Here is a 56,117-nt window from a genome sequence, read left to right as displayed (position 1 = left end):
AGCCGCTGCCCTCGTAGAAGCCGCGCAGGTGGTCGGCGAAGTCGACGTGCAACCACTCGCGACCAGCCGCACGGGCGCCGTCGACCGCGGCGCGGACCAGGGCGGTGCCGATCCCCCGGTGCCGGTGGTCGGGCCGCACCAGGGTGTCGAGCAGGAAGGCGTGCACCCCGCCGTCCCAGGCGACGTTCACGAAGCCGACCAGCTCGCCGGCGTCGGTCGCGGTCACCCAGCCCAGGCTGTGCCGCTCGACCTGCGCCACCCAGCCGTCGTCGAGCAGCCGGTGGCCGAATGCCTCCGCGTGCAACGGGTTCAGCTCAGCATCGGTGAACCGCCCACGCCAGGTCAGGTCGGTCACGCAGGCAGCCGTTCCACGCTCGTCGTGCACTCCCCCCGCGGTGCGGCGCGAGGGGAGCGCACGACGAGCGTGGAACGTCGCGTCAGCGCGCGTCGAGGACGTCGAAGACGTCCCAGAGGCCGGTGATCTGCAGCGGCCGCACCACGGCGCGGGCGGTGCCGCAGCGCATCTGCAACGTGCGCCCGGCAGCCACCGCGGTGCGGTGCGCGGTCGCCAGCACGGAGAGGCCGGCGGAGTCGAGGAAGGTGATCCCGGACAGGTCGAGCTCGACGACGTCCACGCCCGGTCGGGCGAGCACCTCGAGGAGGGCGCCGCGCAGCCCGGGGGCGGTGGTGGAGTCCACCTCACCGCTCACGGTGACGGTGCACCCGGCGGCGGTGGGGAGGGCGGCGGGGTTCACGGTGACGTCGATCCGGGTCGGGTCGACGTCGACAGGCAGTGCGGTCATGGTCGCCTCCGGCGGGCCCGTGCACGGCCGGCGACGCTGCCGGCCTTGCGGCCGGACCCCGGTGGGGCCCGGTCACGGCTGGTGGTTGAACCGCGTGGCCCTGACGCTAGGGAGCCGATCGGCTGCGCACAAGAGGTCTCCGGCGTGGCGGAGCTCGCCACGCCGGGACGTCCAGGCGCCCGACCGTCCCTGACGGCTCAGCCCCAGACCTCCTGAGCGGTCTCCACCACCAGCGCCAGCTTGGCGATCTGGTCGTCCCGGGTGAGCGCGTTCCCCTCGACGGTGGAGGAGAACCCGCACTGCGGCGAGAGCGCCAGCTGCTCCAGCGGCACGAACCGGGCGGCCTCGTCGATGCGCCGCTTGAGGTCGTCCTTGCGCTCCAGCTCCGGTCGCTTGCTGGTGACCAGTCCGAGGACGACACGCTTGCCGGGCGGCACGAACCGCAGCGGCTCGAACCCGCCGGAGCGGTCGTCGTCGTACTCCAGGAAGAACCCGTCGACGTCCAGCCCGCCGAACAGCGCCTCGGCGACGAAGTCGTAGCCGCCCTCGGCCGCCCAGGAGGAGCGGAAGTTGCCCCGGCACAGGTGGGTGGTGACCGTCAGGCCCGCGGGCCGCCCGGCCAGGGCGGAGTTCATCTGCCGGATGTAGCGCTCGTGCTGGTGCTCGGCGTCCCGCCCCTGGTCGGCCAGCTGCGCCCGCTGCGCCGGGTCGTTGAGGTAGGCGAGGCTGGTGTCGTCGAGCTGCAGGTAGGTGCAGCCCTGCGCGGCGACGCCCTGCACCTGCTGGCGGTAGGCGGCCGACAGCGCGTCCCAGAAGGCGTCCTCGTCGGGGTACACCGCCGGGTCGATCGCCGCCGCGCCGCCCCGGTAGTGGACCATCGACGGCGACGGGATGGTCAGCTTCGCCGTCTGGCCGGGCTGCACCTGCGACTGCAGGAACGCCAGGTCGGCGCCGAAGATCGGCTCGTCGATCCGCAGCGGCCCGTCGACCCGCAGCCCCGCGGGCGCCCAGTCGATGCTCCCGTCGGCGTTGCGGAAGTGCACCTTGGCCCCGGAGCCCTCGACCTTGCTGATGCCGTCGATCGCGTAGATGAAGTCCATGTGCCACGTCGTGCGGCGGAACTCGCCGTCGGTGGCCGTGGCCAGGCCGACGTCGGCCTGCAACCGGACGACGTCGGCGATGGCGGCGTCCTCGATGCCGCGCAGCTCGGCGGCGTCGAGCTCCCCGGCGGCGTGCCGGGCGCGGGCCTCGAGCAATGACGGCGGGCGGAGCAGGCTGCCGACGTGGTCGGCGCGGAACGGCGGGCCGGAGAGGTCGGACATGGCCTCAGCATGCCCGTGACCCCCGGCGCCCGCCCACACGGCCCCGCTGCGGGGATACTGGCGGGCATGTCGAAGCGCACCGTCGTCGCCGGGGTCGTGTGGCTGGTGCTCACCGTGCTGGCGTTCCTGGCCGACCCGATCCTCGGTGCCGTGGTGCTCATCTTCGGCGCCATCGGGGTGGTGATGGTCCAGCTGGCCAGCACCTGGAACCAGCACCCCGACTTCGAGGCCCGCGAGCAGGCCCGCGCCGAGCGCCGCAAGGCCAAGTGGGAGGCGAACGCCCCCGCACGCGAGCGGGACCGGCAGCGCTACGAGGCGCACAAGGCACGGCAGGCCGAGAAGGCCCGGCAGCGCGCCGAGCGCTGACCCCGGACCGCCCGTCGGAAAGTCGTTCGACGCACGGGCGCGCCAGCCCTACGGTCCTCGACATGGGCACCTCCTTCCTGCGGCTGCGGACCTCCTGACCTGATCGCCTGAGCTGATCCGCCCGCGGGCGCTGCCGTGCAGCCCCGCCGGCCGCCGGTCACCACCGACCGGCCGCACCGCACTCCCCCGTTCCCCGGCCTGCCCGCCGGACGTCGCGGGCTGCCCTCTGCTCCCTCCCGGAGGCCTCCATGTCACGACCCACCCCTGCCCCCGCGGGCGCCGCCACCGAGGCGCGCGCCCAGCTGCCCGAGGAGGCGCACGCCGGCTTCGACCGCCTGGTGCACGCCGTGCTCGCCTCCCCCGGCAACGGCCGGCAGCCCGCCCTGGGCGCGGCCCTGCGCAGCCAGCTGCCCGGCACCGCCGGCGCCCGCTGGCTGCACGCCGAGGGGCTGTCCCCGACCGCGCGGGCCTCGGCGCTGACCGCAGCGCACTGGCTGTCCCTGCATGCGGCCTGGCTGGCGCACGAGCGGGCGCCGCGCGGTGGCGGGCGGCCGCCCGCGTCGTCCGGCCGGGCGGACAGCCGGCACGGGCACGCGCCCGGCGCCCAGGCCGCACCGCGCTGGTTCTAGCGTCCCCAGGCGACCGGCCGGGGACGCCGTCACTCGACGGCGTCCTCGGCCGCCAGCTCCGCGGCCCGGCCGGGGTGCGCGAACGCCTCGGTGAGCGCCGCCCGCAGCGGCCACGCCCCCACCCGCCAGGCCAGCGCCCGGCCGAACGCCGCCGGGGTGCCGTCGACCGCGTCCGGGTCGCCCGGCCACCAGGGCACCGTGCGCCCGCCGGTGACGGCGACCTCCGCGTGCACCGCCACCTGCCCGGTCAGCTCGGCCACGCCCAGCCGGGCGGCGGCCAGCCCGGCGCCGGGCACCTCGCTCCAGGGCAGCGTCCGCACCGGCCGACTGGTCACCCGCGCCCGCCCGGCCAGCTCCGAGGCCAGCGGGAGGTCGAGCAGGTCGGCCACCGACTCCGGCGCTCCTCCGGCCGGCGCGAGCGCACGATCGACCAGTGGCTGTAACCACGGCGCGTCGAGCACGACGGCGTCCTCGCTGACCTGCCGCGGCCCCACCCGCACCCGCTCCGGTGGATCGACGCCCACGTCGTCCAGCGCCGCCGCGAGCTGCGCGTACACGGTGCGCAGCACGGCGGGGACGACGGTGCGCCGGGGGTCGCCGAGCCGGTCGAGCAGGTCCAGCGCGTCGTCGACGTCGGCCAGCAGGTCGGCCACGGTGCGGGGTGGGGTGAGGAGCGCCAGCACGTCGGCGGGGAGCTCCCGGACCGGTTCGTACAGTCCCTGTAACTCGACCGCCGCCGGGTGCCGCAGCCGGTCGGGCCGCTGGCCGTCGAGCACCGGCGACGTCCGCAGCCACCAGCGCAGGTACCCGGGGACGACGACGCCGAGCTGGACGTCGGCGCGCGCCTCGGCCGGGAGCGCGGCCAGCAGCGGCAGCGCGCGGGGCCAGTCCCGCACCAGCTCCAGGTCCCGGACGGCGGTCAGCGTCGGCCAGGCGGGCGGTGGGGCGTCGGCGGGCAGCCGGTCGAGCACCGCGTCGGCCCACTCCTCGGCGCGGTCGACGTCGAGGTCGTCGGGGTGCTCGGCGCGCACGGTGGCGAACCCGTCGAGCACCCCGACGGCGACCAGCGCCGCCCGGTCGTGCCGGCGGGCGAACCCCCGGTCCAGGGTGCCCAGCGCACCGCGCTCGAGGACGCCGGCCAGCGGCGAGCCGGGCAGCACCAGCTCCCCGGCCGGCGCCCAGCCGCCGTCGTCGTCGGGCAACGCCAGCTCGACCAGCTCCGGGTGCTCCCCCGGGCCGGCCGCGGCGACCAGGGTCAGCACCGCCTCGGCCAGCGGCTCGACGTCCTCCCCGTCGTCGGCGCGGTCCAGCGAGCTCCGCACCGCCGCGGCGACCGCCGGGTCGGCGAGGACGGCGGCCGCGGTGGCCGGGCGGGCGCCGAGCCGTTCGAGCACCTGGGCGGCCCGGCCGGTGGTCGTGGCGGGGTCGGCGATCCGCAGCCCCAGCGGGGCGAGCCGCCCGGGAGGCAGGGCGGGGTCGGGCAGCAGCACCCCGGCCGGGCTCTGCGCGGTGCGGCCGTCAGCGAGCGGGACCGGCAGCGCGGCCAGCTCCTCCCGGTCGGCGTCGGCCAGTGCGGTGTAGAGCGCGGCCCACCACTCCCCCGGCCGCTGCACGCCGCGCACCGCCTCGACCAGCTCGGCCAGCCCGGCGCGGCGCACCCCCAGCGCGGCGAGCACCGGCCCGTCGGAGCGCCGCGACCAGCCGGCCGGGAGCAACCCCGGCAACACGCCCGTCAGCGCCTCGACCCGCTCGGGCGTCGGGTCGTCGAGCGCGACGGCCCGGTCCGGACGCAGCGGTGGCTCTTCGGGGTCGGCGGCCGACAGCCAGGCGGTGTGGGTGAGCCGGTCGAGCACCGCCCGGCAGAGGGCGGCGTCCAACTCGGTGGCGGCCAGCGCTGCCTTCGGCACCAGTTGCAGCAGCACCGGTTCGGAGGGGAGTTCGGTGATCAGGTCGGTGTAGGCGTCCGCGAGCACCGCGACCAGGGCGTCGGTGAGCGGTCCGGGGGCGACGTGCCGACGGTCGGGGTCGAGGGGGAACGGCGCGATCAGCCGGGCGGGCAGCGACAGCGGCTCGTCGCTGGGGGTGGGCGCGTGCAGCACCTGACGGCCGGCCAGCGGGGCGGGGGCGCCGTCGTCGTCCAGCGGGACGGCGCAGGTGACGGTGTAGCCGCGGCGGTCGCGCTCCTCCACCGGGCGGTCGGCGAACAGCTCCGCGGGCAGCTCGCCGGAGCGCGAGACCACCGCCCAGCTGGTGCGCGCCTCCCCGTCCGTCAGGACCACCCTCGCTTTCGGCGCCGAAAGCAAACGGAGGGTGCGGACGGCACCGTCGACGACCACCTCGATCTCGGCGAGGGCCGGCAGGCCGAGCAGCAGGGTGGGGTCGAGGTCGCGCAGCGCGGCGCGGACGGCGTCGGCTGCGCCGGGACGCAGTGGCAGGACGACGGCGGTAGCGTGGCCGTCGGGCACCTCGCCCGTCGCCTCGAACGGCAGCCGGAGCACCGGGACGGCGCCGGCGCGGCGGTCCAGCTCGGCGGCGAGCGCGGGGACGGCGGCGACCGCCTCCCGGGTGGCGGCGGCGCTGAACCGCACCGACCGGTCGGTGGAGAGGACGGCGGGTTCGTCGCTGACGGCCAGCACCGCGGCGAAGCCGACGCCGAAGCGGCCCACGCCCGCGCCGTCCCGCTTGGCGGAGGCGCGCAGGCTGGCCAGCGCCTGGACGCCCGCATCGTCCAGCGGAGCACCGGTGTTCGCGGCGGTGAGCACGTCGTCGGCGAGGGTCAGTCGCAGGCGGCCGGGAACGCCGGCTCGGGCGGCGGCGTCGGCGGCGTTCTGCGCCAGCTCCACGAGCAGCCGGTCCCGGTAGCCGCCGCGGACCAGGTCCTCCTCGGCGTTGGCGTCCTCCCGGAACCGGGCCGGGGAGTCGGTCCAGGCGGCGAGGACCCGTCGCCGCAGCTCAGCAGGCTCGGACACCCGGCGAGCATCCCACCGGGAGAAGACCCTCACCTGTTCTGGCCGATTCAGCCATTTGCCTCGTGCGCGTTCGCCTTCCGTCGCTGGCACACAGCGAGGGCACCGGCACACAGCCACACGATCGCCAGGCCCGTGTAGCTCCAGCGCACGAACGCGCTGTCGGACGCGAACCACTGCCCCACGGCCAAGGCCGACCACAGGACCCCCATGACCAGGAAGTAGGTCGGGCCGAGCCGACGTCGTGACCGCTCCTCCTCCACCACCACTTCGTAGCCCAGCGCGTGCACACCGAGCAAACCACCCCCGCGTAGGTGGACCCGCGGCACAACCACCCGGACTCGCCTCCCCCGACAGCGTGGAACGGGGCTGAGAAACGGGCACGCGGACAAGCCAGCGGGAACATGGCTCCGCCGCGCCGCGCCGCGCCAGGCGGGCACAGGCGCAGGCGCCCAACGACGCCCGGCCCGCTCGAACTCCAGGAACACGCGCCCCGACCGACCGGCGCCTACTGCAGCAGGTGGTCCGATGAGGATCTCGGTGCCGTCGGGCCGGAAGGTGCGCCATCGGCCGTCGGGTTGTCGTTCGACCCGGAATCCGTGGTGGACCTTGTGTGGTGCCGTTCGCACAGCAGTGCGGAGTTGGTCAGGTTGGTCTCGCCGCCGTGGAGCCAGTGGATGAGGTGGTGCACGTCGCACCACCAGGTCGGGGCACCGCAGCCGGTGAACACGCAGCCCTTGTCGCGGCGCTCGACGGCCTTGCGGAGTCCGGGGGTGACGACCCGGTGGTCCCGCCCCAGGTCCAGCGGGACCCCGTCGGGGCCCATCACGATCCGGGAGATGCTCCCGTCGCAGGCCAGGAACCGGGCACGGGCTGCGGAGATCGACGCCCCGAAACCCGTCTGCGCAGCCCCCGGGCCGGCCGCATCGTCGACCAGGTCCTCCAGGTCGATCCCGACGACCACGTGCGGCTTCACCGTCCGCAGCGTCGGCAGGCCACCCGACGCGAGCTGGTTGTCACACAACTGCACGAACGCGTCGGCGTTCTGCTGCACCCGGGTGCGGGTGTCGCCCATGGGGCGGTTGGCCTGCACGATCGACTCGACCGCCGCCTGCACCTTCTCCCCACCCACCGCGTCCAGGTCGAAGCGGCCGGTGACCCTGCCGTCGGCGTGCTTGGCCATCGTGAACCGCCGACCCTCGGTGGGATCGGGCTCCGGACCGTCGGGGTCCAGCGCCTCGGTGAACGCCCGCACCGCCACACCCAGCGAGGCATGCGGCGCCTCCCGCGCAACATCGGCCCACACCTGGTCGAACGCGGCCAGGTCGATGCCCTGCTCCGCGGCCTGCTCCCGCTCCCGCTCCCCCACCGCACTCGCCACCACGTCGACCTGCGCCGCCGTCACCTCGCTGGCGGCGACCCCCGCCGCCAGCGCCGGCAGGTGCCCCAGCGCCCGCCCAGCCCGCACGACCCGGCCGGCCTCACCAGCCGACAGCCGCCGGTGCCCGATCAACCACGAGCGCATCGACGCCAGCCCGTCACGTTCCGGGGACTGCGCGAGCTCGCAAGCCCGTACCGTGCGCGCCAGCTCCGCGGCCGCCCGGTTCTGCAACCGCACCAGCTCGCCCACCCGGTCCAGCAGTTCGCCGTCGCCGAAGGCCTGGAGGTCATCGGCCGCGAGGGCGTCGAGAGCCGACTGCAACTCGCTCACAGCCACCCCCAGCGTACTCGAACGTGCGTTCGAAGTCTACCTCGAATCGACCGCACGAGCGAGACGAATCCCCAGGTCAGCAGGGCGGTTGGAGCTTCCACTGGGCGGGCTCGCCACGTCCGCGACCACCCCCTGCCCGGTAGCGTCCGAGGGCATGGGAGCAGCGACGACGACAGCAGTGGTGACCGGTGGCGCCCGCGGGCTGGGCGCGGCGATCGCGACCCGGCTGCGCGCCGACGGGCATGCGGTGGCGGTGCTCGACGTGGTCGCGCCGGACGATCCCGACCTGGCCGCTGCCTGGACCGAGTGCGACGTCACCGAGCCCGACCAGCTCGAGGCGGCGATGTCCGCGATCGCCGGGGCGCACGGGGGCATCGACGTGCTGGTCAACAACGCCGGTCTGATCTCCCCGCGACGTCCGTACACGGAGAGCTCGAAGGAGGAGCTGCTGCGCTTCCTGACCGTGAACGCGGTCGGCTACGCGCTGGCCACCCAGGCCGCCCACCCGTGGCTGGTGGCCGGTGACCGCGGCTGCGTGGTCAACGTCGCCTCCCGCACCTTCTTCACCGGCGGCCCCGGGCAGCTGGCCTACGTCGCCAGCAAGGGCGCCGTGCTCGGGATGACCCGGGTGCTCGCCCGGGAACTCGGCGAGCACGGCGTCACCGTCAACGCGGTCATGCCCGGGCAGGTCGCCACCCCGGGCACCGAGCAGTACAACTCCGAGGACGACTTCGACCGGACCATGGCCCAGCAGGCGATCCGCCGCCGGGTGCAGCCCGACGACCTCGCCGGCCTCGTCTCGTTCCTGGCCGGCCCCGACGCCCGGATGATCACCGGGCAGACCATCGTCTGCGACGGCGGCGGGCTCCTGCACTGAGCGGCCCGCCGGGAGCGACGTGCTCCCGGCGGGCCGACGGACCTCAGCGGTGGGCGCTGGTCACTCTCCGGCGATCAGGTCGGCGCTCTGGCCGGAGTAGTCCCATTCCCCGACCGGCTCCCAGCCACCGGTCTCCGCCGAGTAGGCGCCCATCTCCCCGGCCTCGCTCAGCACCGGGTCCTCGGGGCCGGAGGTCTGCTGCTCCGGGTGCAGCATCAGCGGGCGGGAGATGTCCATGTTCCAGGCGGCGTTCATGACGTTGGCCCGGGTGAGCCCGCCGTCCATCTCCGCGGCGTCCCGCAGGTTCTGCACCAGCAGCTCGGCCCAGCCGTAGCCGTCCAGCGCGTTGCCCAGCGGCGCGGCTTCCTCTTCCCCGGCGGCGGCCATGTCGTCCAGGTACTCCTGGACGGCGGGGTCGTCGGCCCACCGCGGGTCGGCCGGGTCCTTGCGGAACAGCGGGACGACGGCGCCCTCCCCGGCCGGGTCGGACGGGCTGACCCACTGGTTGGCGGCGTTGGCCGAGGAGTTGAGCACCACCATGCCGTCGTAGCCGGCCCGGGCCAGCCCGGTGAGGAACCCGGGCGCGTAGTTGGGCAGCGCCTCCAGCACGATCGCGTCCGGCGAGCCGGCCACGGCGGCGGAGATCTGGGCGTCGATGTTCGTGGCGCCGGCCGGGATGGTCTGCGCCGGCTGCATCGTCAGCCCCGCCTCCTCGGCGAGGTCGGGCAGGGCGGCGTGGAAGTCCTCGGACAGGGCGTCGGCCCCCTTGATCTCGGTCACCGTCCCGCCCGGCACCTGCTCGGCGATGTGGTCGACGATCGCCTTGGCCTCGACCGGCGCCGGCGGGATGCCGTTGATGGTCCACGGGTGCTGCTCGGGGTCGGTGAACGCCGGCCCGGTGGTGATCGTCCACAGCTGCGGCACGCAGGCGGCCTCGTAGATCGGCTGGGTGGCGCTGATCTGCGGGGTGCCGACCTGTGCCACGGTGGCGAACACCTGCTCCTCACCGGTGAAGGACTGCGCGTTGGTGACCGAGCGGGCGGCGTCGTACCCGTCGTCCTTGCTGACGAGCTGCAGTTCGTGCCCGTCGATGCCACCTTCCTCGTTGATCTTCTGGAAGTAGGCGGTGATGCCGGAGACGTTGGCCCCACCGGCGACGGCCAGCGGGCCGCTGAGCGGCTGGCTGGTGCCGATCAGGATCGGCTCGCCGTCGGCGAGGGGCTCGGTGGCGTCGGCGGGGCAGGCGCCGGCGTCGACGGCGAACTGCCCATCACTGCCGCCCGAGGTGCCGCCACCCCCGCCCGAGTCGCTCTCGCTGCGACTGTTCCCGCAGCCGGTCATTCCGAGCAGCAACAGTCCGGCGCTCGCCAGGGCCACGGAGCGGGGTGTTCTCGTCATTGAGTCTCTCCTAGCTGCGGGCGGACCCGGGCAGGCTGCCCGGGCTCGTGGATGGGGATGGCACGGTCTCCGGGGCCGGCGGCACGGGGTGCCCACCGATCGCCGGGGTCGGGCCCGCGAGGCCGCCGTCGGGCTCGCCGGGGGTGGTGTCGCTGCCGGAGCCGGCCACCGCGGCGGCCTCGGGAGGGACGATGACCAGCACGCGGGTGCGCAGCCGGGTCAGCAGCGGCACCAGGCCGCTGGGCACGAAGTAGATGAAGACGATGAGGATCAGCCCGTAGATCACGTTGGCGAACAGCCCGGGCTGGTCGGTCAGGCTGCGCAGCCCCGGCAGCTGCCCGGCCCACTCGGCGGTGTAGTAGGGCAGGAAGACCATCGCCAGGCCGCCGATCCAGGCGCCGGAGACGGTGGCGGCGCCGCCCAGCACCATCGCGGTGATGAACAGCAGCGTGATGGTGAACCCGACCGTGGACGGGCTCACGATGGGCGTGGTGAGCAGGTACAGCGAGCCGCCGATCGCGCCGTAGAGAGCGCTGATCGCGAAGGCCACCGTCTTGACCTCCGCCGGCCAGATGCCGGAGACCGCGGCCGCGGTGCCGTTGTCGCGCAGTGCGACCATCGACCGCCCCACCCGGCTGCGCACCAGGCCGGTGGCCAGCCAGCACAGCACCCCGGCGATCGCGGCCATCACCAGGAAGGTCCAGCCACGGTCGGTGACGTCCAGCCCGAACCAGGCCGGCTTGTCCCAGCTGATGCGGGCGACCTTGCCGGCCATGCCGCCGCTGCCCAGCGCGAGCCCGACCGGCTGGCTCACCACCACCGGGAACGCCACCCCGACGGCCAGGGTGATGACCGCCAGGTAGAGGCCGTGCAGCCGCAGCGCCGGCACGCCGACGGCGAACCCCAGCGCGAGCCCGAGCAGCGCCGCGACCGGCACGGTGGCTGCCCAGGCCCAGCCGTGGTCGGTGACCAGGATGGCGGTGGTGTAGGCGCCCAGGCCGAAGAAGGCGCCGTGCCCGAGCGAGATCTGGCCGCTGAAACCGGTGACCAGGTTCAGCCCGAGCACCGCCACGGTGTAGGCGACGACCAGGCTGAACTGGCCGATCCGGAAGTCGCCGAGCAGCAGCGGCAGGGCCAGGACGACGAGCACGGCCAGCAGCAGCCCGCTGCCCTGCCACAGTCGGTGGGCCCGGGAGCCCTCGAGGACGACGCGCGGGGTGCTCACACTCGCTCCAGTGTCTTGGTGCCGAACAGGCCCTGGGGCCGCACCAGCAGCACGATCAGCACCACCAGGAGGGCGATGACCAGGCTGAGGTCGCCCTCGATGACGGTGAACAGGCCCGGCACGAACGACATCACCAGGCCGAGGACGAGCCCGCCGACGGCGGCCCCGGGCACGCTGTCGAACCCGCCGAGGGTGGCCGCGGCCAGCCCGAAGATGAGGATCGCCCCCATCGAGTTGAAGTCCAGCGTCCCGGCGGTCTGGGCCACCAGCGCGGCGGCCAGCGTGCCCAGCGCCGCGGCGATGCCCCAGCCGAACAGGTACATCCGGCCGACCGGGATGCCCAGGACCTCGGCGGCCTCCCGGTTGGCCGCGACCGCGCGGTACCCCAGCCCCAGCTTGGTCTTCTCCAGCAGCAGCCACAGGCCCAGCAGCAGCAGGACCAGGGTCGCCAGCACGCCGAGGGCGACGTGGGTGATGAAGAACGGCGGCGGGCCGCTGAGCACGTCGATCTTGTCCTCGACCTCGCCGGGGAACGCGCGGGGAGCGCGTACCGGCTGGGTGCCCCAGATGATCGCGACCACGGCGTTGATGATCAGGAACAGCGCGAGCGTGGCCAGCACGACGGGGAAGACGCCCCGCCGCTCCAGCGGCCGGATCAGGCCGCGCTCCAGGCCGGCGCCGAGCAGGAACGACAGCACCAGCGCGATCGCGATCGCCACCCAGACCGGCACCCCCTGCCGGGTGAGCGCGAAGACGGCGAACGCGCCGAGCGTGGCCATCTCGCCCTGGGCGAGGTTGATGTGGCTGGTCGTCTTGTAGACCAGCACCACCGCCAGGGCGACGAGCGCGTACAGCGCGCCGTTGGTCAGCCCGCCGGTGAGCAGCTGCAGCAGGTAGGCGGGGTTGTCGATGTTCGGTGACACGTCGGCACCGCCCTCAGTAGCCGAGGTAGGCGCGGCGCATGTCCTCGTTGCCCCGCACCTGTTCCGCCGTCCCCTGCAGCACGATCGAGCCGGACTCGATGACGTAGCCGCGGTGGGCGAAGGACAGGGCGAGCTCGGCGTTCTGCTCGACGATGAGCATGGCGACGGACTCCTCGCGGTTGATGTCCTCGAGCTGCGTGAACAGCCCGCGGGTGATGATCTGGGCCAGACCCAGCGACGGTTCGTCCAGCAGCAGCAGCTGCGGGCGGGCCATCAGCCCGCGCGCGATGGCGAGCATCTGCTGCTCGCCGCCGCTCATCCCGCCGGCGAGCTGGCCGCGCCGTTCGGCGAGCCGGGGGAACACCTCGTACCAGCGGGCGATGTCGGCCTCGATGCCGCGGGTGTCCTTCCGGTTCCAGGCGCCGACCCGCAGGTTCTCCTCGACGCTGAGCACGCCGAACACCCCGCGCCCCTGGGGGACGTGGGAGATCCCGCGCCGGACGATCCACTCCGTCGGCCGGCCGACCAGCTCGGCGCCGGCCAGCCGCACCGACCCGCGGGTGCCGACCATCCCGCAGATCGCCCGCAGCGTCGTCGTCTTGCCCGCCCCGTTGGCGCCGAGCAGCACGACGACCTCCCCGGCGTGCACCTCCAGGTCGATGCCGTGCAGGACGGCGACCTCCCCGTAGGAAGCGTGCACACCCGACAGCTGCAGCAGCGGCTCACTCACGGTGCCGCCCTCGCGCCGTGGTGGCGTCCGCGCTGCCGGCAGGCCCCGCCGGGGCCTCGCCACCGAGGTAGGCCGCGATGACGGCGGGGTCGCGTTGCACCTGGTCGGGTGTGCCGTCGGCGATGCGCCGGCCGAAGTCGAGCACGGTGACCCGGTCGCTGATGCTCATGACCATCTTCATGTGGTGCTCCACCAGGAGGACGGAGAGGCCGAAGTCGTCGCGCAGCGAACGGATCACCCCGCCGAGCTCCTCCACCTCGGCGTGGGTGAGCCCGTTGGCCGGCTCGTCGAGCAGCAGCAGCTTGGGTCGCGCGGCCATCGCCCGGGCCAGCTCGATCCGCTTCATCGTGCCGAAGGGCAGGCCGGCCACCGGGCGCAGCGCGAGCGCCGCCAGACCCAGCCGTTCCAGCAGCTCCATGGCCTCGCGCCGGGCGGCCCCGTCGGCGCGCCGGGTGCCCAACCGCAGGGCGGCCCGCAGCCAGCCCCCGCGCCCCCGGGCGTGCGCGCCGACGGCGACGTTGTCCAGCACGGTCATCGTCGGGAACAGCGCGATGTTCTGGAAGGTCCGCGCCACGCCGACCGCCGCGATCCGGTGCGCCGGCAGGGCCAGGAGGTCGGTGCCGTCGAGCAGCACCTGCCCCGAGCTGGCGTCGTAGACCCGGCTGACGACGTTGAACATCGTCGTCTTCCCGGCGCCGTTGGGGCCGATGAGCCCGCAGATCGCGCCGCGCGGGACGTCGAAGGACAACCCGTCCAGGGCGACCACCCCACCGAAGCGGACGGTGACGTCCCGCACCCGCAGCACCGGCGCCGTCCCGCCCTCCGACACCGCGGTGGCCCCGGTCACCGGCTGCCCTCCCGGGCCCGCACCGGGCTCACTGCCACCGCAGGAAGCCCATGCCGCACCCGGTGCCGGCGGCGGTCCGGTAGCAGGGGGCGTACTCCGACCAGGCCACCTCGCGGTCGTGCATCGCACCGGCCACCGCGACCCAGTTGCGGATCTCGGAGGACCCGGCGTTGAGCAGGTGGTCGGGGAGGCCGCGCAGCGCCTCGGCGTCCCGGCGGGCGATGCCGTCGAGGACCCGGCGGTCGAGCTCCTCGTCGACGACGAAGTGGCTGAGCCCGCCGGAGGCCACCAGCACCACCCGGGCGTCGACGGCGGAGGCCTCCAGCGCCGCCCCCAGGGCCTTTCCGAAGTCGTAGCACCGCTTGCTGGAGGGCTGGTTGGGCGGGAAGTAGGTGTTGAGCATGACCGGGACGACCGGCACGCTCCGCTCCCCCAGCAGCCGCGCGATGATGAAGCCGTACGCGTGCCCGAAGCCGTGCCCCGGCGGGGTGCTGGCGACGCTGGCGACGTCGAACTCGCGGGCGATCAGCCCGGTGATGGCGTCCAGCGCCAGCTGCGGGTGGCCCGCGAACCGGTGGACGGCGTCCATCGCGTAACCGGTCTTGACGCTGTCGAAGAACTCCCCGGGCGGGGCGCCTTCCATGGTCCCGGTCTCCCAGGAGTCCCCCCAGAAGATGGCCATCGAGGGCTGGTTGGTCGCGTCGAAGACCTCCTCCTGGTCGTCCCCGATCACCACCAGCACGTCGGGCTGCAGTTCCTGCAGGTCCGCGGCCAGCCGGGCCATGCCCTGCAGGCAGGCGGTGTACCGCTGCTCCCAGACCTCGTCGGTCAGCTGGTCGGCGTAGCGGTCACCGACCGCCGCGGCGAGCTCGTCGAAGGTGACGTGCCGGCCGCTGGTGTCGTGCAGTTCCTTGTTGCCGCGGTCCTGGGCCGCCCGTTCCCGCCACAGGCGGGGGTTGGTGAGCAGCATGGGGCTGTGCGAGGTGCCGATCGCGCCGACGATGGTGGCCATGAACGCTCCTGGGTGAAGGGGGGCGGCCCGGCTGCGCCGGGTGGAGGCTGCGTCGTCCGGCCCGGTGCCGGCGGACCGGACGACGCGATGGAACGGGTGAGGGGTCGCGGGCGGACCGCCTCAGCCGGTGACCGTCTTGCCGGTGACCGGGTGCAGGTAGTGGAAGGGCACCAGCTCGGTGCGCGGGAACATGCCCCAGTCGTCGACGATCTCGTCGGGTCCGTTGGGGTCGTCCGGGTAGGTCTCGGTGAGGTAGCCGCCGTACTCGACCGGAGCCTTGGACCAGCCCTGGTCGAACTGCCCCTGCCAGAGCGAGCGGAAGTTGAGCACCTTGATCCGCCACTGCCCGTCCTGCTTGACGTACTCGTTCTCGTAGATGCCGCCCTCCCACCACTGGCGGAAGCCCTCGACGGTCTCGTGGTTGCCGGCCTGCATGACCGACCGGAACCGGGCCTGCGCGGTCTGCCCGTCCGGGGCCACCGTGATGACGCCCTGCATCTGCGGGTGGTCGAGCAGCCGGCCGTAGCGAGGTCCGTTGTGCCCGTCGGCGAACTTGTTCATGAAGCGGCCGACGTAGAGCCGCCGCACGCCCTCCTTGCCGTGGAAGACCCCGTGCAGGAAGTGCACCCGGGCGCCCTCGTCGGCGAAGAGCTCCACGACCTCCTCGTAGAGCGTCTTGTCCAGGTAGTAGCCGTACTGGTACTGGAGCCGGCGGATCGCCTGCTCGTCCTCGGTGCGGGTGAGCCGCTGCTCGAGCTCGGCGATGCGGGCCTCGAGCGCTGCCATCTGGTCTGTCATCAGGGGGACCTCCGGCCGCCGTGGGCGGCGCTGCCAGTTCCGGTGGGGGGCACCGCGAAACGTAGGCGTGAGTTTGGTCACCGTCAACGATCCGCCCAACGTCTTCCGTCCCACGGTTGCCCATCGGACCTCCCCGACAGCCCTTCAGTGCCGCGCCACCCGGTGGATCTGCTGGTCAGACACGTGCTCTGGGGTCGCAACCATGGCCGGGACGATTTCGCACCGTGATGCGATTCCTTGACGATGGGAGCACCGACTGCCAGAGTTCCGGCACCCGCCACCGGGTCGGCCGGGCCGCCGGCCACGGTGGGTGACGCCGGCGCTCCGCCCGGCGGGCGGACACCGCGGCCCGACGGAGGAGAGGCCACCGCATGCTGATCGACGCCGCTGCCGAGCTCGAGCCGGGGGCACTGCGGTGCCCCTTCCCGGCCTACGCGGAACTGCGCGAGGCCGGCGTCACCTGGGTGGCCCCGGCCAACGCCTTCCTGGTGACCCGGGCCGAGGACGTCGATGCCGTGCTGCGCGACACCGACACGTTCTCCTCGCGCAACGCCATCGGCGCGCCCCCCATCCCGTCGGAGAGCGAGCTGGCCCGGCACGTGCCGTTCCTGCTGCTCTCCGACGAACCCGAGCACGCGCAGCGGCGCAAGCTGGTCCAGCGGGCGTTCACCCCCAGCCGGCTGAACCGGTTCGAGCCGCGCATCCGGGAGCTGAGCACCGGGCTGGTCGGGGACCTGCGCGGGCGCACCGAGGTCGAGTTCATGGCCGACTTCGCCGTCCCGCTGCCGATCACGGTGATCACCACGGTGCTCGGCCTGCCGGTCGAGGAGACCGCAGAGCTGCGCCGGCTGTCCGAGGAGCTGGCGGGCACCGTCGGCCACGCCGGTACCGACCCGGCCGAGATCATCCGGATCGCCAGGGAGTTCGGCGCACTGCTGGCCCCCTCGCTGGACGCCGCTGCGACGGCGGAGTCCGAGGACACCGTCCTGCACACCATCGCGGCTGCCGGGCTGGACCGGCAGGACGCCACCCGCTTCGTGATGGAGCTCCTGCTGGCCGGCAACATCACCACGACCGACCACCTGGGCAACAGCATGGTCCTGCTGGCGCAGGACCCCGAGCTCGCCGACCGGCTGCGCGCCGAACCCGCGCGGCTGGCTCCCTTCATCGAGGAGTCGCTGCGCCTGGAGTCCCCGATCCAGGGGCTGTTCCGGATGGCCACCCGGGACACCGAGGTGGGCGGCACCCCGATCCCGGCCGGGAGCCGGGTGCAGGTCATGTACGCGGCGGCCAACCGCGATGCCGCGTTCGTGGAGCGGCCGGACGAGCTCGACCTCGACCGCAGCCGCGCCTCGGCGCACCTGGCCTTCGGCCGGGGCGTGCACGCCTGCCTCGGCAACATCCTCGCCCGGCTGGAGAGCCGGGTGGCGCTGGAGGTGCTGCTCGCGGGGATCCGTCGCTTCGAGCTGGCGGTGCCGTTCGAGGAGATCGAGTACCTGCCCAGCCTGGCCAACCGGGGCCCGCGGGCCTTGCCGCTGCGCCTGACCTGGTGAGCGGCCCCGGCCCGGCCTGACGCCGCCGGGCTCGACCCGTGCCGCCGGGCCCCGGACCCCCCGGGGCCCGGTGGCGTCAGCGGGGCAGGCCGAGGGCGCGGGCCACCAGGTTGCGCTGGATGTCGTTGGTCCCGCCCGCCACCACCGACATGATCGAGTACCGCAGCGCGGACTCGAAGGTCTCCGGCGACCCGGCGTTCGGACCGTCGGCGAGCGCGGCGGCCGGGCCGAGCAGCCGCAGCACCGCCTCGCCGAACTCCTCCTCCAGCTCGCTGCCGACGATCTTGGCCATCGGCGCCGTGGCCACCCCGCCGCCGTCGCCGAGCGCGTCTCGCGCGCTGGTGGCGACCAGGGCCCGGGCGGCCTGCAGCCGGGTGGCGAGCGAGGTGAGCGTGGCGCGGGCCGCCGAGCCGCGCGGACCGGCGCGGCCGGGGTCGGCCCGCAGCACGTCGACCAGGTCCTCGAACAGCCGCAGCAGCGCGGCGGCGCCCGAGGCGATGACGATCCGCTCGTGGGCCAGTGCCTCGGTGAGCACCCGCCAACCCTGGTTCGTCCCGCCGATGCGGGCCGAGTCGGATACCCGCACCTCGTCGAAGAAGGTGGTGCAGGAGACCCCGCCGGCCAGCGACCGGTGCTGCTGGACGCTCCAGCCGGGCAGGCCGGTGGGGAAGCAGAAGACGGTGATCCCCTGGTGCGCCGGCACGGCCGGTTCCGTGCGAGCGGCCAGCCAGGTCCACTCGGCCAGGTGCGCGCCCGTGCCCCACATCTTCTGGCCGGTGACCACCCAGTCGTCGCCGTCGCGCACCGCGGTGGTGCGCAGGTGGGCGAGGTCGGAACCGGTCTCCGGCTCGGAGTAGCCCAGGTAGAACGGCATGCGGCCGCGGCTGATCAGGGGCAGCAGCTGGGCCCGCTGCTCGGGCGTGCCGAGCCGGGCGATCGTGGGTGCGAGCATGCCGGCGGCCACGCGCGCCTCGGGCGCGAGTCCGGCATGGGTCAGCTCCTCCCCGATGGCCACCTGCTCGGCCGGCCCGGCCCCCCGCCCACCGTGCTCCCGGTCCAGCCCGGGGGCCAGGTACCGGGCGTCGGCGAGCAGCTCGACCAACGCCGGGTCCTCGCCGGTCACCCCGGCCGGGACGTGCTCGGCGATGAACGCCCGCACCTCCGCGCGCGCGGCCTCCGCCGCCTCGCCCAGGTACGGGGTGGGCAGCCGGGCGCCGGTCTCCAGCAGCAGGTCACCGGGCTCTCCGGCGGCCGGGGCGAAGAGCGCGAGCCGGGTGACGTCGGCGTGCACCCGGCGGAACAGCCAGGGTGCCTCGTGCTCCTCGAAGTAGCCGGTGGCGGCCAGCGTGTGGTGCGCGCCCAGCTGCACTCGGGGCGCCGCCTCGACCGCGGAGGCCACCGCGAGCTCGGCGGCGAGCAGCCAGCCGTCGTCACCGGTCAGCGCCAGCCGGGTCGCCTCGGCGCCGAGCGCGTCGAAGGCGGCCAGGTCGATGGCGCCGTTCACGCAGCGGTGCGCGACCGCCTGGAACGAGCCGATCGCCCGGCCGAACTGGTGCCGCAGGGAGGCGTGCTCGAGGGCCAGCTCCGCCGCCCGCCCGGCCGCGCCGAACGCCCGGGTCGCCAGCGCCAGGCGCAGCACCACCCGGGCCCGCTCGGCGGACGCGACGTCGACCGGGACGCGCACCGCGCCGTCGGCGGTCCAGTCGACCTCAGCCCAGGCCGGGACCGGGGTGCCGGGGGTGGGCCGCACCCCGGTGACCGGCGCGAGCACGACCTCACCGTCCCCGGCCGGGAGCAGCAGCAGGTGGGTGGCCGCCCCGGCGCCGTCGACGAACCGCACCGTCCCGGCGGCGGCCTCCTCGGCGGGCACGACCACCGGCCGGACCACGCCCTCGGCGATCCCGGTGGCGAGGTCGGTGCGGTCGGCGAGCAGCTCGGTGGCCAGGTAGGCGTCGGCCAGCGGCAGCGGGCAGGCCAGCCGACCGAGTTCCGCGGTCAGCGCCAGCAGAGCGTCCAGCGCGCCGGCCGGCCCGAGGTCGGTCCAACCCTGCCGGACGGCGACCTGCCACACCGCGGCCAGCCGGGCGTCGCCGGCGTCCGGCTCACCGGCGGACCGCGGGTCCGCCCAGACTGCGCGCAGCGCGCCGGCGACCGTGCTCCGCAGCTCGGCGAGCTCCTCGGGCGTCAGCGCGGCCGACTCCTGCAGCCCGCTGTTCACGCGGCTCGCGCGGGGCCGGCCCAGCGGCTGAACACCCGGCGGGCGTTGTCCTCGAAGAGGGCCTGACGGTCGGCGTCGTCGAGCGCGCCGATCCCCTCGATGACCGGCTTGAGGTCGTCGAAGGGGCGGCCGGTGTCCGGGTCGGTGACCGACCCGGAGCCGGGGCGCTCGGTGCCGAACAGGCAGCGGTCGGTGCCCACGGTGGCGAACAGGTAGGCCAGCGACGCCTGGTCGTAGAGGCAGGTGTCGAACCACAGCCGGCGCAGGGTCACCTCGAAGCCCTCCTCGAAGGACTCCCGGCCCAGGCCGGGCGCCAGCCGGGCCGCCTTCCAGCGACCGATCTGGTAGGGCACCGAGCCACCGCCGTGGGCGATGATCAGCTTGAGATCGGGGAAGTCCAGCAGCGTCCGCGACCGCATCAGCGAGAGGACGGCGATGGACTCCTCGGTGATGAAGTGGTCGCTGTAGACCTCGCGCCCGTTGTAGCAGCCGGCCGGGTGGACGAGCGCCGGCACGTCCAGCTCCACGAGCCGCTCCCACAGCGGGTACCAGTACTCGTCGCCCAGCAGCGGGCTGGGCCCGGTGCCCTCGTAGGGGTCTGGGTTCAGGCTCACGCCGATGAACCCGAGCTCCTCCACCGCACGGGTCAGCTCGTCGAGGCAGGACTCCACCGGCGCGCCGGCGCACAGCGGCAGCCCACCCACACCGGCGAGCCGGTCGGGGTGCAGCGCGACCGACCGGGCGATCACGTCGTTGTTGGCCCGGATCCAGCGGTGCACGACCTCCGCCGGCTTCGCCGAGTGCATCTGCTGGAACGGGCGCGGCGAGATGAACTGCACGTCGGTGCCGACGCCGTCCATGATCCGCACGTTGGCCGCCGCCGACTCGGCCAGCGCCTCGTCGCTGATCTTGGCCTCGTCCTGGTGGTACCCGCCGCTGCCGAGCAGCTGGGCCCGGTGGGCGTAGAAGACCTCCGGGGCGACGACGTGGGCGTGGGCATCGATGATCACGCGGGCTCCTGGTGTGCAGCGGGGTCAGGGAGGGACGGTCACTCGCGGTCGGGGACGAACGCGAGGACCTCGCACTGGACGGCGAACGCCGGCGCCAGCTCGGTGGTCAGGGTGTGCCGGGCGGGCCGGTCGGCCTCATCGGGGAACATCGCCAGCCACTGCTCGTCGATGGCGGCGCGCATCGACCGGTCGCGGACGAAGAAGGTCAGCTTGGCGACGTCGGCGGGGGTGGCGCCGCCGGCCGCCAGCACCCTGCGGACGTTGGCGAACACCAGCCGCACCTGCTCCCCCGGGTCGGCCGGCACGTCGCCGGTGTCCGGGTCCTGCCCGAGCACCCCACCGGAGACCAGGAGCGGACCGACCCGGGCGGCCATCGGGATCGGGGCACCCCCGTGGTGCAGCCCGGGCACCTGGATCGAGCGCCCGGACCGCGGCGCCCCGGCCGGGCCGCTCATCGCAGCCCGAACAGGTCGAGGGTGGTGGCCCCGGCGCGCAGCCTGGCCATGACGTCGGCCTCCTTGTCCTCGCGGGCGACCCCGGCGGCGACGGCCTGCTCGGCCTGCGCGGCGGGGACGACGACGACACCGTCCGCGTCGCCGACGACCAGGTCGCCCGCGGTGACCGGCACGTCGCCGAAGCGCACCCGCCCGCCGATCCCACCGGCCCGGTCGGGGTCCTTGCCGGTGCCGCGGATGCAGGTGCCGGTGGCGAAGACCGGGAAGCCGAGCCGCTGCAGCTGCACCGCGTCGCGCACGCAGCCGGAGATGACCAGCCCGGCGATGCCGCGGGCCTGGGCGGCGGTCGCCATCACCTCGCCCCAGTAGCCGTGGTCCTCCCCGGCGCCGACCTCGACGACCAGCACGTCGCCGGGGAGGGCGGCGTAGAGCGCCCGGTGCAGCCACAGGTTGTCCCCGGCCGGGCAGGAGACGGTCAGCGCGGGCCCGGCCACCGCCGGCTGCTCGCGGTGGAGCGCGCCGATGGTCGACGGCAGCGCCCCGATCCGGCCGGCCGCCTCGTGCAGGGTGGACGCCCCCAGCCGGGCCGCCCGCTCGGTGAGCGTCGCGACCGCGGTCACCGCTCCACCGACCGCTGCAGCTGGTGGTAGCCGTGCGCCGCACGGGCCTCGCGCAGGCTGCTGCCGGCCAGCGCCGCGGCCAGGATGGCGTTCTCCCGCTCCTCGATCTCCCGGGCGACGGCCAGCACCTCGTGCTCGACCTCGACGGGGACGACGACGACGCCGTCGTCGTCGCCGACCAGCAGGTCGCCGGCGCGCACCCGGATGCCGGCCACGCTCACCGGCGCACCGACGTCGGACACGGTGACCCGGTCCTTGCCGGTGCGCATGAACCAGCCGCGGCTGTACACCGGGTAGCCGGTGTCCCGGGCGCGGTGCACGTCCCGGCAGACCCCGTCGATCACGGTGCCGGCCACCCCGCGGTGCGAGGCCACCGCGGTGAGGATGTCGCCCCACACGGTGCAGTCCTCCCGGCCACCGTTGTCGATCACCACGACGGCGCCGGGTGGGACGTCGTCGACGAAGTCGCCGACGGTGCCGGGGGGCCGGCCGGTGGCCACGTACCGGACGGTGAACGCTCGGCCGAGCAGCCGCTGGCCGGGCGCCAGCGGCCGGATGCCCTGGCAGGCGGCCGGGACGGCGAGCCGGTCCAGCGCGTCGGACACCGCGGCGGTGGGCAGCCCGGCGAACTCGGTCACCGGCAGCAGCTCGCTCATGGTCAGGCCTCCCGGGGACTGGGGAACTGCGAGTCGTGCATGACGTCGACGACCGAGCGGCCCGAGCGCACCGCCGCGACCATCTGCTGCTCCCGGGCGGCGATCCGCTCGGCGAGCTCGACCACCGACCCGGCCAGCGCCGCGGGCACCACGACGGCGCCGCACGCGTCGGCGACCAGCAGGTCGCCGGTGCTCGCCGGCACGCCGCAGACGGTGATCGGCTCGTCCATGCCGAGCTGGACGATGCGACCCCGGGCGCTGGTGGGGACGACGGCGCGGCCGAACACCGGCAGCCCGAGCTGCTCGCTCTCCCCGATGTCCCGGCAGGCGCCGTCGATCACGATCCCGCCCACGCCGGCCTGGACGGCGGCGGTGCTGAGGATGCCGCCCCAGGACGACACGTCGGTGCGTCCGCCGGCGTCGACCAGCACCACGTCTCCGCGCTCGGCGGTCACCAGCAGCTGCGTGCCCAGGTGCGCGGTCGGCCCGGCGCCCGGTTCCCGCGGGCCGACCCGCAGGGTGCGGATCCGCCCGACGACGACCCGGGGCACCGCCCACAGCGGCCGGAGGCCGGACAGCACCCCGGGGACGCCGTGCCCGTCGAGGGCGTCGGAGACCGCGCAGGTGTCCAGCGCCGACAGCCGGGCGACCAGCGACGGGACACCGCCGGCCGGCGAGGCCTCCTCGTTCACACGTACTGCCGGACGACGATCGTCGCGACACACGCCGGCTTGGTACCGCCCTCGACCTCGAACGTCAGCGTGGTCTGCATCTGCACCCCGCCGGGGACGTCGGTGACCTGGTCGACGACGGCGCGGGCGCGGAGCTTGCTGCCCACCGGCACCGGGGCGGGGAAGCGCACCTTCTCGGTGCCGTAGTTCACGCCCATCGAGAAGCCGGTGATGTTCATCAGCTGGGGCAGGAACTGCGGGGTGAGCGACAGGGTCAGGTAGCCGTGCGCGATGGGCCCGCCGAACGGGCTCTCCTTCTTCGCCCGCTCCGGGTCGACGTGGATCCACTGGTGGTCACCGGTGGCGTCGGCGAAGGTGTTGACCATCTCCTGGGTGATCTCCACCCAGTCACTGGTGCCCAGGTCCTTGCCGGCCAGGCTCTTCACGCCCTCGATGCCGTCGACGGTGATGGGGTTGCTCATCGGGTTCTCCTCGGGTCGGGGTGTGGATCAGGGGGTGGGCGTGTCCGTGCCGGTGGCGACGGAGCTGGCCCACCGCAGGTCTGCCTTGCCCGACGGGCTGCGCCGCAACTCGTCGACGACGACGAGCTCGCGCGGGCGCTTGTGGTCGGCCAGCCGCTCGCCGACGTAGGCGCGGGCCTCGGCCTCGGTGAGCTCCGCGCCGGGGTGCAGGGCGACGACGGCGACGATCCGGGAGCCCCAGCGCTCGTCGGGTGCGCCGACGATCATCGCGTCGCGGACGGCCGGGTGGGTGAGCAGCAGCTGCTCGACCTCCTCGGCGAACACCTTCTCCCCGCCGGTGTTGATCACCCGGCTGCCGCGGCCGTGGAAGACCACGGTGCCGTCGGCGTCCAGGCTGGCCATGTCGCCGGGTACCACCCAGCGCTTCCCGCCGATCTCGCGGAAGGTGGCCGCGGTCGCGGCGTCGTCACCCTGGTAGCGGATGTGCTCGTCGACGGGCGCGGCGAGCATGCCCACCTGGCCGGAGCCGGGTTCGACGTCGCGCCCCTGCTCGTCGATGACCCGCGCGCCGGGGACCAGCCGGAAGCGCGCGGTCTCGGTCGGCTCGCCGCGCCGGGTCTCGATGACCGCGTACGGGCCGCCCTCGGAGGAGGCGACCAGGTCCCGGCACACGATGTCGGCGTGGTGCAGCAGCCGCTCCTTGACGTCGGCGCTCCAGGTGACGCCGACGCTGATGACCCGGCGCAGGCTGGACAGGTCGTAGGGGCGCCCCTCGGCCTCGGCCCGGTCGAGCGCCTCGGCCAGCGGCCGGGCGAACACGTCGCCGACGATGGAGACGGTGTCCACCCGCTCCCGCTCCACCGTGGCGGCGAGCTCGTCGGGGTCGTAGGACCTCGAGGCCAGGTAGACCACCCGGCCGCCGGCCAGCAGCGCGCCGAAGGTGGTGTACATGCCGGTGGCGTGCATCAGCGGTGGCGCGGGCAGGCAGACCATCGCGTCGCGGTCCAGCCCGAGCCGCTCGAGGGTCGCCCGCAGCTCGTCGAGGCTCTGCGGGAAGGGCTCCCCGAGCAGCAGGAACCCGTTGGCGCAGACGGTGTTGTACAGCCCCGAGTGGCGGGAGAGGACGCCCTTGGGGCGGCCGGTGGTGCCGCCGGTGTACATCAGCCAGTGGTCGTTGCCGCGTTCCTGCCGCGGCGCCGGCTCGGCCGCGGCCAGCGCCGCGTCGTAGTCGGCGGCCCAGTCCGGCACCGCGTCGCCGCCCACCTGGACCAGCGCGCGCAGCCGGGGCAGGTCCGGGCGGGCCTCGGCCACGCGCTCGGTCAGGGCGGCGTCGAACACCACCGCCTCGGCCTGCGCGTCGTCCAGCAGGCCGACGATCTCCTCGCGCCGGTAGCGGTAGTTCACGTTCAGCGGGACCGCGCGCAGCTTGAGCACCGCGTAGACGCTCTCGATGTACTCGATGCCGTTGTAGAGCGCGATCGCCACCCGCGACTCCGGGCCCACGCCCTGCGCGGCGAGGTGGCCGGCGAGCCGGGCAGCGCGCTCCTCCAGCTCGGCCCAGGTGCGGCTGCGCTCGCCGTGGCTGACCGCCAACCGGTCGGGTCGGACGTCGCCGACGGTCTCCAGGATCGTCGCGAAGCTCTCCTTCACGACCGCGCTCCACCCGGGCGCAGCCCGAACAGCCGGGCGGCGTTCTCCTTGAGGATCTTCGGGCGCACCGTCTCCTTGATCGAGAGGCCGTCGAAGTCCTTCATCCACCGCTCGGGGGTGATCACCGGGAAGTCCGAGCCGAAGAGCACCTTGTCCTGCAGCAGCGAGTTGGCGTACTGCACCAGCTGCGGCGGGAAGTACTTCGGCGACCAGCCGGACAGGTCGATGTGCACCCGTGGCTTGTGGGTGGCCACGGCCAGCGCCTCGTCCTGCCAGGGGAAGGACGGGTGGGCCAGGATGATGTCCAGGTCCGGGAAGTCGACGGCGACGTCGTCGACGTCCATCGGGTTGGCGTACTTCAGCCGGATCCCGCCACCGCCCCGGGTGCCCGCACCCACCCCGGTCTGACCGGTGTGGAACAGGGCCACCAGACCGGCCTCCGCGATCACCTCGTACAGCGGGTAGGCCATCCGGTCGTTCGGGAAGAACCCCTGCGCCTGGGGGTGGAACTTGAAGCCGCGCACGCCGTGCTGCTCGATGAGTCGGCGCGCCTGGCGGACGCCGGCGGCGCCCCGGGCGGGGTCGATGCTGGCGAAGGGGATCAGGACGTCGGCGTGCTCGGCGGCGAGCTCGGCGACCTCCTCGTTGGCCGGCACCGGGTCCTCACCGGTCCGGGACCAGTCGTCGACCCCGAAGACGACGGCGGCCATCGAGCGCTCGCGGTACTCGGCGGCGAGCTCGGGCACCGTGTAGGTGCGCATGCCGCCGTGGCCGAAGTACTCCCCCAGCGCCTCGATGCCCTCCTCTCCCTCCGCGGTGTGCGCCGCGCCGCGGGCGGAGCGGTGCACGTGGGTGTGCACGTCGATGGCGACCAGCGCATCGACGTCCATGGCGGGCGTGCTGCCGGCGACGTTGCCGGTCATGCGGTCACTTCCCTTCCGGCGCGCCAGGGACGGTGTCGGGCTTGAACGGCTGCAGGTGCGGCTGGAAGGCGGTCGGGAACGCCTCGGCGATCGCGTCGGCGCTCCAGCCACCCGGGCGGCTCTCGACGGCGACCTCCGTTGGGTGGGACCAGATCGCGATCCGGTCACCGCCGACGCCGATGGCCTGGCCGGTGACGCCGGCGGCCTCGTCGGAGGCGAGGAAGACCACCAGCGGGGCGACGTCGTCGGCGGTGCCGAGGCCGGAGGCGCGGACGTCGGCGGGGATCGGCTCGCCCTTGTCCGCCTTCTCGACCAGCTCGGCCATGCCCGGGATGGTGGCGACCATCCGGGTCAGCGCGACCGGGATGACGGCGTTGACGGTGGAGCCGCTGCGCTCCAGCTCGGCGGCCCAGGTGCGCACCAGGCCCACGATGCCGGCCTTGGAGGCGGTGTAGCCGGTCTGGCCGAAGCTGGCGCGCTGCCCGGCCGGGGAGCCGATGAGGATGAGCCGGCCGTTGCCGCCCTGCTCCTTGAACTGCCGCGCCGCGGCGCGGCCGCAGGTGAAGGTGCCGCGCAGGTGGGTCTCGACGACGACGTCGAAGTCGGCGTCCTCCATCTTCAGCAGCGAGCGGTCGCGCAGCACGCCGGCGTTGGTGACCATCACGTCCAGCCGGCCGAACTCGCGGACCGCGGTCGCCACGATCGCGTCGGCCGCCTCGGTCGAGCCGATGGCCGAGTTCTCCGCGACGGCCTGGCCGCCGGCAGTGCGGATGCCCTCGGCGGTCTGCTCGGCGAGCTCCCCGTCGAGGTCGTTGACCACCACCGCGGCGCCCGCGGCGGCGAGCGCCCTGGCGTAGGCCTGGCCGAGCCCGCGGCCGGCTCCGGTGACGACGGCGACCTTGCCGTTCAGCTGCATGGGGGTCCTCTCGTAGCGCGTCGACCTGCGACGGGGAGAGCTCCTCGAGCCTCCCCGCACCGTCCCGGACGTTATTCACTTTCGTGGCGGACGTCAACGGCCGTGCCCAGTGAGCGCGAGGGGCCCGACGAGGTCAGAGCGAGGCGGCCCGGAGCTCCTCGGACACCTCGTCGACGGCGTCCGCAACGACCGGTGCGGCGATCTCCGCCGCCGACAACCGCTCCACCAGGCCGTCGGCGATGATCCGCGCCCCGGCCTCGTACCGGGTGCGCAGCCGCAGCGCCACGTGCTCGGCGCGCACGGCCGGCCAGTCGGCCGGCAGGTACTCCACCGGCAAGGCGGGGTCGTGCCGGGCGAGCAGCGACCACTCCCCGAGCAGGCGCAGCTGGCGGGCGAGGTCGTCGGGGGCGTCGGGCAGCGGGTCGGGCCGGTCCCAGCGCTCGAGGAAGTCCGCGTAGCCGCGGGCGATCGCCGCGACGTCCCAGGCGTCCTCGATCAGCTCCTCCACCTCGGTGGGGGCGGCGACCTGGGCGCGGAAGACCTTCAGGTGGTCGAGCACGTCCAGCTGCCGGAGCACACCGGCGACGTCGACGTCCCCGGCGGCCACCCACAGCCCGTTCTGCAGCATGCCGAACCCGGCCCACTGCAGCCGCGAGCGAAGCAGGTGCCGATCGGCCCGGCGGCTCTCCGGCAGGGAGAAGCCCAACAGCGTCCAGCGCCCGTCCCAGGTGCGGTTCACCGGCGAGCGCCAGGCCCGCTCGCCACCCTCGGCCAGGGTCGCCCGCGCGCTCGGCGTCGGCTGCAGGAAGATCCGCTTGCCCCGGCGGCGGCGCTCCAGCGTGCCTCGCCGGACCATCCGGCTGACCGTGGAGCGGGCGGCGTGCTCACCGACGCCGACCCGGGACAACGCCTCGATGAGGCCACCGGTGGAGACGGCCAGCCCGGGCTCGGCGAGGTGCGTGCCGCAGAAGAGGAGGACGTGGGTCTGCGGGCGGATGGCCGGCCCCTCGGCCTGGTCGCCCGAGGGCGCCGACGTCAGCACCGACTGCTCCCCGCCCCCGGACTCCGCGTCGGTCAGCGCCGCCCGCGTCACGCGGTGACCCCTGGCTCGCGCCGCCCGTCTCCGTCGCTCATCCGCTCTCCCGCCGCTGCGCGTCCTGTGGTGGACGGCAGCTGAGTCTAGGTGGGCCCGATCGCGCAACAGGCCTTCCGGAGCGCGGGAGAACGATCCCCCACCCATCCGGGGGACGGAATGGAACGACGCACCACGGTGACGACCGACACTAGTGTGCCTCCATGCAGGAGAGCCTCGCGACCGTCTTCGAGACCGTGGCCGACGAGCTGCCGACCGCGGTGGCGATCGTCCAGGGCGACACGCGGCGCACCTGGGCCCGGCTCGACGAGCGTGCAGCCCGGTTGGCCACCGCCCTCGCCGAGCGCGGCGTGGGCCCGGGGTCCCGGGTCGGCATCGGGCTGTGGACCGGCCCCGAGTACGTCGAGGCGGTGCTGGCGGCCACCAAGCTCGGCGCCGTCCCGTTCAACGTCAACTACCGGTACCGCGCCGCGGAGCTGCTGCACGTCCTGGACGACGCGGACGCCGTGGGGCTGGTCTTCGATGCCGCGACCGGCCCGGTCGTCGCGGAGGCCGCCGCCCGGCGCCCGCAGCTGCGTGCGCTGCTGCACGTCGCCGGCCCGGCCGACCCGCCCGGCCCGCTGCCGGGGGAGGCGCTGGAGGCGGTGCTGGCGGCGAGCGCACCGCGTCCGCGCGCCCCTCGCCCCGACGGCGAGTGGCTGCTCTACACCGGCGGCACCACCGGACACCCCAAGGGGGTGCTGACCCGGCAGTCCACGGTCTTCCGGGTCAGCTGCGTGCCCAACGGCTTCGCCAAGTTCGGCGTCCCCGCGCCGGCCGGCCTGGCCGAGCTCCGCGAGCGGCTCCGGGAGGCGGCCGCCGAGCCCGACCGACTGGTCACGCTCGCCCCCACCCCGCTGATGCACGGCACGGGCATCTACACGACGCTGGGCACCCTGGCCGCCGGCGGGCGGATGGTCTTCCCCGCCTCCCGGTCCTACGACCCGGCGGAGGTCGCCGCGGCCATCGGGCGCCACCGGGTCACCGACCTCGTCATCGTCGGCGACGTCTTCGCCCGCCCACTGGTCGCCGAACTGGCCGCTGCCGCCGCGGCCGGGCACCCGCACGACCTGGGCAGCCTGCGCCGCGTGGTCTCCGTCGGCGCGGTCTTCAGCGCCGATGCGAAGGCGGCCCTGCTCGAGCACGCCGACGCGGAGATCACCGACGTCATCGTCGCCTCGGAGGGCGGACCGTACGCGATGTCGCTGACCCGGCGCGGGGCCGTCGCCCCCACCTCCCGCTTCGTGCTCGCCCCGGGAGCGCGCCTTCTCGACGTCGACGGCCGGGACGTCGTCCCCGGCTCCGGCCAGGTCGGCGTCCTGGCCGCACCAGCGCCGCGGGAGGTGCACTACGCCGGCCGGCCCTCCGGCGGCGACGGCACCTTCCGGGAGGTCGACGGCGCATGGTGGTCGGCGCCCGGGGACCTGGCGACCCTCGAGGCCGACGGCACGCTGGTGTTCCGCGGCCGGGGCAGCCGGGTGATCAACACCGGCGGGGAGAAGGTGCCGCCCGAGGAGGTCGAGGAGGTGCTGCTGCGCCACCCGGCGGTCGCCGACGCGATCGTCGTCGGCGTGCCCGACGAGCGGTTCGGCCAGCGGATCACCGCCGTCGTCGCCCTGCGGCCGGGCGCCGAGCTCACCGCCGACCAGGTGCGTGACGCCGTCGGGGCGGAGCTGGCCGACCACAAACGGCCACGGCAGGTGGTCTTCGTGCCCGAGGTGCACCGCTCCCCCGCCGGCAAGGCTGACCTGCGCTGGGCGGGCCGGGTGGCGGGTACACCGGACTGACCCACCGCCCACCCGTCGGTGGCGTGTGGTCCATGCCACTCCCCGAGGGGGCGGACAGCATCCCAGGCGCGACAGCCTGCACCGGCGGGACGTTCGAGTCCCTCGACCCGGCCAGCGGCGCGGTGGTGGGAGTCTTCCCGGTGCACGACGACGCCGCCGTCGGCGACGCGGTGGCCCGGGCCGCCGCCGACCACTGGGCCGCCCTCGGGTTCGGTGAGCGCTGGCTGCGGCTGGCCGCCTACCGCGGCCACCTGGCCCGCCGGCTGCACGAACTGGCCGACCCGGTGCACCGGGAGAACGGCAAGCCGCACGCCGATGCCCTGCTGGAGATCGCCCTCGCCGTGGACCACCTGGCCTGGGCGGGGGCGCACGCCGCCGGACCCTGAGCCCGCGCCGGGTCCGGCCGGGCCTGCTGGCGGTCGACCACGCCGCGTACCTGGAGTACCAGCCCCTCGGCGTGGTCGGGGTGATCGGCCCGTGGAGCTACCCGGTGTTCACCCCGATGGGCTCGATCGCCTACGCGCTGGCCGCCGGCAACGCCGTCGTCTTCGAGCCCAGCGAGTTCACCCCCGCCGTCGGCGCCTGGCTCGCCGAAGCCTGGCGGGCCGCCGTCCCTGACGTCCCGGACGCCCTCCAGGTGGTCACCGGCCTCGGCGCCACCGGTGCGGCACTGTGCCGCGCCGGCGTCGGCAGGCTCGCCTTCACCGGGTCGGCCGCCACCGGGCGCGCGGTGACGGCCGCCTGCGCCGAGACGCTGACCCTGGTTCTCATGGAGCTCGGCGGCAAGGACGCGATGATCGTCGACGACGCCGACGTGACCGCCGCCGCGGACGCCGCCGTCTGGGGTGCCATGAGCAACGCCGGGCAGACCTGCATCGGCATCGAGCGGATCTACGCGACCGCCGCTGGGCACGACCGGTTCGTCGCCGAGGTCACCGGGCGGGTCGCCGCGCTGCGCCCCGGTTCGGACGCCGACGCGAGCTACGGCCCGATGACGATGGCGAGCCAGACCGACGTCGTCCGCCGGCACCGAGACGTCCGCCGCGGTGCGGGAGGAGCCCTCCGGCCCGACGCTGACCATCACCGGGGTCGCCGACGCCGAGGAGGCGCTGGCCCGGGCGAACGCCAGCACCATGGGGCTGGGCGGGTCGGTGTTCAGCGGCCCGCGGGCCCGCGGGCCGGACCTGGCCCGCCGGATGCGCAGCGGGATGACCTCGGTCAACTCCGTGCTCACCTCCGCCTCGGTGCCGGCGCTGCCCTTCGGTGGTGTCGGGAGAGCGGCTTCGGCCGGATCCACGGCGAGGACGGGCTCCGGGAGTTCACCCGGGCCGATGCGGTCACCCGCAAGCGGGCCCCGCTCCCGGTGGACGCCATGAGCTTCGGCCGCCCGGCCGGCGCCGCCGATGCGATCGCCCGGGTGCTCCACGTCGTCCACGACCGGCACCGCTGACCCCCGCTCCCGGCCGGACCACTCCCCGGGCGCCCGGGGCCGGTCAGGTCGCCGCGGCGGCGAAGCGGGCGGCGAGCTCGCGCAGGGTCCCCCGCAGCTCCGGCGGGGAGACGACGGTGAACGGCGCCCCGGCCAGGCCCAGCGCCGTCGCCGCCCAGCCGAGGTCATCGACGTCCATCCGCACCCGGCAGGCGGCCGGGCCGTCGTCCTCCGCGATCACCCAGTGGCCGATCCGGCGGCGCACGTCCTCGGCCGGCGCCTGCACCCGCGCCTCGACCCGGTGCGACCAGGCCAGCCCGCCGATCCGCTCGCGCACGAAGGTGGCGGCGTCGACGGCCGGCAGCCGACGCGTGGCGAACCGCGCGCCGGTCCCGCGGGGCGCGGTCACCCGGTCCAGCCGGAACACCCGCCAGTCGGCGCGGTCGAGGTCCCAGGCGGCCAGGTACCAGCGCCGGCCGAGGGAGACCAGCCGGAAGGGCTCGGCGGTCCGGTCGCTGCGCCGCCCGTCGGCGGCCGTGTAGCCGAACGCGATGCGCTCGGCGTCCCGGCACGCGAGCGCCACCGTGGTCAGCACCGCGGGGTCCACGCCGTCGACCGTGCCCGACGCCTCCCAGGCAGCGGCCTCGGTCATCGCCCGGACGGCGTCCACCCGGCGGCGCAGCCGGGCCGGCATGACCTGCACCAGCTTGGCCAGGGCACGCAACGAGGACTCCCCCACCCCGGTCACGGTCGTGTCCGCCGCTGCGGACAGCCCGACGGCGAGGGCCACCGCCTCGTCGTCGTCCAGCACCAGCGGCGGCAGGGCCGCACCGGGGGCGAGCGCGTACCCGCCGTCGGCCCCACGGGAGGCGTCGACCGGGTAGCCGATCTCGCGCAGCCGGTCGACGTCGCGGCGCAGCGTGCGGACCGATACGCCGAGCCGCTCGGCGAGGTCGGCACCGGACCAGTGCCGGCGCGACTGGAGCAGCGACAGCAGGCGCAGGGTCCGGGTGCTGGTGACGGCCACGTCGCGGAGCCTGCCGCACTCAAGTGACAGGAAGTGACCGCTTGGGTCGCGAGCATGGGGCCAGCACCCCGACGACGGAAGGCACCGGCCATGACCTCCACCCCGACCCTCACCGCCGAGCGCGCCGACCTGCTGCAGACGCTGCAGGTCCACCGCGGCTTCCTCCGGTTCACCGTCCGCGACCTCACCGACGAGCAGGCCACCCGCCGACCGACGGTGAGCGAGCTGACCCTGGCCGGCCTGGTGAAGCACGTCGCGCACACCGAGGCCGCGTGGACGGCGTTCGCCGAGCACGGCCCGGACGCCTTCGCCGGCGCGGCGGGGGACGCCGAGGAGTGGGCGGCGCAGTGGCGGCTCGCCCCGGGCGAGACGCTGGCGGACGTGCTGGCCGCCTACGCGGACGTCGCCCGCCGGACCGACGGGCTCGTGGCCACGCTCGACCTGGACACCACCTGGCCGCTGCCGGAGGCGCCCTGGTTCGAGCCCGGCGCGGTCCGCTCGGTGCGGCGCACCTTCCTGCACGTCATCGCCGAGACGGCTCAGCACGCCGGGCACGCGGACGTCCTGCGCGAGTCGATCGACGGCCAGAAGACGATGGGCTGACCGGGAGGACTCTGGGCATGGGGAGGACATGAGCTTCTCCGACGTCCTCATCGGCTCGCCCGCGTCCGCCGGCTGGGCGGCCCTCAAGGCCGCCCTGCTCTTCCTGACCGCCCTCGCCGTGCTGCGGTTCAGCGAGCGCCGCACCGTCGGGCAGATGACGCCCTACGACTTCGTCGTGGCGGTGGCGGTCGGCGCCATCGTCGGCCGCACGGCCACCTCGTCGGAGACGCCGTGGCTGACCGGCGCCCTGGCGCTGCTCACCCTGGCCGTGGTGCACACCGCGGTCAGCCGGATGCGCTTCCTCCCCTGGGTGCACCAGGCGATCGACCCGCAGATCCGGGTGCTGGTCCGCGACGGCGAGGTCGACCAGAAGGTGCTGCGCCAGGCGGGCCTGCTCCGGGCCGACCTGGACAGCGCGCTGCGCCAGCAGGGCATCGCCGACGTCAGCGAGGTGCACCTGGCGGTCTTCGAGTCCAAGGGAGGCATTTCCGTGCTGAGCTCCCCCGCCCGGAACAGCGAGACCTCCACCGAGCCGGCCTGACGCCCCTCGATGTGACCAGTGCCTCCCCGGGCCACACCCGGGGAGGCACCGGGTCTGGCAGAGTGGGGGGCACCGGCGCCGCCCCCGCTCATCCGAGAGCGAGTGGACTCGACGTCGGCGCGAGGCTGCGCCACCGAGGCGCGCCGGCGACCAGACGTCCGGTCCCGTCGATGCGACGCGGCTCCCCGTGGTGCCCCGCACCGGGTGGACGAACGGTGGCCACCTGAGTGTTGAGGAACTCGATGACCTCCAGCCCTGCCCACGACGAGCGCCCGCGCCGTCGCGCCACCCGTCCCGCCGCCGCCCCCACCGGGACGGCCGCCACCCCCGCCTTCCGCAGCGCCCCCACCGCGCCGGCCGCCCCTGCCGCCCCGTCCCGCCCCGAGAGCGAGGGCGGCAACCGCCGCCGTCGCGGTGGCCGCGGCCGCGGCGCCGGTCCCCGCCCGGCCGAGCAGCAGTCGGCCCCGGTCGCCCCGGCGCCCGTCGCCCCCGTCCTCCCGGTCGGGGCCGACGCCACCGTGCTCCCCACCGATGCCTCCTGGGCCGACCTCGGCGTGCCCGCACCGCTGGTCGAGGTGCTCACCGCCAGCGGGCTGACCTCGCCGTTCCCGATCCAGGTCGCCACGCTGCCCGACTCGCTGGCCGGCCGGGACGTGCTCGGCCGCGGCCGCACCGGCTCGGGCAAGACGCTGGCCTTCTCCCTCCCGCTGGTCGCGCGGCTCGCCGCCTCGACCAGCAAGCGCCAGCCCAAGCGGCCGCGCGCGCTGATCCTGGTGCCGACCCGCGAGCTCGCCAACCAGGTCAACGCGACCGTCGAGCCGCTGGCCCGCGCGCTGGGCCTGAAGACCACCGTGGTCTTCGGCGGCGTCGGCCAGAACCCCCAGGTGCAGGCGCTGGCCGGGGGCATCGACGTGCTCATCGCCTGCCCCGGCCGACTGGAGGACCTGATCGGCCAGGGCCACGCCGACCTCGGCGCGGTCGAGGTCACCATCCTCGACGAGGCAGACCACATGGCCGACCTGGGCTTCCTGCCCGGCGTCAAGCGCCTGCTGGACCGGACGCCGAAGGTCGGCCAGCGGCTGCTGTTCTCCGCCACCCTGGACAACGGCGTCGACGTGCTGGTCAAGCGCTACCTGACCAACCCGACCACGCACTCGGTCGACCCGGCGGTCGCCCCCGTCTCGACCATGACCCACCACGTCTTCCGGGTCGACGCCGCGGACAAGCCGCAGATCGTGAAGGAGCTCGCCTCCGGCGAGGGCCGCAGCGTGCTGTTCACCCGCACCAAGCACCAGGCGAAGAAGCTGGCCAAGCAGCTCACCGCCGCCGGCGTGCCCGCCGTCGACCTGCAGGGCAACCTCAGCCAGAACGCCCGCGAGCGGAACCTCGAGGCGTTCAGCAGCGGGGAGATCCGGGTGCTGTGCGCCACGGACATCGCCGCCCGCGGCATCCACGTCGACGACGTCTCGATCGTCGTCCACGTCGACCCGCCGGCCGAGCACAAGGCCTACCTGCACCGCTCGGGCCGCACCGCCCGCGCCGGTGCCGGCGGCACGGTGGTCACCATCGCCACCCCGGACCAGGCCGGTGAGGTCCGCACCCTGGCCCGCCAGGCCGGCATCACCCCGGAGGTCACGGCGATCAAGCCGGGCGCCCGGGAGATCACGGCGCTGACCGGGCCGGCCGCGCCCTACGTGGAGCCGGCCCCGGCTCCCGAGCCGCAGCCGCAGGGCAGCGGCGGCGGCGCCAACGGCGGCCGTCGCCGTCGCAGCGGTGGCGGCGGGGCCTCCGGTGCGTCGTCGTCCGCCTCGGCCGGCCGCGGGCAGGGCCGGTCGGCCGGTCCGGCGCGCACGCGGGCCGAGCTCGCCGCCCGCGCCGGCCAGGCGCCGTCGGGCGCCGGCCGCGGCCGCGGCCGTTCGGGCCGCTGACCCCGAGCTGAGCAACCCGGGCCGGTGGTGGTCGTCCCCGCGGACGACCACCACCGGCCCGTGCTCGTCCGCCCCCCACCCCGGTCGCGGTGCGGCTCGCGGACGGCGACGATGATGTTGAGCACTGCAGCATCCCCGTCGCCAGTGAGGTCCTCATGCGCCTGCCCATCACCCCCGCCGAGATCGCACCCCGCATCGCGACCGGGGCGTTCATCCTCAACTCCGGCCTGGGCAAGCGCAGCGTCGACGGCGGCACCGCCGCCGGGCTGCACGGCTTCGCCGCCGGCGCCTACCCGTTCCTCAAGAACGTCCAGCCGGCCACGTTCGCCAAGGCGCTGTCCACCACCGAGGTCGTCCTCGGGGCCGCGCTGCTCACCCCGTTCGTCCCGACCGCCGTCGCGGGTGCCGCGCTGACCGGCTTCTCCGGTGGCCTGGTCGGGCTGTACCTGCGCACCCCCGGCATGACCAAGCCCGGCCGCAGCGTCGCCCCCACGCAGGACGGGCTGACGATCGCCAAGGACGTGTGGATGCTCGGCATCGGCCTCGGCCTGCTGACCCAGGCGTTCACCGGCCGGTCCGAGCGGGCAGCCGCCCGGCGCACCGCCCGCCGCGCCACCGGCAAGGCCGCCCACAAGGGCAGCCGGAAGGCCGGCCGGAAGGGCGCGCGGCTGGCGGCGGCGGAGACCCGGGCCCTGGCGCGGGCCGCCGCGACCGCCGGTGCCGTGAGCGCCCGGGCGCGCGACGCCGTCGCTGCCTAGCTGTACCTGGCCCCTAGCGGGAGACCTCCCGGACGAGGTCAGCCAGCACCGCGGCGACCTCGTCCGGGTGGGTGTGCGGGGTCATGTGCGCCGCCCCCGGCAGCTCCACCAGCCGGCCGCGCGGTGCGGCCCCGGCCAGCAGCTCTGCCCAGTCGTGCGGGCACAGCGCGTCGGCGTCCCCCCGCAGGACGACGGCGGGCACCGGCACCCGGCGCAGCCGCTGGTCGAGCCGCTCCCCCGACGTCGCCCGCCACAACGCGGTCATCCGGACCGGCCCGGTGGTCAGCCACTGGAGGAGCAGCAGCGGCACCTGCCACCAGGGCTCGTGGACGGCGGTGCGCACCCACCGGGCGGCGAGCACCCGCAGCCGCTGCGTCCGCGGGTCGGGGGTCGGGCCCAGCAGCAGGACGGCGGCCACCCGCGGGTCCTGCTCGGCCAGCGCGACGACGACGGTGCAGCTCTGCGAGTGGCCGACGAGGACGACGCGGCCCGCCGGCAGCTGCTCGGCGAGCTGCGCGGCGAGCACGGGTGCAGGCGGTACCGTTTCCCGCCGGCCCAGGCCGGGCAGGTGCACGACGGCCCCGCCGATGCGGCCGCGCACCCGCGCCGAGGACCGACGGTCCAGTCCCAGCCCCGGGACCCACACCACACCGGTCCGCGGAACACCCGGGACACCCCCGCTGCTCATCCTGGTGAGCCCTCGGATGCCCCGGCAGGGGTACCCCGGCGTGGGGTGCCGACCGGCAGCAGCAGCGCAGTGGGAGGATGAGTCATCATGACGACATCAGGAGGCAGTGTGACCACCGCAACCCCGTCCACCGGACAACGACCCCGCGTCGTCATCGTCGGGTCCGGGTTCGGCGGTCTCTTCGCCGCCCAGCGCCTGAAGAAGGCGCCCGTCGACGTCACGCTGATCGGGAAGACCACGCACCACCTCTTCCAGCCGCTGCTCTACCAGGTCGCCACCGGCATCCTCTCCGAGGGCGAGATCGCCCCGCCCACCCGGGAGATCCTGAAGAAGCAGGACAACGCCCGCGTGGTGCTCGGTGAGGTCACCGACATCGACCTGACCGCGAAGACGGTCACCTCCACGGTGCTCGGCCGCACCACGGTGCACCCGTACGACGAGCTCATCGTCGCCGCCGGCGCCGGCCAGTCCTACTTCGGCAACGACCAGTTCGCCGAGTTCGCCCCCGGCATGAAGAGCATCGACGACGCCCTCGAGCTGCGCGGCCGCATCTTCGGCGCCTTCGAGCTGGCCGAGCTGGCCACCGACCCGGCCGAGATCGACCGGCTGCTCACCTTCGTCGTCGTCGGCGCCGGCCCGACCGGCGTCGAGATGGCCGGCCAGATCGCCGAGCTCGCCCGCCGCACCCTGCGGCACGACTTCCGCCGGATCGACCCCACCAGCGCGCGGGTCATCCTGCTCGACGCCGCACCCAAGGTGCTGCCCCCCTTCGTCGACAAGCTCGGCCAGAAGGCGCACAAGCAGCTCAACGAGATCGGCGTCGAGGTCCAGCTGGGCGCGATGGTCACCAACGTCGACGCCGACGGCATCGTGGTCAAGGACGGCGACGGGCACGAGCGCCGGATCAACGCAGCGACCAAGATCTGGGCCGCCGGCGTGCAGGCCAGCCCCCTGGGCAAGATCCTCGGCGAGCAGTCCGGCGCCGAGGTCGACCGGGCCGGCCGGATCTCGGTGCAGCCGGACCTGACCCTGCCCGGCCACCCCGAGGTGCACGTGGTCGGCGACATGATCTCGCTCAACCGCCTGCCCGGGGTGGCGCAGGTCGCCATCCAGGGTGGCCGGTTCGCCGCCGACGCCGTCGCCGCCCGGATCGCCGGCCGGCCGACGAAGCCGGAGTTCCACTACTTCGACAAGGGCAGCATGGCGACCATCTCGCGGTTCCACGCGGTCGCCGACACCTGGAAGTTCAAGTTCGGTGGCTTCCCCGCCTGGGTGCTGTGGCTGGTCGTCCACCTGATGTACCAGGTCGGTTTCAAGAACCGGTTCAGCACGGTCGTGCACTGGCTGGTCAGCTTCCTCGGCCGCGGCCGCTCCCAGCGGGTCGGCACCCAGCAGCAGGTCTACGGCCGGCTGGCCCTGGAGCACCTCGGTCCGGAGTTCGAGGTCTCCAAGACCGGCGGCAAGCGCCACCTCGGCGACCCGGTCGACGTCAGCGGGCGCGACTCCGCCTGACGTCCCGCGCCTGAGCACCACCGCCTGACCCACGACGGCCCGGTCCCCGCTGCTGCGGGGGCCGGGCCGTCGCGGTGCGGGCTCAGAACGGGTAGGCCGGCAGGTCGCCGCGCAGGGTCACCCACTGGGTCTCGGTGAACGCCTCGATGTTGGCCTGCGGCCCCCCGTGCCGGGAGCCGGTGCCCGAGGCGCCCACCCCACCGAAGGGGGCCACCGCCTCGTCGTTCACGGTCTGGTCGTTGATGTGCACCAGCCCGGAGGGGATCCGCTCGGCCAGCTGCAGGCCGGCGTAGACGTCGCGGGTCAGGATGCCCAGGCTCAGCCCGTACTCCGTGCCCGCCGCCAGCGCCGCCACCTCGTCCAGCGAGGAGAACGACGTCACCGGCGCGACCGGACCGAAGATCTCCTCCTGGTACGCCGGGGAGTCGACCGGCACGCCCCCGAGCACGGTCGGGCGGTAGAACAGGCCCTCGTAGGTGCCGCCGGTGCGCACCGTGGCGCCGCCGTCGACGCTGGCGGTGACCAGGCCGTGCACCCGGTCGCGCTGGGTCGCGTCGATCAGCGGGCCGAGCGCGACCTGCTCGCGGAAGGTGTCGCCCACCGGGAGGTCCTTCACCTTGTCGGCGAGCACCTGGGTGTACTCCTCGGCGACCGACTCGTGCACCAGGTGCCGGCTGGTCGCCATGCAGATCTGCCCGGAGTGGGAGAACGTTCCCCAGGCACCGACCGAGGCGGCCGCGGTCACGTCGACGTCGGGCAGCACGATGAGCGCGGAGTTGCCACCGAGCTCCAGGTGCGCGCGCTTGAGGTGCTGACCGGCCAGCGCCCCCACTGCCCGCCCGGCCTTGGTCGAGCCGGTGAACGCGATGACCCGCACGGTCGGGTCGGTGACCAGCGCCTGACCGACGTCGGCCCCGCCGGGCAGCACCTGGAACACCCCCGCGGGCAGGCCGGCCTCCTCGAACACCCGAGCGAAGACGGCGCCGCCGCAGATGGCGGTGCGCGGGTCGGGCTTGAGGACCACCGCGTTGCCCAGGGCCAGCGCGGGCGCGATGGCACGGATGGCGAGGATCGTCGGCACGTTGAACGGCGCGATCACCCCGACCACGCCGGCCGGCACGCGGCGGGCGAAGGACAGCCGGGGCGACCCGGTGCGCAGCAGCTCACCGTAGGGGTGGCTGGGCAGGGCGGATGCCTCGTAGCACTCCTGGGCGGTGGTGTGCACCTGGAAGTCGCCGAAGGGCTGGATGGCGCCGGACTCCCGGGCCAGCCACTCCTTGATCTCGGCGGCGTGCTCGGTGAGCAGGTCGCCGGCCCGGCGCAGCACGGCGGCCCGCTGCTCGAACGGCAGCGCCGCCCACTCGCGCTGGGCCTGCACCGCGCGGGCACCGGCCTTCTCCACGTCGGCCGGCGTGGCCTGGCCGACCTCACCGAGCTCCGCGCCGGTGGCCGGCTCCACCGCGGTGTAGGTGCCCCCGCTGCCGTCGGTCCACGTCCCGGTCCAGATCTTGCCGCGCCACGCGCCGTCCTCGAGCAGTGCCATGGGAGTCCTCGTCTCGTCGATGAGCGGTCGGAACGGTTCTGCCACCCGGCACCAGCGCCGTCCACCCCGGCCTTCCGTCGTGCGGAAGAGTGGGTGGGGCGTCGGGCCGGTGACCGTCCACACCGTAGGACGACTCCCGTCTCCGGGTGACGCGGCGAGCGTCCCCCTTGCCGTGGCCGCCCCGCTGGTCGACAGTCCCCCGTCATGGACGGGGGAACGGTGCTGCGCGGGCGACCCGTCCGGGTGGTCCTGCTGGCCGCGCTGTTCCTGGTGGGCGGGGGGTTCTGCCTGGCCGCGGCGGCTCGGCCGCTGTCCCCGGCCGCCCCGGGGACGCTGAACGCGGTGCTGGGCGTGGCCGGCCTGCTGATCGGGTCGCTGCTGTGGGTCGCCGCCGCCCGGATCGGCGACGTCGTGGTGCACGCCGCCCTCGTCGTGCTCGCCGCGGCCACCGGGCTGCTGGCCTGGCGGTCGGCGACCGCCGTCGGGATCGTCGGCCTGGGGCCGATGGTCATCGCGCTGGGGTCCTACGCGGCGCACTTCACCTCGCTGCGCGCGGCCCGCGCCCACGTGCTCACCGCGCTGGCGCTGGTGACCGTGGGTGCGGTGGCCGCGGCTCCGGACGGGTTCGCCGTGCCGTGGCTGATCGCGGTGGTCACCGCGGTGGCGCTCACCGAGTCGCAGGCCCAGCTCAGCGGCCGGCTGCGGACGATCGCCTCCACCGACCCGCTCACCGGCCTGGCCAACCGCCGCGCCTGGCAGGCCGAGGCCGCCCGCACGCTGGCACGGGCGCACCGCACCGGGTCGCCGCTGACGCTCGCGGTGCTCGATCTGGACGGCTTCAAGGAGATCAACGACCGGGACGGTCACGACGCCGGGGACGCGTTGCTGCGCCGGCTCGCGCACGCCTGGTCCGGCCGGCTGCGGACGTCGGACCTGCTGGGGCGGTACGGCGGCGACGAGTTCGTGCTGTGCCTGCCCGACACCGACCCGGCCGGCGCGACGGAGATCCTCCAGCGCCTGCGGGCCTGCGCGGTGGCGGACTGGTCGGCGGGGACGGCGACCCGGGAGGACGACGACTCGCTCACCACACTGCTGAACCGGGCCGATGCCGCCCTCTACCTGGAGAAGCGGGCCCGCCGCACGCCCGAGCCCGACGTCCGCTGACCCCGCGCCGCGTCAGCCCTCGCCGTCCTCCCCGCGCAGCTGGGTCACCCGGTCGCGCGCCCGTTCCGCGATGGCTGCGGCGGTGGCCGACCGGCGGGCCGCCGCGTCCCGGCGGCGCACCCGGTCGGGCACGGTGCGGCCCGCGGCGGCGGTCTCCTGCTCGGCGCGGTGCAGAGCAGCGGTGAGCTCCTCGACCCGCGCCTGCAGCTGCTCGTGCCGCTCGGTGGCCTCGGTCAGCTCCCGCTCGGCGTCGTCCGCGGCCGCGGCGGCGTCCCGGGCGACGGCCGCAGCCTCCTCGGCGTCGCGCTCGGCCTGGACCAGCTCCCGGCGCCGGCGCTCGGCCGCCTCCCGGCGGGCCCGCTCCCGCGCGTCCCGGTCGTCGTCGGCGGGGGCCGGCGTCCGTGGGCTGCGCGTCGGCCGGGCCGGGGCCGGCCGCGCCGGTGCGGCGACCGCGGCGGAGAGGTCGACCGGGCCCAGGCCGGTGTAGGACAGCGCCGCGGTGAGCCGGCCGCCCCGCACCGCGGCGCCGGCGTCCGGGTCGGCGATCGCCGCGCGCAGGGTCGCCTCGACCTGCTCGGCGACGGCGGTGCTGACGTCGTGGCCCTCCCGGTGCGCGAGAGCCCGCGCCTGCCGGGCCAGCGCGGCCACCACCTGGTTCCGCTGGCGGCCGAGCTCGCGCAGCCGGTCGCCGGCGAGGCTCTCCTGCGCCGAGCGCAGCAGCTCGCCCAGCTCGGCCAGCTGGCCGACCTCGTCGGGCGCGCGGCGGGCGAGCAGGTTGCAGACCCAGGCGGCGGTGGTCGGCTTGGGCAGCGCGGCGACGTCCTTGGCCAGCTGCCTGTCACCGGAGGCGCGGGCCCGGTCGCGGGCGGCGGTGCGGGCAGCCACGAACTCCTCCGGCGGCACGCCGTAGAGCTCGTCGGCGACGTCGGCGAGCTCCACGGGCGCGATCCTGCCGGGTCAGGGGCGGCGCCAGTCGTCGGAGGTCAGGTGCGAGCCGGCCATCGGGCCCATCTGCATCATCCCGCCGTCGACCGCCCACGAGGCACCGGTGACGTAGGCCGCCGCCGGTGAGGCGAGGAAGGCGACGGTGGCCGCGACCTCCCGGGCGTCACCGGGCCGCGGGACGGGGATGCCGCCGCGGTGCTTGCCCGGCGCGGTCGGGTCCTCGTCCTCCTGGCCGGTCATCGGGGTGGCGATCTCACCCGGGGCGACGGCGTTGACGGTGATCCCGTGCTCGCCGAGCTCGAGCGCCGCGACCTTGGTGAGCAGGCCCAGCCCGCCCTTGGCCGCGCAGTAGGCGGCGGCGCCGACCCGCGGGAGGTGCTCGTGCACGCTGGTGATGTTGATGATCCGGCCGCCGCGGCCGGCGTCGACCATCCGCCGGGCCGCCCGCTGCAGGCAGAGGAACGCGCCGTCCAGGTCGGTGGTGAGCACGGTGCGCCAGGTGTCGTAGTCGGTGTCCAGGATCGTCGACATGTGGCCGGTGCCGGCGTCGTTGACCAGCACGTCGAGCCCGCCGAGGGCGTCGGCCAGCTCGTCGACGACGCCCGCGGCACCGGGCAGCCGGGTCAGGTCCAGGTGCCGCACCTCGGCCCGCCGGCCGGTGCGGCGCACCTGCTCGGCGGTCTCCTCCCCCGCCGCCTCGTCCCGGTACCAGGTGATCCCGACGTCGTGACCGGACTCGGCGAGGGCGACGGCGACCGCCCGGCCGATGCCCGACTCCGACCCGGTGACGACGGCGACGTGCTGCTGACTGGTCGACTGCTGACTCTCGGTCATGCCCGCCCGCTACCCGCCGACCACCCGCAGGAAAGCACAGCTGACCGGGTCGTGCCGACCATGTCGGTCTCGTGACCTCTCCGGCCGGCGGCGGGTGCCCCGGCCGGCCGCGGGGTAGGCGGCCCGCATGACCGTCGTCCGACCCCTGCTCATCGCCCTGGCGGTGCTGGTCGGCGCCAGTGGCTGCGTGGTCGTCGACACCCGCCCGGGCGCCACCGGCTCCGCCCCGTCGCCGGAGTCCGCCCCGGCCGGCGACACGTCGGCTCCCGCGGAGCAGCAGATGGCCCGCGAGATCTTCGACCGGGTGAACGCCGAGCGCGCGGAGCGCGGGCTGGAGCCGGTGACGTGGAACGACGCCCTGGCCGACGTGGCCGGCGACTGGAGCGAGGAGATGGCCGACAACGACACCCTCGAGCACCAGGACGTCAGCGAGGTGCTCCAGCGCGAGGAGCTGTCCGGGTTCGTCGCGATCGGCGAGAACATCTTCCGTTCCACCGGCCCGGTGCCCGCCGGCTCGATCCACGCCGGGTGGATGCGCTCGGACGACCACCGGGTCAACGTGCTCAACCCGGGGTGGGACCGGCTGGGCGTGGGGGTCTTCTGCGCTCCCGACGGCGGCGTCTGGGCCACCCAGGAGTTCGGCCGGACGACGGGCGCCGACCGCCCCGCCGTCGCCTCGACCACCCCGCCGGCCGAGCCGATCGCCCGACCGGAGGACGACGGACCCAGTTGCGGATGAGCAGTTCCACCGCCTCGACCCGCGACCGGCTGCACCGGCTGCTGGACGGCGGACGTCGGCGCGCCGCCCGGGTTCGCGAACGGCTCCCCCGTCCGGTCCTCCGCTTCGGCCGCTGGCTGCGCAGCCCGGAGCTGTCCACGGTCAGTGCCAGCCTGGCCTTCTACGCGATGATCTCCCTGCCGCCGATGGTGCTCATCGCGTTCTGGGTCGCCGGGGTGTTCGTCTCCGACGAGACGTTGCAGGAACTGGGCAGCGAGGTCGACGGGCAGACGCCCCAGCAGCTGCCGGTCGGGGACGTGCTGCGCGAGCTGATCGACATCGCCGGCCAGGTCGGGGTGTTCGCCGTCGTCGGCGCCGTCTGGCCGGCCACCGCGTACGGAGGGGCGCTGGCGCGGGCGTTCAGCCGGGTGGCGCCGGAGTCGCAGCGGCGGATCCAGGGCTGGCGCGGCCGGTTGCTGGCGCTGGCGATCATCGCGGCGCTCCCGGTCGTGGTGTTCGGCGCGCTCGCCGCCCTCTACCTGGTGCCCCGGCTGCTGGGCTCGGGCTGGTGGCTGACGGCCCTGCTCGGCGCCGGGGCCTTCGCCGTGCTGACCGCGGTCATCGGGTTGGTCTTCGCGCTCTACCGGGTCCGCGACGCCCACTGGTCCGACCTCGCGATCGGGGCGCTGACCGCCTCCGGGCTGGTGGCGGTCGGCACCGCCGGTTACCTCGTCTACCTGGAGTTCTTCGCCGACTTCTCGCAGCGGTACGGCAGCAGCTGGCTCGCCACCGCCGTGCTGCTCGGGCTCTGGCTGCTGCTGGCCAACGCGGTGCTGCTGGTCGGCTACCGGGTGATGCTGCGCCGGGCACTGCGCCGGCAGGACGGCCGCGCCTGACCGCGCCGCCGTCGTTCGCTCAGGGCGTTGCCCACTCGTGCCCGATCAGGCGTTCACTGGTGCACGTAACTGTGTAATCAGTGGAGGTTCAAGATGAGCGGGGTCGACGAGGCGGCGCTGGACGCCTACTCGCGGGTGGTCACCACGGTGGCCGCCGAGCTCACGCCGCACGTCGCTGCGCTCGCGGTCGGCGCGCCGGGTGAGCGGGGCGGGGCCGGGTCGGCCGTCGTCGTCGGCGACGACGGCCTGCTGCTGACCAACGCCCACGTCGTCGGCGGGGCGACCGCCGGCCGGGCGGTGTTCAGCGACGGCTCGGAGGTGCCGGTCGAGGTGGTCGGCGCGGATCCGCTGTCCGACCTGGCCGTGGTGCGCGCCCGGGGTGGCACTCCCCCGCCGGCCGAGCTCGGCGACGCCTCCGGGCTGCAGGTCGGCCAGCTGGTGGTGGCCGTCGGCAACCCCTTCGGCCTGGCGGGGTCGGTGACCGCGGGGGTGGTGAGCGGGCTGGGCCGCTCCCTGCCGACCCGGCACGGCCGGTCGGCGCGGGTGGTGGAGGACGTGATCCAGACCGACGCCGCGCTCAACCCGGGCAACTCCGGCGGCGCACTGGCCGACGCGCACGGCCGGGTGGTCGGGATCAACACCGCCGTCGCCGGCTGGGGCCTGGGGCTGGCCGTGCCGGTCAACGACACCAGCCGGCGGATCGTGACCACCCTGGTGCGCGACGGCCGGGTGCGCCGCGCGTACCTCGGCGTGGTCAGCAGCCCGGTGCCGCTGCCGGCCGACCTCGCCGCGCGCACCGGGCAGCGCCGCGGGTTGCAGGTGCTGGATGTCATCGCCGGCTCCCCCGCCGACCGGGCCGGGCTGATGGCCGGCGACCTGGTGCTGGAGGCCGGCCGGGCGGCCGTGGCGTCGGCGCAGAGCCTGCAGCGACTGTTGTTCGCCGAGGCGATCGGCCTGCCGCTGCCGGTGACCGTGGTCCGCCGCGGGGCGATGGTCGACGTCGTCGCGGTGCCCACCGAGCTGACCGGCTGACCGTTCAGTCGTCGACCGGGCTGCCCGCCAGGCCGTCGATGGCGACGACCTCCTGCTCGACGATCCGGGCGATGGCATCGGCGCGCGTGACGTCGCTGAGCACCCCGCTGGGCACGCTCAGCGCGCCGATCATCTCCTCGGCCGGGCCGATGGCCAGCACCTCGTAGGGGCTGCTGATCCGCTCGCCCTCGACCAGCACGCCGTCGACCGTGTCGACCAGCGCCGTCGAGACCACCACCCGCACGCCGTTGAGCTGGATCGCCTCGGCACCGGAGCCACGGAGCTCCTGGACCGCCTCCAGCAGCAGGGACGCGTCGACCTCATCCTCCGGGTCGACGATCGCCAGCCGGATGCCCGGCCCACGGACCGGGACCGTGCCGGTCAGGACGTCGATCGCCTGGGCCCGCTCCCGGGCCTGCTCGAGGGCGCCGTCGGCCTCCGACCGGTCGTCGGTCAGCTCGTCCAGCGTGCGGCGGGTCTCCGCGAGCTGCCGGCGCAGCAGGTCCTCGTTGGCGTCGATGTCGTTGAGGATGGTGACCAGGTCATCCTCGGTGGCCGTGCTGAGCGGGTCGTCGGTGTTGCTGACCCGGATCTGGATCGTCATGCCCAGCCCGAGCGCGAGCGCGAGGACCCCGCTGACGGCCGAGAGCACCAGCCGGCGGCGCCGCCGCCCCGACACCGGGCTCGCGCCACCGCTGTTCGTCGGCTGGTCGGACGCTGCCTGGCCGGCCGCTGCCTGGCCGGAGCCCGGCTGGTCGGGCGCCGGTTCGTTGGAGGCGGGCCGGTCGGGGGTGGGGTCGACCCGGACCGCGCCGGCCTCCTCGGCGGGCGCGGTGTGCTCGGGACCGGTGTCGTGGGGCGGTCCGCTCCGCTCGCCGGCGTTCATCGACAGCCAGCGTAGGCGGCCGGCGGCGCGTGTCGACGGTGGCGCGAGGGAGCGCTCGTCCCGGCCTCGAGGTGGATGGCCTGCCGGCATGGCTGGGCAGCTGATCCCGTGCGGGCTCGCCGGCGACTGACCCTCGCGCCGGCGGGTCCGTGGGCACACCCTCGAGGTCGCTCCCCCGCCGACCTGGGCCGCTCGACCCGGAGACACCCATGTCCTTGCGCCCCACCCCTTCCACCGGCTACCGCGACGCCACCACGGACGCCGCGAAGCTGCGGGTCACCGTGACCGACGTCGTCGCCCTGGAACGGGTCATCACGATGCTGACCGGACGGGACCACGCCTTCACCCGCCTGGCGACCGAGCAAGCCGCCGGCAGGCGCCCCGGGCCTTCCGGCCGGTCGCTCGGCATGCCGCGGCACCGCCCCCGGACGAACGGCCAGCCGGCCCGGCCATGCCGCCGCGCAGCGGGGTCGGCGCCGCGGTCTGACCGCGGCGTCGTCGCGCCCACCGCCCGCAGCGGCGGCCCGGGGACGCACACTGGCCCGGTCCCTGCAGGGACCGGGCCAGTGGACGGTGGCGCTGCGGCCGCGGAACGTCGGTCAGTGACCAGGAGGCTCCGCGGCCGGTCGCATCAGCTGCAGCCGCTGGTGGAGCCGCAGCCCTCGCAGACGTAGCAGCTACCGGCGGGGCGCATCTTCGTGCCGCAGGTCATGCACAGGGGCGCGTCGGTCGCGGTGCCGGTGACCAGCTCCAGCAGCTCGGCCGAGGAGTGTGCCTCCTTGATCGCCTCCTTCGGCGACTCCTGGGTGACCTTCTCGGTCTCGGCCTTCGCCGGGGCCTCGGTGGGCACCGAGCCGCGCAGCGCCTCGACGTCGACCTCGTCCTCCTCGGTCACCTGCGGGGTGGCGGCAGAGGTGTCGTAGCCGGCGACCTGAGCGGCCCGCTCCTCGGCGCTGAAGATGCCGAGGTTCGCCCGCTTGTCCACGGGCAGGTGGTCCAGCGCCAGGCGACGGAAGATGTAGTCCATCACCGACTGGGCGATGCGGATGTCCGGGTCGTCGGTCATGCCGGCCGGCTCGAAGCGCATGTTGGTGAACTTCTGGATGTAGGTCTCCAGCGGCACACCGTGCTGCAGCGCGATCGAGATGCCGATCGAGAAGGCGTCCATCACCCCGGCCAGGGTCGAGCCCTGCTTGCCGAGCTTCAGGAAGACCTCACCGAGGCTGCCGTCCTCGTACATGCCGGCGGTCATGTAGCCCTCGGCGCCGGCGACGCTGAACGACGTCGTCATGCTGGTCCGCTTCTTGGGCAGCCGCTTGCGCACCGGGTGCGCCAGCGCGGCGGTGGCGGCGGGCGCCGTCTCCTCAACCGCGGCCTCGGCCTTGGTGCCGTCGTTCTTGCCCTTGCCACCGGACAGCGGCTGGCCGACCTTGCAGTTGTCGCGGTAGATGGCCAGCGCCTTGATGCCCATCTTCCAGCCCTGGAAGTAGATGTCCGCGACGTCCTCGACGGTCGCCGACTCAGGCATGTTGACCGTCTTGCTGATCGCGCCGGAGATGAACGGCTGGACCGCGGCCATCATCCGGACGTGCCCCATCGGGGAGATGGCACGCTCGCCCATCGCGCAGTCGAAGACCTCGTAGTGCTCCGGGCGCAGGCTCGGGGCGTCGACGACGTGGCCGTGCTCGGCGATGTACTCGACGATCGCCTCGACCTGCTCCTCCTGGTAGCCCAGGCTCTTCAGCGCCCGGGGCACCGTCTGGTTGACGATCTGCATGGAGCCGCCGCCGACCAGCTTCTTGAACTTGACCAGCGAGAAGTCCGGCTCGATGCCGGTCGTGTCGCAGTCCATCATGAAGCCGATGGTGCCGGTGGGTGCCAGCACCGAGGCCTGCGCGTTGCGCCAGCCGTTCTCGGCACCGATGGCCAGGCAGTCCTGCCACTGCTGGGTGGCGACCTTGAGCACGTCGGCGTCGTCGGCACCGACCGGGCGGATCGCGTCGTTCGCCGCGGCGTGCTTGCGCATGACCCGGGCGTGGGCGTCGGCGTTGCGGGCGAAGCCGTCGTAGGCGCCGACGACGCCGGCCAGCTCGGCCGAGCGGCGGTAGGCGGTGCCGGTCATCAGCGAGGTGATCGCCGCAGCCAGCGACTGACCACCGCGGGAGTCGTAGGCGTGGCCGGTGGCCATCAGCATCGCGCCGAGGTTGGCGTAGCCGATGCCCAGCTGCCGGTAGGCCCGGGTGGTCTCCCCGATCGGGTCGGTCGGGAAGTCGGCGAAGCAGATCGAGATGTCCATCGCGGTGATGATCAGCTCGACGGCCTTGACGAAGTTCTTGGAGTCGAAGGTGCCGTCGTCCTTGAGGAACTTCATGAGGTTCAGCGACGCCAGGTTGCACGAGCTGTTGTCCAGGCTCATGTACTCCGAGCAGGGGTTGGATGCGTTGATCCGCCCGGTCTCGGGGTTGGTGTGCCAGTCGTTGATCGTGTCGTCGTACTGGACGCCCGGGTCGGCGCACTCCCAGGCCGCCTGGGTGACCTTGCCGAACAGCTCGCGGGCGTCGACGGTCTCGATCACCGAGCCGTCGGAGCGGGCCCGCAGACCGAACTCGGTGCCCTCCTCGACCGCGCGCATGAACTCGTCGTTGACCCGGACCGAGTTGTTGGCGTTCTGGTACTGGACGCTGGTGATGTCCTTGCCGCCGAGGTCCATGTCGTAGCCGGCGTCGCGCAGCGCGCGGATCTTGTCCTCCTCGCGCGCCTTGGTCTCGATGAACTCCTCGATGTCGGGGTGGTCGATGTCGAGGACGACCATCTTCGCCGCGCGGCGGGTGGCGCCACCGGACTTGATGGTGCCCGCCGAGGCGTCGGCACCGCGCATGAAGGAGACCGGGCCGGAGGCGGTGCCACCGGAGGAGAGCAGCTCCTTGGAGGAGCGGATCCGGGAGAGGTTCAGGCCGGCACCGGAGCCGCCCTTGAAGATCAGGCCCTCCTCGCGGTACCAGTTCAGGATCGAGTCCATCGTGTCGTCGACCGCGAGGATGAAGCAGGCGCTGACCTGCTGCGGCGAGGCGGTGCCGACGTTGAACCAGACGGGCGAGTTGAAGCTGAAGACCTGGTGCAGCAGCATCCAGGTGAGCTCGTGCTCGAAGATCTCGGCGTCGCCCTCGGAGGCGAAGTAGTCGTGCTCGCGGCCGGCCGCACCGTAGGTCAGCACGACGCGGTCGATCAGCTGGCGGAGGCTCGTCTCGCGCTGGGGGCTGCCGACCGCACCACGGAAGTACTTGGTGGTGACGATGTTGGTGGCGTTGATGCTCCACTCGGCCGGGAACTCGACGCCCCGCTGCTCGAAGTTGATCGAGCCGTCCCGCCAGTTGGTCATGACGACGTCGCGGCGCTCCCAGACCACCTCGTCGTAGGGGTGCACACCGGCGGTGGTGAAGACGCGCTTGACCTTCAGGCCCTTGCCCCGGGTGGGCGCCTTCGGGCTGCGACGGGTCCGGGTGGTGGCGAGGCGGTCGGCTGTCTCGGTCATCGTGCGAGGGCTCCCTGGTGTTCGTGCTCTGGCGTCGAGCTGAGCGGCGGTGCGGGCGGAGCGGCTGGGGAAGCCGGCGGGTGCCGGAGCCGGGTGGTGCGGTGCGGTCTCCTCGTCGAGACCTGTCTAGTCGGGGGGTGTGACAGTTCGGGGCGGCGTCCTCAGGACCCGGCGGCCGCGCCCGGCGGCCCGTCCTCGGCGGCGGGTGACCCACCGGCTCGGGCGCGCACGGCGGCCCGCAGCTCGGCGATCTCCTTCTCGAAGTCCGCAGCGGAGCTGAAGCTCCGGTAGACGCTGGCGAAGCGGAGGTAGGCGACCTCGTCGAGGTCGCGCAGCGGGCCCAGGATCGCCAGACCGACCTCGTGGCTGGGGATCTCGGCACACCCGGTGGCGCGGACGGCGTCCTCGACCTGCTGGGCCAGCAGCGCGAGCTGGTGCTCGTCGACCGGGCGGCCCTGGCAGGCGCGGCGGACACCGGCGACCACCTTCGCGCGGGTGAACGGTTCGCTCACGCCGCTGCGCTTCACGACGGCGAGGACCGCCTCCTCGACGGTGGTGAACCGCCGCCCGCAGCCGGGGCACGAACGCCGCCGCCGGGTGGTCGCGCCCTCGTCGGTCTCGCGCGAGTCGATGACGCGGCTGTCGGGGTTGTGGCAGAAGGGGCAACGCACTGTCGGTCCACCTCCTCCCGAGGTGTCGCGGCCGGGATCACCGCGGTGCTGTGACACCGTGGGACACCGACCCGTGGACCGCTCCTGTGGACTGCTCCGGGGACATCCGGTGGATGGCCCGGGGAGAACGTGTGGAACGGCTGTGGACGACTTACACCCGTGTAAGCACTAGATGTTGTGGTGGAACCGTACGGCCACCCCTACAGGTGTGCAAGCCCTGTCGTGCGTGTCGTGTTCCGCAGCTGACCCGCCCGCCGCTCGCGCACCCACGCGTCACAGCCGGGGCCCGTGGCGACGGGCCCGGCGCACCTCATCAGGGCAGCTCGAGCACCTGACCGGGCTGCAGCACGACGTCCTCGAGGTCGTTGCGATCGAGGATCGCGTCGACAACCGCGCGCCGGTCCTCGTCCGGCGCCAGGTCACCGGCGATCGACCAGAGCGTGTCGCCGGGCTGGACCACCACCGTGCCGGCGCCGGCCAGCTGCAGCGCGGGCTCCCCGTCGGCGACCACCGCGAGCGTGCCCACCGCCACCCCCAGGCCGACCGCCACCGACAGTGCCGCCACCGCGCGCCGGCCGCGGCGGGTGAGTCGCAGCGGCAGCTCCGCCCACTCCCCGGCCGACGGGCACGGAGCGGCAGCCCGGGGCGGGCCACAGTCGCCACCACGGACGGGCCGCGCCACCGCGACCCCCGACGAGGGCCCCGGCCGCCCACCGGGACGCACCGGTGGACGCCGGGCCGGGCGGGGTCCGACCCGCCCCGCGGACCCCATCCGCGCGACGGGCGCCGGCGGGACCAGCCGGAGCGGCGGGCGGAGCGGGGCGACGGTGGTGTCCGGGTACTCGGCGATGACCATCGGTGCACTCCTCACAGCAGGCACCCCTCGGGTGCGATCTCGAACGCCTGTTCGATTCGAACGTCTGTGCGATGTCTACCGCACGCCACCGACAGGAGCGCACCGACACGGCGGGTGTTCGAACACGTGTTTGAACCGCAGCCGCCGAGCCGCTACCGTGCGCAGGGAGACCACGACGGCGTCCCACCCCGCCCCGGCAGGCGGGATGCCACCGGGCAGCTGCGCGCGCAGCCGGACGAGGAGGACACATGGCGGTCGACGGCCGGACGGCGGACGAGCGCAAGGGGTCGAGCCGACGCAGGCGCCCGGCCGGGCAGGCGGCGGAGGCCACCGAGGACACCGGCGGCGCGGCCGTGCGCGAGTTCCCCGACCGCAGCGAGGCCGGCGACGGGCTCACCCAGCGCCAGCGCCGGGTGCTGGAGGTCATCCGCGACTCCATCGAACGCCGGGGCTACCCGCCCTCGGTCCGCGAGATCGGCGAGGCCGTCGGCCTCTCCTCCGCCTCCTCGGTCGCCCACCAGCTCTCGGTGCTGCAGCGCAAGGGGTGGCTGCGCCGCGACCCCAACCGGCCGCGCGCACTGGACGTTCGGCTGCCGGGCGAGCACGGCGCGACGGTCGGTGCCGACGCCTCGGCCGATGCACTCGCCGCCGCCGGTGCGGCCAGTGGCGTCGACGAGGCGGGCGCCCCGGCGCCCACCTACGTGCCGCTGGTGGGCCGCATCGCCGCCGGTGGCCCGGTGCTGGCGGAGCAGGCGGTCGAAGACGTCTTCCCGCTGCCCCGCGAACTGGTCGGTGAGGGCACGCTGTTCATGCTCAAGGTCACCGGTGACTCGATGGTCGAGGCCGCGATCTGCGACGGCGACTGGGTGGTGGTCCGCCAGCAACCCACCGCCGAGAACGGCGAGATCGTCGCGGCGATGATCGACGGTGAGGCGACCGTGAAGACGTACAAGCGCCGCGACGGGCACGTGTGGCTGCTGCCGCACAACCCCGCCTATGCGCCGATCCCCGGCGACGACGCCACCGTCCTCGGCCGGGTCGTGACGGTGCTGCGCCGGGTCTGACCCCGGCCACCGCCTGCGGCTGGGCATGCCCCGCCGCAGGCGGGGTTCAGGGGGTCACTCCCGCAGGGGGTCACTCCCGCAGGGGGTCACTCCCGCCGGCGGCGGACCTTGCCCCCGATCCAGACGACGACGGTGGCCACACCAGCCGCGATGATCCCGGCCGTCACCGGGGGCACGCCCGGGGCCGCGGTCACGAGCTCACCGGTGGGCCCCGCGTCCGGCGTCGCAACGGTGGCGGTGCCCGGAGCGGGCTCACCGGGCACCGGGACCAGGGTCACCGGCGCCGGCAGCCCCTCGCTGGTGACCAGCAGGTCGCGGTTGTTCGCCGCGAAGGTGATCGCCTCGCCCTGCGGTGAGTCGGGGAGCGCGATCCGGACCGGCGCGCCGGACAGCGCGCCGGCCACGTCGGAACCGGTCAGCGGCCAGACGTAGGCGTCGGTGTAGGTGCGCAGGGCGATGCGCTGCCCGTCCGCCGACACCGCGCCCCCGGTCACCAGCAGCTGCCCCGCGCGGCCGACCGGCCCACCCGGCGTGCCGGTCAGGGTGAAGCCCAGCCCGACCACCCGGGTCATCGGCACCGTGGCCCCGTCGGCCAGTGGCGCATCCGGGCGGTACACGCCGGAGGAGCCGAGCACCTCCTTGGTCACCAGGTACGGCGTGCCGTCGGGCGCCAGCAGCAGCGCCTCGGCATCGTGCGCCCCGTCCGGGTAGGTGAGCCGGGTCAGCGTGGTGCCCCCGTCGGGGCGCAACCCGATCAGCGCGACGGTCTCCCGGGCGGCGTTGTTGTCGCCGATGTCGGCCAGCCACACCGTGCCGTCCGCGGCCAGGGCGAGGTCCTCGGGGTCGTACGGGTCGACGCTCCCCGACCGCAGCTCCGCGACGGCGCAGGTGGTGTCGAGGACGTGGACCTCCGCCCGGTCACCACCGTCGTTCATCGCCAGGAGCGTCTCCCCGGCGCTGGCCAGGCCGGAGATCTCCGGCAGCCGCGCGTCGGTGATGGTGCAGCGCGTGCTCGGCGCGGCCTCCTCGGCGAGCGCCGCCGGTGCTGGCAGGACCGCTAGCAGGACCGCCGCGGGCAGGGCGAGGAGCGCCCCGTCCGCCAGGCAACGGCGGCCGGCGCGGCTACGCGTGCGGCCGGCCCACTCTGGCACGGACCCAGCGTGACACCACGACTGCGTCGAGTGCATGAACCACGCCCAAGAGCACGACGCCGACGGCCGCCCCCACGACTGCATCGGTGACCCAGTGGAAGTTCAGCGCCACCATGGCCACTCCTGTGACCAACGGCCCCAGCACGCTGAGCAGCCAGGCCGCTCGTTGCAGCCGGGCGTGCAGGCCGTACTCGACGACCTGCCAGCGGGCCACGCCCCACATCAGCACGGCGTTCGCCACGTGCCCGGACGGGAAGCTCTCCCCGCCCCGGTGGAAGTAGGAGCCCGGATAGGCGGGCGCGGTGCGCCCGGTGCCCCACTTGACCGCGTAGACCGCCGCGGTGAGCAGCAGCAGGGCCAGCAGGACGCGGACCAGCGGCACCGCCGTGCGGTGCCGCCAGGACAGCCAGCCCACCAGTCCGATGAGCACCACCAGGATGGTGCCCCGCCCACCGGCCTGGGTGAACACCCACACCGGCCAGTACGCGGCGGAGTCGCGCAGCCCCCAGGAGCCGATCCGGTCGGAGACCGCCAGGTCCAGCCGCTCCAGCACGCCGCCGGCGAGGAGGTCGACGGTGACACCGGTTGCCACCAGCACGGAGAGGAGCACCAGCCACCACGGCGGGCGACCGACGCCGACCACCGGCTGGGCGCGCGAGTCCGGGCCGTCGGCGGCGCCGGGCCTCACGCGCACCGCTCCGCTCGCCACGACGCCACGGTACCGGCACCGTGACCTGACCGTGACCCTCCCGGGACAGCACTGCGCGGCGCGACCGGACGAGGTCGCGCCGCGCGGCGGTCGAGCCGGATCCCGGCCCCGGTCGGCGAGGTCCGCCGCCCGGGCACCCGGGCGGACGGCGCCACCGGGTCCGGGCGCTCAGCCGCCGGCGACGGGGGTGGTGAACCCGTCGAGCGCCGCGGCCAGGCCGTCGTCGACCCGGGCGGTGAGCCGGGTGCCGTCGGCCTCGTGCCGCTCCTCGAGCACCTCGCCGTCCCGGTGCACCCGGGCGACCAGGTCACCCCGGTCGTAGGGCACGAGGACGTCGACGTCGACGTGCGGGTGCGGCAGCCGGGCGGCGACGACGTCGCGCAGCGCCTCGATCCCCTCGCCGGTGCGCGCGGAGACCCAGGCCGCCCCGGGCAGGGCCTGGCGCAGCATGAGGACGTCCTCCTCGCTCATCGCGTCGACCTTGTTCACGACGATGAGCTCGGGCACCGCCGAGGCGTCGATCTCGGAGAGCACGGTGTGCACCGCGTTGATCTGCCCGACCGGGTCGGGGTCGGAGCCGTCGACGACGTGCAGCAGCAGGTCGGCGCCGGACACCTCCTCCAGCGTCGAACGGAACGCATCGACGAGCTGGTGCGGCAGGTGCCGCACGAACCCGACGGTGTCGGTGAGGGTGTACTCGCGACCCTCCGGCGTCTGTGCCCGGCGGACCGTCGGGTCCAGGGTCGCGAACAGCGCGTCCTGCACCAGCACCCCGGCGTCGGTGAGCCGGTTGAGCAGGCTGGACTTGCCGGCGTTGGTGTACCCGGCGATCGCCACGCTCGGGACGGCGTTGCGCGACCGGCTCGAGCGCTGGGTCGCGCGCGCCGTCGCCATGCCGGCGATCTCCTTGCGCAGCTTGCTCACCCGCGCGCGGATCCGGCGGCGATCGGTCTCGATCTTCGTCTCACCGGGACCACGGGTACCGATGCCGCCACCGCCGGCGACGCGGCCACCGGCCTGCCGGCTCATTGACTCACCCCAGCCGCGCAGCCGCGGGATCATGTACTGCATCTGGGCGAGCTCGACCTGGGCCTTGCCCTCCCGGCTGGTGGCGTGCTGGGCGAAGATGTCCAGGATCAGCGCGGTCCGGTCGACCACCTTGACCTTGAGCACCTTCTCCAGCTGGTTGAGCTGGCCGGGGGTGAGCTCGCCGTCGAAGACCACGGTGTCGGCGCCGGTGGCGGCGACGATGTCGCGGATCTCGGTGGCCTTGCCCGAGCCGACGTAGGTGGCCGGGTCGGGCTTGTCGCGGCGCTGGACCAGGGCCTCGAGGACCTCGGAGCCGGCGGTCTCGGCCAGCGCGGCGAGCTCGGCCAGCGAGCGCTGCGCGTCGACCGCGGTGCCCTCGGTCCAGACGCCGACCAGCACGACGCGCTCCAGGCGCAGCTGGCGGTACTCGACCTCGGTGATGTCGGTGAGCTCGGTGGAGAGACCGGCCACCCGCCGCAGGGCGCCGCGCTCCTCGAGCGCGTAGGAGCCGGTGGTCTCGTCCGGCTCGTCCCAGGCCCCGGCCGATGCCGGGCGGGTGGGCGCGGGAGCGGTCGGAGTGCGGTCCTCGGTGGCGAGGGCCTCGCGGTCAGCAGCGGTGGTCATCGGGTCCAGCGTGGCACGCCCCTCGGTGCGGGGCGAGTGAGTTGTCGTCATCGACTGTGTCGTCATCGCCCGGTACAACACCTCAGGGCTCCGGATGCATCCCGAGGTAGACCGACCACCGCCCCCCCGCCGGGTCCGCCGGCCGGCGGGCGTACTCGTCCAGCAGTCCGTACAGCCGGCTGCGGAACTCCGCCACCGTCCCCGAGTCCAGCTGCAGCCCCAGCCGGGTGCTCTCCAGGTGTTCCTCGCCCACGGCGGCGACCTCCTGGAGGAAGGCCGCCAGCACCACGTCCGACC

At 74.7% G+C, this 56,117-nt stretch carries 54 protein-coding genes (2 of these 54 cut by a window edge); 17 read left to right on the top strand and 37 right to left on the bottom strand.

All coding sequences use genetic code 11. The features are described 5' to 3' along the window. The 3 genes from ACI79Y_RS00530 to ACI79Y_RS00520 all read right to left on the bottom strand — a co-directional run. A protein-coding gene (locus ACI79Y_RS00530) for a GNAT family N-acetyltransferase (protein WP_457156614.1) crosses the window boundary here: on the bottom strand, positions 1-355 show its 5' portion. It extends 38 nt beyond the left edge of the window; 355 of the gene's 393 nt are visible here — the first part of the coding sequence; the start codon lies at positions 353-355; its stop codon lies off the left edge, out of view. Between the two features lie 82 nt (positions 356-437). Further along, positions 438-803: an STAS domain-containing protein gene (locus ACI79Y_RS00525; protein WP_457156613.1), complete on the bottom strand. Its 366-nt coding sequence runs from the start codon at positions 801-803 to the stop codon at positions 438-440. A 197-nt stretch (positions 804-1,000) separates the two neighbouring features. Beyond that, positions 1,001-2,125 (bottom strand): 5-methyltetrahydropteroyltriglutamate--homocysteine S-methyltransferase, encoded by a 1,125-nt coding sequence (locus tag ACI79Y_RS00520; protein ID WP_457156612.1) that lies wholly within the window; start codon positions 2,123-2,125, stop codon positions 1,001-1,003. 66 nt (positions 2,126-2,191) lie between these two features. Between ACI79Y_RS00520 and ACI79Y_RS00515 the strand changes: the two genes are divergently transcribed. Together ACI79Y_RS00515 and ACI79Y_RS00510 are read left to right on the top strand one after the other, a co-directional pair. Further along, entirely contained in the window at positions 2,192-2,491 is a 300-nt protein-coding gene (locus ACI79Y_RS00515) for a hypothetical protein (RefSeq protein WP_457156611.1), read from the top strand. Positions 2,492-2,739: 248 nt separating this feature from the next. Next, positions 2,740-3,120, top strand: coding sequence for a hypothetical protein (locus tag ACI79Y_RS00510; protein WP_457156610.1), 381 nt, complete (start codon positions 2,740-2,742; stop codon positions 3,118-3,120). Positions 3,121-3,149: 29 nt separating this feature from the next. On the opposite strand, the gene ACI79Y_RS00505 is transcribed toward ACI79Y_RS00510, so the two are convergent. The 3 genes from ACI79Y_RS00505 to ACI79Y_RS00495 form a co-directional block, all read right to left on the bottom strand. Continuing rightward, the gene (locus ACI79Y_RS00505; protein ID WP_457156609.1) at positions 3,150-6,089 is read right to left on the bottom strand and encodes a sacsin N-terminal ATP-binding-like domain-containing protein; all 2,940 of its coding nucleotides are present in this window, start codon (positions 6,087-6,089) and stop codon (positions 3,150-3,152) included. 47 nt (positions 6,090-6,136) lie between these two features. After that, positions 6,137-6,376: a hypothetical protein gene (locus ACI79Y_RS00500; RefSeq protein ID WP_457156608.1), complete on the bottom strand. Its 240-nt coding sequence runs from the start codon at positions 6,374-6,376 to the stop codon at positions 6,137-6,139. A gap of 218 nt (positions 6,377-6,594) precedes the next feature. Beyond that, positions 6,595-7,797 carry a DUF222 domain-containing protein gene (locus ACI79Y_RS00495; protein ID WP_457156607.1) on the bottom strand — a complete coding sequence of 401 codons (1,203 nt, stop codon included), beginning with the start codon at positions 7,795-7,797 and terminating at the stop codon, positions 6,595-6,597. 154 nt (positions 7,798-7,951) lie between these two features. On the opposite strand from ACI79Y_RS00495, the gene ACI79Y_RS00490 reads away from it, so the two are divergent. Beyond that, positions 7,952-8,674 carry an SDR family NAD(P)-dependent oxidoreductase gene (locus ACI79Y_RS00490; protein WP_457156606.1) on the top strand — a complete coding sequence of 241 codons (723 nt, stop codon included), beginning with the start codon at positions 7,952-7,954 and terminating at the stop codon, positions 8,672-8,674. Positions 8,675-8,734: 60 nt separating this feature from the next. Here the strand turns inward: ACI79Y_RS00490 and ACI79Y_RS00485 are convergent, their stop codons facing one another. The 7 genes from ACI79Y_RS00485 to ACI79Y_RS00455 form a co-directional block, all read right to left on the bottom strand. Then, positions 8,735-10,072 carry an ABC transporter substrate-binding protein gene (locus ACI79Y_RS00485; protein WP_457156605.1) on the bottom strand — a complete coding sequence of 446 codons (1,338 nt, stop codon included), beginning with the start codon at positions 10,070-10,072 and terminating at the stop codon, positions 8,735-8,737. A 10-nt stretch (positions 10,073-10,082) separates the two neighbouring features. Next, on the bottom strand, positions 10,083-11,297 hold the full coding sequence (locus ACI79Y_RS00480; RefSeq protein ID WP_457156604.1) for a branched-chain amino acid ABC transporter permease: 1,215 nt from the start codon (positions 11,295-11,297) through the stop codon (positions 10,083-10,085). After that, the gene (locus ACI79Y_RS00475; RefSeq protein ID WP_457156603.1) at positions 11,294-12,220 is read right to left on the bottom strand and encodes a branched-chain amino acid ABC transporter permease; all 927 of its coding nucleotides are present in this window, start codon (positions 12,218-12,220) and stop codon (positions 11,294-11,296) included. Before ACI79Y_RS00475 ends, ACI79Y_RS00480 begins: the two co-directional genes overlap by 4 nt. Positions 12,221-12,233: 13 nt before the next feature. Then, complete coding sequence (locus ACI79Y_RS00470; RefSeq protein ID WP_457156602.1) at positions 12,234-12,950, bottom strand: ABC transporter ATP-binding protein; 717 nt, start codon at positions 12,948-12,950, stop codon at positions 12,234-12,236. Beyond that, positions 12,943-13,797 carry an ABC transporter ATP-binding protein gene (locus tag ACI79Y_RS00465; RefSeq protein ID WP_457156601.1) on the bottom strand — a complete coding sequence of 285 codons (855 nt, stop codon included), beginning with the start codon at positions 13,795-13,797 and terminating at the stop codon, positions 12,943-12,945. The genes ACI79Y_RS00470 and ACI79Y_RS00465 overlap by 8 nt, the downstream gene beginning before the upstream one ends. A 28-nt stretch (positions 13,798-13,825) precedes the next feature. Continuing rightward, on the bottom strand, positions 13,826-14,809 hold the full coding sequence (locus ACI79Y_RS00460) for a DODA-type extradiol aromatic ring-opening family dioxygenase (protein WP_457156600.1): 984 nt from the start codon (positions 14,807-14,809) through the stop codon (positions 13,826-13,828). A gap of 120 nt (positions 14,810-14,929) precedes the next feature. After that, the gene (locus ACI79Y_RS00455) at positions 14,930-15,607 is read right to left on the bottom strand and encodes a nuclear transport factor 2 family protein (protein ID WP_457156599.1); all 678 of its coding nucleotides are present in this window, start codon (positions 15,605-15,607) and stop codon (positions 14,930-14,932) included. Positions 15,608-15,978: 371 nt separating this feature from the next. On the opposite strand from ACI79Y_RS00455, the gene ACI79Y_RS00450 reads away from it, so the two are divergent. Beyond that, positions 15,979-17,160 carry a cytochrome P450 gene (locus ACI79Y_RS00450; protein ID WP_457156598.1) on the top strand — a complete coding sequence of 394 codons (1,182 nt, stop codon included), beginning with the start codon at positions 15,979-15,981 and terminating at the stop codon, positions 17,158-17,160. Positions 17,161-17,236: 76 nt separating this feature from the next. Here ACI79Y_RS00450 and ACI79Y_RS00445 read toward each other — a convergent pair whose 3' ends face one another. From ACI79Y_RS00445 to ACI79Y_RS00395, 11 genes are all read right to left on the bottom strand, one after another. After that, complete coding sequence (locus tag ACI79Y_RS00445; RefSeq protein ID WP_457156597.1) at positions 17,237-19,378, bottom strand: acyl-CoA dehydrogenase family protein; 2,142 nt, start codon at positions 19,376-19,378, stop codon at positions 17,237-17,239. Continuing rightward, positions 19,375-20,388, bottom strand: coding sequence for an amidohydrolase family protein (locus ACI79Y_RS00440; protein ID WP_457156596.1), 1,014 nt, complete (start codon positions 20,386-20,388; stop codon positions 19,375-19,377). The genes ACI79Y_RS00445 and ACI79Y_RS00440 overlap by 4 nt, the downstream gene beginning before the upstream one ends. 38 nt (positions 20,389-20,426) lie before the next feature. Beyond that, entirely contained in the window at positions 20,427-20,843 is a 417-nt protein-coding gene (locus ACI79Y_RS00435) for a RidA family protein (protein WP_457156595.1), read from the bottom strand. Continuing rightward, on the bottom strand, positions 20,840-21,463 hold the full coding sequence (locus tag ACI79Y_RS00430) for an RraA family protein (RefSeq protein ID WP_457156594.1): 624 nt from the start codon (positions 21,461-21,463) through the stop codon (positions 20,840-20,842). Before ACI79Y_RS00430 ends, ACI79Y_RS00435 begins: the two co-directional genes overlap by 4 nt. Beyond that, a complete protein-coding gene (locus ACI79Y_RS00425) occupies positions 21,460-22,119 on the bottom strand; it encodes an RraA family protein (protein ID WP_457156593.1) in 660 nt (219 codons plus the stop codon). Before ACI79Y_RS00425 ends, ACI79Y_RS00430 begins: the two co-directional genes overlap by 4 nt. 2 nt (positions 22,120-22,121) lie before the next feature. Beyond that, positions 22,122-22,811 carry an RraA family protein gene (locus tag ACI79Y_RS00420; RefSeq protein ID WP_457156592.1) on the bottom strand — a complete coding sequence of 230 codons (690 nt, stop codon included), beginning with the start codon at positions 22,809-22,811 and terminating at the stop codon, positions 22,122-22,124. Continuing rightward, positions 22,808-23,272: a MaoC family dehydratase gene (locus ACI79Y_RS00415; protein ID WP_457156591.1), complete on the bottom strand. Its 465-nt coding sequence runs from the start codon at positions 23,270-23,272 to the stop codon at positions 22,808-22,810. Before ACI79Y_RS00415 ends, ACI79Y_RS00420 begins: the two co-directional genes overlap by 4 nt. Before the next feature lie 27 nt (positions 23,273-23,299). Next, entirely contained in the window at positions 23,300-24,922 is a 1,623-nt protein-coding gene (locus ACI79Y_RS00410) for an AMP-binding protein (RefSeq protein ID WP_457156590.1), read from the bottom strand. Next, positions 24,919-25,845 carry an amidohydrolase family protein gene (locus ACI79Y_RS00405; protein WP_457156589.1) on the bottom strand — a complete coding sequence of 309 codons (927 nt, stop codon included), beginning with the start codon at positions 25,843-25,845 and terminating at the stop codon, positions 24,919-24,921. The genes ACI79Y_RS00410 and ACI79Y_RS00405 overlap by 4 nt, the downstream gene beginning before the upstream one ends. Before the next feature lie 4 nt (positions 25,846-25,849). Then, positions 25,850-26,761: an SDR family NAD(P)-dependent oxidoreductase gene (locus ACI79Y_RS00400; RefSeq protein ID WP_457156588.1), complete on the bottom strand. Its 912-nt coding sequence runs from the start codon at positions 26,759-26,761 to the stop codon at positions 25,850-25,852. Positions 26,762-26,894: 133 nt separating this feature from the next. After that, a complete protein-coding gene (locus ACI79Y_RS00395; protein WP_457156587.1) occupies positions 26,895-27,854 on the bottom strand; it encodes a PaaX family transcriptional regulator in 960 nt (319 codons plus the stop codon). Positions 27,855-28,057: 203 nt separating this feature from the next. Here ACI79Y_RS00395 and ACI79Y_RS00390 point away from each other — a divergent pair, with 203 nt between their 5' ends. The 3 genes from ACI79Y_RS00390 to ACI79Y_RS00380 all read left to right on the top strand — a co-directional run bounded on the left by ACI79Y_RS00390 (position 28,058) and on the right by ACI79Y_RS00380 (position 31,130). After that, complete coding sequence (locus tag ACI79Y_RS00390; protein WP_457156586.1) at positions 28,058-29,680, top strand: AMP-binding protein; 1,623 nt, start codon at positions 28,058-28,060, stop codon at positions 29,678-29,680. Positions 29,681-29,712: 32 nt separating this feature from the next. Further along, positions 29,713-30,066: an aldehyde dehydrogenase family protein gene (locus ACI79Y_RS00385; RefSeq protein ID WP_457156585.1), complete on the top strand. Its 354-nt coding sequence runs from the start codon at positions 29,713-29,715 to the stop codon at positions 30,064-30,066. A 71-nt stretch (positions 30,067-30,137) separates the two neighbouring features. Continuing rightward, positions 30,138-31,130, top strand: a complete 993-nt coding sequence (locus tag ACI79Y_RS00380; protein WP_457156584.1) for an aldehyde dehydrogenase family protein — start codon at positions 30,138-30,140, stop codon at positions 31,128-31,130. A 43-nt stretch (positions 31,131-31,173) separates the two neighbouring features. Here ACI79Y_RS00380 and ACI79Y_RS00375 read toward each other — a convergent pair whose 3' ends face one another. Further along, a complete protein-coding gene (locus ACI79Y_RS00375) occupies positions 31,174-32,136 on the bottom strand; it encodes a helix-turn-helix transcriptional regulator (protein ID WP_457156583.1) in 963 nt (320 codons plus the stop codon). Positions 32,137-32,226: 90 nt separating this feature from the next. On the opposite strand from ACI79Y_RS00375, the gene ACI79Y_RS00370 reads away from it, so the two are divergent. The 4 genes from ACI79Y_RS00370 (at position 32,227) to ACI79Y_RS00355 (ending at position 35,966) form a co-directional block, all read left to right on the top strand. Next, entirely contained in the window at positions 32,227-32,739 is a 513-nt protein-coding gene (locus tag ACI79Y_RS00370) for a DinB family protein (RefSeq protein WP_457156582.1), read from the top strand. A gap of 28 nt (positions 32,740-32,767) precedes the next feature. Continuing rightward, entirely contained in the window at positions 32,768-33,280 is a 513-nt protein-coding gene (locus ACI79Y_RS00365; protein ID WP_457156581.1) for a YetF domain-containing protein, read from the top strand. A 242-nt stretch (positions 33,281-33,522) separates the two neighbouring features. Next, complete coding sequence (locus tag ACI79Y_RS00360) at positions 33,523-35,208, top strand: DEAD/DEAH box helicase (RefSeq protein WP_457156580.1); 1,686 nt, start codon at positions 33,523-33,525, stop codon at positions 35,206-35,208. Between the two features lie 155 nt (positions 35,209-35,363). Beyond that, positions 35,364-35,966, top strand: coding sequence for a hypothetical protein (locus ACI79Y_RS00355; protein WP_457156579.1), 603 nt, complete (start codon positions 35,364-35,366; stop codon positions 35,964-35,966). A 13-nt stretch (positions 35,967-35,979) separates the two neighbouring features. Here ACI79Y_RS00355 and ACI79Y_RS00350 read toward each other — a convergent pair whose 3' ends face one another. Beyond that, entirely contained in the window at positions 35,980-36,654 is a 675-nt protein-coding gene (locus ACI79Y_RS00350) for an alpha/beta fold hydrolase (RefSeq protein ID WP_457156578.1), read from the bottom strand. A gap of 108 nt (positions 36,655-36,762) precedes the next feature. Here ACI79Y_RS00350 and ACI79Y_RS00345 point away from each other — a divergent pair, with 108 nt between their 5' ends. Next, positions 36,763-38,166, top strand: a complete 1,404-nt coding sequence (locus ACI79Y_RS00345; RefSeq protein ID WP_457156577.1) for an NAD(P)/FAD-dependent oxidoreductase — start codon at positions 36,763-36,765, stop codon at positions 38,164-38,166. Between the two features lie 82 nt (positions 38,167-38,248). Here ACI79Y_RS00345 and ACI79Y_RS00340 read toward each other — a convergent pair whose 3' ends face one another. Further along, a complete protein-coding gene (locus ACI79Y_RS00340) occupies positions 38,249-39,709 on the bottom strand; it encodes a benzaldehyde dehydrogenase (protein ID WP_457156576.1) in 1,461 nt (486 codons plus the stop codon). Positions 39,710-39,913: 204 nt separating this feature from the next. On the opposite strand from ACI79Y_RS00340, the gene ACI79Y_RS00335 reads away from it, so the two are divergent. Further along, the gene (locus ACI79Y_RS00335) at positions 39,914-40,873 is read left to right on the top strand and encodes a diguanylate cyclase (RefSeq protein ID WP_457156575.1); all 960 of its coding nucleotides are present in this window, start codon (positions 39,914-39,916) and stop codon (positions 40,871-40,873) included. A gap of 12 nt (positions 40,874-40,885) precedes the next feature. On the opposite strand, the gene ACI79Y_RS00330 is transcribed toward ACI79Y_RS00335, so the two are convergent. Further along, entirely contained in the window at positions 40,886-41,812 is a 927-nt protein-coding gene (locus tag ACI79Y_RS00330; RefSeq protein WP_457156574.1) for a hypothetical protein, read from the bottom strand. Positions 41,813-41,830: 18 nt separating this feature from the next. Then, the gene (locus tag ACI79Y_RS00325) at positions 41,831-42,652 is read right to left on the bottom strand and encodes an SDR family oxidoreductase (RefSeq protein WP_457156573.1); all 822 of its coding nucleotides are present in this window, start codon (positions 42,650-42,652) and stop codon (positions 41,831-41,833) included. 127 nt (positions 42,653-42,779) lie between these two features. Here ACI79Y_RS00325 and ACI79Y_RS00320 point away from each other — a divergent pair, with 127 nt between their 5' ends. From ACI79Y_RS00320 to ACI79Y_RS00310, 3 genes are all read left to right on the top strand, one after another. Beyond that, positions 42,780-43,391, top strand: coding sequence for a CAP domain-containing protein (locus tag ACI79Y_RS00320; protein WP_457156572.1), 612 nt, complete (start codon positions 42,780-42,782; stop codon positions 43,389-43,391). Further along, positions 43,388-44,266, top strand: coding sequence for a YihY/virulence factor BrkB family protein (locus ACI79Y_RS00315; protein WP_457156571.1), 879 nt, complete (start codon positions 43,388-43,390; stop codon positions 44,264-44,266). The genes ACI79Y_RS00320 and ACI79Y_RS00315 overlap by 4 nt, the downstream gene beginning before the upstream one ends. A gap of 93 nt (positions 44,267-44,359) precedes the next feature. Then, entirely contained in the window at positions 44,360-45,298 is a 939-nt protein-coding gene (locus tag ACI79Y_RS00310; protein ID WP_457156570.1) for a S1C family serine protease, read from the top strand. 4 nt (positions 45,299-45,302) lie between these two features. Here ACI79Y_RS00310 and ACI79Y_RS00305 read toward each other — a convergent pair whose 3' ends face one another. From ACI79Y_RS00305 to ACI79Y_RS00290, 4 genes are all read right to left on the bottom strand, one after another. Further along, a complete protein-coding gene (locus ACI79Y_RS00305) occupies positions 45,303-46,184 on the bottom strand; it encodes a DUF881 domain-containing protein (RefSeq protein WP_457156569.1) in 882 nt (293 codons plus the stop codon). Positions 46,185-46,815: 631 nt separating this feature from the next. Further along, on the bottom strand, positions 46,816-49,716 hold the full coding sequence (locus ACI79Y_RS00300) for a vitamin B12-dependent ribonucleotide reductase (RefSeq protein ID WP_457156568.1): 2,901 nt from the start codon (positions 49,714-49,716) through the stop codon (positions 46,816-46,818). Between the two features lie 161 nt (positions 49,717-49,877). Further along, entirely contained in the window at positions 49,878-50,387 is a 510-nt protein-coding gene (gene nrdR / locus ACI79Y_RS00295) for a transcriptional regulator NrdR (RefSeq protein WP_457156567.1), read from the bottom strand. 313 nt (positions 50,388-50,700) lie between these two features. After that, entirely contained in the window at positions 50,701-51,243 is a 543-nt protein-coding gene (locus ACI79Y_RS00290) for a LysM peptidoglycan-binding domain-containing protein (protein WP_457156566.1), read from the bottom strand. A gap of 248 nt (positions 51,244-51,491) precedes the next feature. Here ACI79Y_RS00290 and lexA point away from each other — a divergent pair, with 248 nt between their 5' ends. After that, complete coding sequence (gene lexA, locus ACI79Y_RS00285) at positions 51,492-52,307, top strand: transcriptional repressor LexA (protein ID WP_457156565.1); 816 nt, start codon at positions 51,492-51,494, stop codon at positions 52,305-52,307. 86 nt (positions 52,308-52,393) lie between these two features. Here the strand turns inward: lexA and ACI79Y_RS00280 are convergent, their stop codons facing one another. The 4 genes from ACI79Y_RS00280 to ACI79Y_RS00265 all read right to left on the bottom strand — a co-directional run. Next, complete coding sequence (locus ACI79Y_RS00280; RefSeq protein ID WP_457156564.1) at positions 52,394-53,458, bottom strand: hypothetical protein; 1,065 nt, start codon at positions 53,456-53,458, stop codon at positions 52,394-52,396. Then, on the bottom strand, positions 53,430-54,167 hold the full coding sequence (locus ACI79Y_RS00275) for a phosphatase PAP2 family protein (RefSeq protein ID WP_457156563.1): 738 nt from the start codon (positions 54,165-54,167) through the stop codon (positions 53,430-53,432). The genes ACI79Y_RS00280 and ACI79Y_RS00275 overlap by 29 nt, the downstream gene beginning before the upstream one ends. A gap of 168 nt (positions 54,168-54,335) precedes the next feature. Beyond that, positions 54,336-55,820: a GTPase HflX gene (gene hflX, locus ACI79Y_RS00270; protein ID WP_457156562.1), complete on the bottom strand. Its 1,485-nt coding sequence runs from the start codon at positions 55,818-55,820 to the stop codon at positions 54,336-54,338. A gap of 82 nt (positions 55,821-55,902) precedes the next feature. Next, positions 55,903-56,117, bottom strand: partial view of an ArsR/SmtB family transcription factor gene (locus ACI79Y_RS00265; protein ID WP_457156561.1) — the final stretch only. Its footprint extends 316 nt past the window's final position; 215 of the gene's 531 nt are visible here — the last part of the coding sequence; its start codon lies beyond the right edge, outside the window; its stop codon occupies positions 55,903-55,905.

Source organism: Modestobacter sp. SYSU DS0875 (assembly GCF_054050915.1).
Note: the sequence above shows the minus strand (reverse complement) of the source record. Positions and strands in the feature narration are given on the sequence as shown.

Bases quoted from the DNA above. Each gene is read 5' to 3' on its own strand.
- ACI79Y_RS00525 (WP_457156613.1), bottom strand. From the start codon at position 803: ATGACCGCACTGCCTGTCGACGTCGACCCGACCCGGATCGACGTCACC.
- ACI79Y_RS00520 (WP_457156612.1), bottom strand. From the start codon at position 2,125: ATGTCCGACCTCTCCGGCCCGCCGTTCCGCGCCGACCACGTCGGCAGC.
- ACI79Y_RS00515 (WP_457156611.1), top strand. From the start codon at position 2,192: ATGTCGAAGCGCACCGTCGTCGCCGGGGTCGTGTGGCTGGTGCTCACC.
- ACI79Y_RS00510 (WP_457156610.1), top strand. From the start codon at position 2,740: ATGTCACGACCCACCCCTGCCCCCGCGGGCGCCGCCACCGAGGCGCGC.
- ACI79Y_RS00490 (WP_457156606.1), top strand. From the start codon at position 7,952: ATGGGAGCAGCGACGACGACAGCAGTGGTGACCGGTGGCGCCCGCGGG.
- ACI79Y_RS00485 (WP_457156605.1), bottom strand. From the start codon at position 10,072: ATGACGAGAACACCCCGCTCCGTGGCCCTGGCGAGCGCCGGACTGTTG.
- ACI79Y_RS00460 (WP_457156600.1), bottom strand. From the start codon at position 14,809: ATGGCCACCATCGTCGGCGCGATCGGCACCTCGCACAGCCCCATGCTG.
- ACI79Y_RS00455 (WP_457156599.1), bottom strand. From the start codon at position 15,607: ATGACAGACCAGATGGCAGCGCTCGAGGCCCGCATCGCCGAGCTCGAG.
- ACI79Y_RS00450 (WP_457156598.1), top strand. From the start codon at position 15,979: ATGCTGATCGACGCCGCTGCCGAGCTCGAGCCGGGGGCACTGCGGTGC.
- ACI79Y_RS00435 (WP_457156595.1), bottom strand. From the start codon at position 20,843: ATGAGCGGCCCGGCCGGGGCGCCGCGGTCCGGGCGCTCGATCCAGGTG.
- ACI79Y_RS00425 (WP_457156593.1), bottom strand. From the start codon at position 22,119: ATGAGCGAGCTGCTGCCGGTGACCGAGTTCGCCGGGCTGCCCACCGCC.
- ACI79Y_RS00415 (WP_457156591.1), bottom strand. From the start codon at position 23,272: ATGAGCAACCCCATCACCGTCGACGGCATCGAGGGCGTGAAGAGCCTG.
- ACI79Y_RS00405 (WP_457156589.1), bottom strand. From the start codon at position 25,845: ATGACCGGCAACGTCGCCGGCAGCACGCCCGCCATGGACGTCGATGCG.
- ACI79Y_RS00400 (WP_457156588.1), bottom strand. From the start codon at position 26,761: ATGCAGCTGAACGGCAAGGTCGCCGTCGTCACCGGAGCCGGCCGCGGG.
- ACI79Y_RS00390 (WP_457156586.1), top strand. From the start codon at position 28,058: ATGCAGGAGAGCCTCGCGACCGTCTTCGAGACCGTGGCCGACGAGCTG.
- ACI79Y_RS00385 (WP_457156585.1), top strand. From the start codon at position 29,713: ATGCCACTCCCCGAGGGGGCGGACAGCATCCCAGGCGCGACAGCCTGC.
- ACI79Y_RS00370 (WP_457156582.1), top strand. From the start codon at position 32,227: ATGACCTCCACCCCGACCCTCACCGCCGAGCGCGCCGACCTGCTGCAG.
- ACI79Y_RS00365 (WP_457156581.1), top strand. From the start codon at position 32,768: ATGAGCTTCTCCGACGTCCTCATCGGCTCGCCCGCGTCCGCCGGCTGG.
- ACI79Y_RS00360 (WP_457156580.1), top strand. From the start codon at position 33,523: ATGACCTCCAGCCCTGCCCACGACGAGCGCCCGCGCCGTCGCGCCACC.
- ACI79Y_RS00355 (WP_457156579.1), top strand. From the start codon at position 35,364: ATGCGCCTGCCCATCACCCCCGCCGAGATCGCACCCCGCATCGCGACC.
- ACI79Y_RS00350 (WP_457156578.1), bottom strand. From the start codon at position 36,654: ATGAGCAGCGGGGGTGTCCCGGGTGTTCCGCGGACCGGTGTGGTGTGG.
- ACI79Y_RS00340 (WP_457156576.1), bottom strand. From the start codon at position 39,709: ATGGCACTGCTCGAGGACGGCGCGTGGCGCGGCAAGATCTGGACCGGG.
- ACI79Y_RS00335 (WP_457156575.1), top strand. From the start codon at position 39,914: ATGGACGGGGGAACGGTGCTGCGCGGGCGACCCGTCCGGGTGGTCCTG.
- ACI79Y_RS00325 (WP_457156573.1), bottom strand. From the start codon at position 42,652: ATGACCGAGAGTCAGCAGTCGACCAGTCAGCAGCACGTCGCCGTCGTC.
- ACI79Y_RS00320 (WP_457156572.1), top strand. From the start codon at position 42,780: ATGACCGTCGTCCGACCCCTGCTCATCGCCCTGGCGGTGCTGGTCGGC.
- ACI79Y_RS00315 (WP_457156571.1), top strand. From the start codon at position 43,388: ATGAGCAGTTCCACCGCCTCGACCCGCGACCGGCTGCACCGGCTGCTG.
- ACI79Y_RS00310 (WP_457156570.1), top strand. From the start codon at position 44,360: ATGAGCGGGGTCGACGAGGCGGCGCTGGACGCCTACTCGCGGGTGGTC.
- ACI79Y_RS00305 (WP_457156569.1), bottom strand. From the start codon at position 46,184: ATGAACGCCGGCGAGCGGAGCGGACCGCCCCACGACACCGGTCCCGAG.
- ACI79Y_RS00300 (WP_457156568.1), bottom strand. From the start codon at position 49,716: ATGACCGAGACAGCCGACCGCCTCGCCACCACCCGGACCCGTCGCAGC.
- ACI79Y_RS00290 (WP_457156566.1), bottom strand. From the start codon at position 51,243: ATGGTCATCGCCGAGTACCCGGACACCACCGTCGCCCCGCTCCGCCCG.
- lexA (WP_457156565.1), top strand. From the start codon at position 51,492: ATGGCGGTCGACGGCCGGACGGCGGACGAGCGCAAGGGGTCGAGCCGA.
- hflX (WP_457156562.1), bottom strand. From the start codon at position 55,820: ATGACCACCGCTGCTGACCGCGAGGCCCTCGCCACCGAGGACCGCACT.